The 57,671-nt window shown below is 50.4% G+C and carries 48 protein-coding genes and 1 pseudogene (2 of these 49 cut by a window edge); 41 read left to right on the top strand and 8 right to left on the bottom strand.

Translation table 11 applies throughout. From position 1 onward, the window contains the following. From E2980_RS07300 to E2980_RS07250, 11 genes are all read left to right on the top strand, one after another. Positions 1 to 288: the final stretch of a HEAT repeat domain-containing protein gene (locus E2980_RS07300; protein ID WP_135151490.1), read on the top strand. The gene continues 1,122 nt to the left of window position 1, outside the view; 288 of the gene's 1,410 nt are visible here — the last part of the coding sequence; the start codon falls outside the window, past its left edge; the stop codon is at positions 286 to 288. Positions 289 to 306: 18 nt separating this feature from the next. Next, positions 307 to 633, top strand: a complete 327-nt coding sequence (locus E2980_RS07295; RefSeq protein ID WP_135151489.1) for a UxaA family hydrolase — start codon at positions 307 to 309, stop codon at positions 631 to 633. Continuing rightward, entirely contained in the window at positions 630 to 1,790 is a 1,161-nt protein-coding gene (locus E2980_RS07290) for a UxaA family hydrolase (protein WP_135151487.1), read from the top strand. The genes E2980_RS07295 and E2980_RS07290 overlap by 4 nt, the downstream gene beginning before the upstream one ends. Before the next feature lie 644 nt (positions 1,791 to 2,434). Continuing rightward, positions 2,435 to 3,379: an aldose epimerase family protein gene (locus E2980_RS07285; RefSeq protein WP_135151485.1), complete on the top strand. Its 945-nt coding sequence runs from the start codon at positions 2,435 to 2,437 to the stop codon at positions 3,377 to 3,379. A 27-nt stretch (positions 3,380 to 3,406) separates the two neighbouring features. Beyond that, positions 3,407 to 5,194, top strand: coding sequence for a sensor histidine kinase (locus tag E2980_RS07280; protein ID WP_135151484.1), 1,788 nt, complete (start codon positions 3,407 to 3,409; stop codon positions 5,192 to 5,194). Further along, positions 5,187 to 6,776 carry a response regulator transcription factor gene (locus E2980_RS07275; RefSeq protein ID WP_135151482.1) on the top strand — a complete coding sequence of 530 codons (1,590 nt, stop codon included), beginning with the start codon at positions 5,187 to 5,189 and terminating at the stop codon, positions 6,774 to 6,776. Before E2980_RS07280 ends, E2980_RS07275 begins: the two co-directional genes overlap by 8 nt. 133 nt (positions 6,777 to 6,909) lie before the next feature. Further along, complete coding sequence (locus E2980_RS07270) at positions 6,910 to 8,256, top strand: ABC transporter substrate-binding protein (protein ID WP_135151481.1); 1,347 nt, start codon at positions 6,910 to 6,912, stop codon at positions 8,254 to 8,256. 70 nt (positions 8,257 to 8,326) lie between these two features. Next, entirely contained in the window at positions 8,327 to 9,205 is an 879-nt protein-coding gene (locus E2980_RS07265) for a carbohydrate ABC transporter permease (RefSeq protein ID WP_135151480.1), read from the top strand. Continuing rightward, a complete protein-coding gene (locus E2980_RS07260; protein ID WP_240702920.1) occupies positions 9,202 to 10,020 on the top strand; it encodes a carbohydrate ABC transporter permease in 819 nt (272 codons plus the stop codon). Before E2980_RS07265 ends, E2980_RS07260 begins: the two co-directional genes overlap by 4 nt. 22 nt (positions 10,021 to 10,042) lie before the next feature. Beyond that, positions 10,043 to 12,160: an alpha-galactosidase gene (locus E2980_RS07255; protein ID WP_135151478.1), complete on the top strand. Its 2,118-nt coding sequence runs from the start codon at positions 10,043 to 10,045 to the stop codon at positions 12,158 to 12,160. A gap of 110 nt (positions 12,161 to 12,270) precedes the next feature. Next, entirely contained in the window at positions 12,271 to 15,339 is a 3,069-nt protein-coding gene (locus E2980_RS07250; protein ID WP_135151477.1) for a discoidin domain-containing protein, read from the top strand. A gap of 18 nt (positions 15,340 to 15,357) precedes the next feature. Here E2980_RS07250 and E2980_RS07245 read toward each other — a convergent pair whose 3' ends face one another. Further along, on the bottom strand, positions 15,358 to 16,245 hold the full coding sequence (locus tag E2980_RS07245) for a helix-turn-helix domain-containing protein (RefSeq protein ID WP_135151476.1): 888 nt from the start codon (positions 16,243 to 16,245) through the stop codon (positions 15,358 to 15,360). A gap of 120 nt (positions 16,246 to 16,365) precedes the next feature. On the opposite strand from E2980_RS07245, the gene E2980_RS07240 reads away from it, so the two are divergent. Together E2980_RS07240 and E2980_RS07235 are read left to right on the top strand one after the other, a co-directional pair. Beyond that, the gene (locus tag E2980_RS07240) at positions 16,366 to 19,719 is read left to right on the top strand and encodes a DUF5107 domain-containing protein (RefSeq protein ID WP_420808624.1); all 3,354 of its coding nucleotides are present in this window, start codon (positions 16,366 to 16,368) and stop codon (positions 19,717 to 19,719) included. A gap of 211 nt (positions 19,720 to 19,930) precedes the next feature. Continuing rightward, entirely contained in the window at positions 19,931 to 20,650 is a 720-nt protein-coding gene (locus tag E2980_RS07235; protein WP_135151475.1) for a TerC family protein, read from the top strand. Between the two features lie 12 nt (positions 20,651 to 20,662). Here the strand turns inward: E2980_RS07235 and E2980_RS07230 are convergent, their stop codons facing one another. Continuing rightward, on the bottom strand, positions 20,663 to 21,382 hold the full coding sequence (locus E2980_RS07230; RefSeq protein ID WP_167747021.1) for a metallophosphoesterase: 720 nt from the start codon (positions 21,380 to 21,382) through the stop codon (positions 20,663 to 20,665). A 344-nt stretch (positions 21,383 to 21,726) separates the two neighbouring features. Here E2980_RS07230 and E2980_RS07225 point away from each other — a divergent pair, with 344 nt between their 5' ends. The 6 genes and pseudogenes from E2980_RS07225 (at position 21,727) to E2980_RS07205 (ending at position 28,547) form a co-directional block, all read left to right on the top strand. Further along, a complete protein-coding gene (locus E2980_RS07225; protein ID WP_135151473.1) occupies positions 21,727 to 22,569 on the top strand; it encodes a DegV family protein in 843 nt (280 codons plus the stop codon). A gap of 150 nt (positions 22,570 to 22,719) precedes the next feature. Beyond that, positions 22,720 to 23,403: a response regulator transcription factor gene (locus E2980_RS07220; RefSeq protein WP_135151472.1), complete on the top strand. Its 684-nt coding sequence runs from the start codon at positions 22,720 to 22,722 to the stop codon at positions 23,401 to 23,403. Beyond that, positions 23,396 to 24,751 (top strand): sensor histidine kinase, encoded by a 1,356-nt coding sequence (locus E2980_RS07215; protein WP_240702919.1) that lies wholly within the window; start codon positions 23,396 to 23,398, stop codon positions 24,749 to 24,751. The genes E2980_RS07220 and E2980_RS07215 overlap by 8 nt, the downstream gene beginning before the upstream one ends. A gap of 90 nt (positions 24,752 to 24,841) precedes the next feature. After that, positions 24,842 to 27,910, top strand: coding sequence for an efflux RND transporter permease subunit (locus E2980_RS07210; protein WP_167747020.1), 3,069 nt, complete (start codon positions 24,842 to 24,844; stop codon positions 27,908 to 27,910). Between the two features lie 223 nt (positions 27,911 to 28,133). After that, positions 28,134 to 28,298: pseudogene (locus tag E2980_RS24580) on the top strand (YiaA/YiaB family inner membrane protein); the annotation flags it as partial. Beyond that, entirely contained in the window at positions 28,275 to 28,547 is a 273-nt protein-coding gene (locus E2980_RS07205) for a YiaA/YiaB family inner membrane protein (RefSeq protein ID WP_240702923.1), read from the top strand. The pseudogene E2980_RS24580 and the gene E2980_RS07205, both read left to right, overlap by 24 nt. A gap of 62 nt (positions 28,548 to 28,609) precedes the next feature. Here E2980_RS07205 and E2980_RS07200 read toward each other — a convergent pair whose 3' ends face one another. Next, on the bottom strand, positions 28,610 to 29,632 hold the full coding sequence (locus tag E2980_RS07200) for a LacI family DNA-binding transcriptional regulator (protein ID WP_135151470.1): 1,023 nt from the start codon (positions 29,630 to 29,632) through the stop codon (positions 28,610 to 28,612). A 250-nt stretch (positions 29,633 to 29,882) separates the two neighbouring features. On the opposite strand from E2980_RS07200, the gene E2980_RS07195 reads away from it, so the two are divergent. The 7 genes from E2980_RS07195 (at position 29,883) to E2980_RS07165 (ending at position 38,222) form a co-directional block, all read left to right on the top strand. After that, positions 29,883 to 30,797, top strand: a complete 915-nt coding sequence (locus tag E2980_RS07195; RefSeq protein ID WP_135151469.1) for an ABC transporter permease — start codon at positions 29,883 to 29,885, stop codon at positions 30,795 to 30,797. Positions 30,798 to 30,809: 12 nt separating this feature from the next. After that, positions 30,810 to 31,697, top strand: coding sequence for a carbohydrate ABC transporter permease (locus tag E2980_RS07190; RefSeq protein ID WP_135151468.1), 888 nt, complete (start codon positions 30,810 to 30,812; stop codon positions 31,695 to 31,697). A 54-nt stretch (positions 31,698 to 31,751) separates the two neighbouring features. Next, complete coding sequence (locus E2980_RS07185) at positions 31,752 to 33,359, top strand: extracellular solute-binding protein (RefSeq protein WP_135151467.1); 1,608 nt, start codon at positions 31,752 to 31,754, stop codon at positions 33,357 to 33,359. 100 nt (positions 33,360 to 33,459) lie between these two features. Further along, on the top strand, positions 33,460 to 35,634 hold the full coding sequence (locus tag E2980_RS07180; RefSeq protein WP_135151466.1) for a beta-galactosidase: 2,175 nt from the start codon (positions 33,460 to 33,462) through the stop codon (positions 35,632 to 35,634). Between the two features lie 77 nt (positions 35,635 to 35,711). Then, positions 35,712 to 36,377, top strand: coding sequence for an SOS response-associated peptidase (locus E2980_RS07175; protein ID WP_135151465.1), 666 nt, complete (start codon positions 35,712 to 35,714; stop codon positions 36,375 to 36,377). A 128-nt stretch (positions 36,378 to 36,505) separates the two neighbouring features. Beyond that, on the top strand, positions 36,506 to 37,543 hold the full coding sequence (locus E2980_RS07170) for a Gfo/Idh/MocA family protein (protein ID WP_135151464.1): 1,038 nt from the start codon (positions 36,506 to 36,508) through the stop codon (positions 37,541 to 37,543). A 94-nt stretch (positions 37,544 to 37,637) separates the two neighbouring features. Next, on the top strand, positions 37,638 to 38,222 hold the full coding sequence (locus E2980_RS07165; RefSeq protein ID WP_135151463.1) for a thymidine kinase: 585 nt from the start codon (positions 37,638 to 37,640) through the stop codon (positions 38,220 to 38,222). Positions 38,223 to 38,246: 24 nt separating this feature from the next. Here E2980_RS07165 and E2980_RS07160 read toward each other — a convergent pair whose 3' ends face one another. From E2980_RS07160 to E2980_RS07145, 4 genes are read right to left on the bottom strand one after another with little or no spacing between them, the layout of a single operon-like run. Continuing rightward, on the bottom strand, positions 38,247 to 39,365 hold the full coding sequence (locus tag E2980_RS07160) for a GerAB/ArcD/ProY family transporter (protein ID WP_135151462.1): 1,119 nt from the start codon (positions 39,363 to 39,365) through the stop codon (positions 38,247 to 38,249). Then, on the bottom strand, positions 39,362 to 39,613 hold the full coding sequence (locus E2980_RS07155; protein ID WP_135151461.1) for a hypothetical protein: 252 nt from the start codon (positions 39,611 to 39,613) through the stop codon (positions 39,362 to 39,364). The genes E2980_RS07160 and E2980_RS07155 overlap by 4 nt, the downstream gene beginning before the upstream one ends. 3 nt (positions 39,614 to 39,616) lie before the next feature. After that, positions 39,617 to 40,774: a Ger(x)C family spore germination protein gene (locus E2980_RS07150; RefSeq protein ID WP_135151460.1), complete on the bottom strand. Its 1,158-nt coding sequence runs from the start codon at positions 40,772 to 40,774 to the stop codon at positions 39,617 to 39,619. Next, positions 40,767 to 42,215, bottom strand: coding sequence for a spore germination protein (locus E2980_RS07145; RefSeq protein ID WP_135151459.1), 1,449 nt, complete (start codon positions 42,213 to 42,215; stop codon positions 40,767 to 40,769). The genes E2980_RS07150 and E2980_RS07145 overlap by 8 nt, the downstream gene beginning before the upstream one ends. 173 nt (positions 42,216 to 42,388) lie before the next feature. On the opposite strand from E2980_RS07145, the gene E2980_RS07140 reads away from it, so the two are divergent. From E2980_RS07140 to E2980_RS07115, 6 genes are all read left to right on the top strand, one after another. Next, complete coding sequence (locus tag E2980_RS07140) at positions 42,389 to 43,195, top strand: alpha/beta hydrolase (protein WP_240702918.1); 807 nt, start codon at positions 42,389 to 42,391, stop codon at positions 43,193 to 43,195. Between the two features lie 15 nt (positions 43,196 to 43,210). After that, positions 43,211 to 44,620, top strand: a complete 1,410-nt coding sequence (locus E2980_RS07135; RefSeq protein ID WP_135151457.1) for a sensor histidine kinase — start codon at positions 43,211 to 43,213, stop codon at positions 44,618 to 44,620. Continuing rightward, complete coding sequence (locus tag E2980_RS07130; RefSeq protein WP_135151456.1) at positions 44,613 to 45,275, top strand: response regulator transcription factor; 663 nt, start codon at positions 44,613 to 44,615, stop codon at positions 45,273 to 45,275. Before E2980_RS07135 ends, E2980_RS07130 begins: the two co-directional genes overlap by 8 nt. 659 nt (positions 45,276 to 45,934) lie before the next feature. Further along, positions 45,935 to 46,654: a YwaF family protein gene (locus tag E2980_RS07125; RefSeq protein WP_135151455.1), complete on the top strand. Its 720-nt coding sequence runs from the start codon at positions 45,935 to 45,937 to the stop codon at positions 46,652 to 46,654. 6 nt (positions 46,655 to 46,660) lie between these two features. Further along, positions 46,661 to 48,256 carry a DUF2339 domain-containing protein gene (locus E2980_RS07120; protein ID WP_135151454.1) on the top strand — a complete coding sequence of 532 codons (1,596 nt, stop codon included), beginning with the start codon at positions 46,661 to 46,663 and terminating at the stop codon, positions 48,254 to 48,256. Between the two features lie 31 nt (positions 48,257 to 48,287). Then, positions 48,288 to 48,944: an SGNH/GDSL hydrolase family protein gene (locus E2980_RS07115; protein ID WP_135151453.1), complete on the top strand. Its 657-nt coding sequence runs from the start codon at positions 48,288 to 48,290 to the stop codon at positions 48,942 to 48,944. Positions 48,945 to 49,002: 58 nt separating this feature from the next. On the opposite strand, the gene E2980_RS07110 is transcribed toward E2980_RS07115, so the two are convergent. Further along, positions 49,003 to 49,308 carry a hypothetical protein gene (locus E2980_RS07110; protein WP_135151452.1) on the bottom strand — a complete coding sequence of 102 codons (306 nt, stop codon included), beginning with the start codon at positions 49,306 to 49,308 and terminating at the stop codon, positions 49,003 to 49,005. Between the two features lie 96 nt (positions 49,309 to 49,404). On the opposite strand from E2980_RS07110, the gene E2980_RS07105 reads away from it, so the two are divergent. From E2980_RS07105 to E2980_RS07065, 9 genes are all read left to right on the top strand, one after another. Then, a complete protein-coding gene (locus E2980_RS07105) occupies positions 49,405 to 50,334 on the top strand; it encodes an AEC family transporter (protein WP_135151451.1) in 930 nt (309 codons plus the stop codon). A 177-nt stretch (positions 50,335 to 50,511) separates the two neighbouring features. Further along, the gene (locus E2980_RS07100; RefSeq protein ID WP_135151450.1) at positions 50,512 to 51,636 is read left to right on the top strand and encodes a Gfo/Idh/MocA family protein; all 1,125 of its coding nucleotides are present in this window, start codon (positions 50,512 to 50,514) and stop codon (positions 51,634 to 51,636) included. Positions 51,637 to 51,648: 12 nt separating this feature from the next. After that, a complete protein-coding gene (locus tag E2980_RS07095; protein WP_135151449.1) occupies positions 51,649 to 52,722 on the top strand; it encodes a Gfo/Idh/MocA family protein in 1,074 nt (357 codons plus the stop codon). A gap of 30 nt (positions 52,723 to 52,752) precedes the next feature. Next, entirely contained in the window at positions 52,753 to 53,625 is an 873-nt protein-coding gene (locus tag E2980_RS07090; RefSeq protein WP_135151568.1) for a sugar phosphate isomerase/epimerase family protein, read from the top strand. After that, complete coding sequence (locus tag E2980_RS07085; protein WP_135151448.1) at positions 53,618 to 54,487, top strand: AraC family transcriptional regulator; 870 nt, start codon at positions 53,618 to 53,620, stop codon at positions 54,485 to 54,487. The genes E2980_RS07090 and E2980_RS07085 overlap by 8 nt, the downstream gene beginning before the upstream one ends. After that, complete coding sequence (locus tag E2980_RS07080; RefSeq protein WP_135151447.1) at positions 54,469 to 55,236, top strand: SDR family oxidoreductase; 768 nt, start codon at positions 54,469 to 54,471, stop codon at positions 55,234 to 55,236. The genes E2980_RS07085 and E2980_RS07080 overlap by 19 nt, the downstream gene beginning before the upstream one ends. Before the next feature lie 43 nt (positions 55,237 to 55,279). Continuing rightward, positions 55,280 to 56,341 (top strand): mannonate dehydratase, encoded by a 1,062-nt coding sequence (gene uxuA, locus E2980_RS07075; protein WP_135151446.1) that lies wholly within the window; start codon positions 55,280 to 55,282, stop codon positions 56,339 to 56,341. A gap of 134 nt (positions 56,342 to 56,475) precedes the next feature. After that, positions 56,476 to 57,120: a bifunctional 4-hydroxy-2-oxoglutarate aldolase/2-dehydro-3-deoxy-phosphogluconate aldolase gene (locus E2980_RS07070; protein WP_135151567.1), complete on the top strand. Its 645-nt coding sequence runs from the start codon at positions 56,476 to 56,478 to the stop codon at positions 57,118 to 57,120. Next, a protein-coding gene (locus E2980_RS07065; RefSeq protein WP_135151445.1) for a sugar kinase crosses the window boundary here: on the top strand, positions 57,117 to 57,671 show its 5' portion. 432 nt of this gene lie beyond the right edge of the window; 555 of the gene's 987 nt are visible here — the first part of the coding sequence; it begins with the start codon at positions 57,117 to 57,119; its stop codon lies beyond the right edge, outside the window. The genes E2980_RS07070 and E2980_RS07065 overlap by 4 nt, the downstream gene beginning before the upstream one ends.

The raw sequence follows: 57,671 nt of genomic DNA, 5'->3' as shown, positions 1-57,671 counted from the left end.
GGTAAAGCAGCGAAGGAAGCAACGGTGGAGGGGCTTATCGCATGTCTGAAGGACGCGGATGCCCAGGTTCGGTTTACCGCTGGACTTTCCTTGATCAAGCTCGGGCCTGCCGCAGAGGCTGCGGTTCCGCATTTGGCCGAAGCGCTCGAAGACGACAACCGCTACGTACAAGGCCACGCGATCGAAGCTTTGCGATATATCAATACGGAGCAGGCTAGAGAAGTATTGCTGCACGAGCTGATCCAATCTAGGTGGTGCCCTTCGACCACGAAAGCAAGCACTTTCTAAGGAAGCGGTGAAACGGGGATGTCGCATGAAATCACGGCGAAGTCGGATGCGATCGTAATGAACGAACAAGATCATGTTGCCACCGCGCTTAGGGATATGACCGCCGGGGAATTAGTTCGGTTCAACGTCGGCGCGGAAAGCCGAACGTTGCTGCTTCTTGAACCCGTGGCGTTCGGACATAAGTTCGCCGTCGTTCGGATCGGGGAAGGCGAAGAAATCCGCAAATACGCGGAAGTCATCGGCAGATCGACTAGGGTTATCGATGCGGGCAGCCATGTTCACGTTCATAATATCGAAGGCATTCGCGGGCGCGGAGACCAAGCGCGGAAGGAGATGACGAGTTGAGAACTATCGAGGCATACGCGAGAGAAAATGGCGACATCGGCATCCGCAATCATTTATTGATTATTCCGACCGTCATTTGCGCGAACCAAGTGTGCAACCGGATCATGCAGATGGTTCCGGATACGATTTCGATCCCGCATCAGCACGGCTGCAGCCAGATCGGCGCCGACAAGAACCGCACGTTCGACGTGCTCGCCGGAACCGGGAGGAATCCGAACGTGGGCGCCGTAATCATCATTAGCTTAGGCTGCGAGGTTGTAGATCCGGTTGCGCTGGCGGATGCGATCCGGGAGACGGGCAAACCGGTGGAAATGTTCGATATACAATCGATCGGAGGCTCGGTGAAAGCAATCGGGCACGGAGTCGAATTGGCAAAGCGGATGAAGGCGGAATTGGACCGGCAGAGGAAGACTGCCGTTCTGTTGAGCAAGCTGAAGGTGGCGGTCAAGTGCGGCGGTTCGGACGCGACGTCAGGACTTTCGTCTAATCCTGCGTTGGGATACGCGGCGGATAACGTAATCGGATCGGGCGGCGCGATCGTTATCGGCGAGACGACGGAGATCATCGGAGCCGAGCATCTGCTCGCCAAGCGTTGCGCGGACGAGCAGACTTCGGATAAGCTCATCTCCATCGTGGACCGATTCGAGAAGGAAATCGAGCGGATGGGCGAAGATATGCGGGGAGGAAACCCGAGTCCCGGCAATATCGCCGGCGGGCTGACGACGATCGAGGAGAAGTCGCTCGGTTGCATCAGCAAATGCGGTGTCGCGCCGATTCAAGGCGTCATCGAATACGCCGAATCCATTCCCGAGGGCGGACTGTACTTCATGGACTCTCCAGGCAACGACATTGAATGCGTATCGGGTATGGCCGCTGGAGGCGCGCATATCGTCTGTTTCACGACGGGAAGAGGAACGCCGACGGGAGCGGCCGTCGTGCCGGTCATCAAGATTACCGGCAATCCGCGCACGTTTAAGTTGATGGAAGACAACATGGACGTCGACGTCAGCGGTATGCTGTCGGGCGAGTTGGGGCTGGAGCAAGCCGGCAACCGAATCTGGGACGAAATCGTCGAGGTTGCCGAAGGCAAGTGGACGAAGGCGGAGGTGCTGGGCCATCAGGAATTCAGCATCAACCGGATCGGGCCTAGCTTGTAAAGGACTAACTCCGCCCGCCTGAGCCCGGAAGAGCCGAGATAGTAACGAAATCGTACTAACTCCGCCCGCCGGAGCCCGGAAGAGCCGAGATAGTAACGAAATCGTACTAACTCCGCCCGCCGGAGCCCGGAAGAGCCGAGATAGTAACCAAATCGTACTAACTCCGCCCGCCGGAGCCCGGAAGAGCCGAGATAGTAACCAAATCGTACTAACTCCGTCCTCCGAAGCTTGGAAGAGCCGAGATAGTAACCAAATCGTACTAACTCCGCCCGCCGGAGCCCGGAAGAGCCGAGATAGTAACCAAATCGTACTAACTTCGCCGCCACCATCGAATCGGGCCGAATTAACGAATGAACTTAGCTAACTCTGCCATCCGGTGCAAAATTCGAGCCGAATTATGCGTACGAACCCATTTTTCATCCGTGGCGGTGATGGTGACATCATCCTAGGTTAGTAACAGAATCAAACTAACGCGACAAACAGGTTACCCTTAGCATTATTTGGGGTAACCTGTTTGTCATTTCACACGGTTCCGCCAATAATTTACACAATGAATACACAAAAAATTAGACTGTTCAACGTAGGCCGGATGATAGAATCAATTATGTGTATTCGGCGGAACGTGATGAAAGCGAGGAATAACAATGGGACAAGGACAATGGACCAAGTCGAATAGGGAAGGTTACCCCGTATGGATCGGCGAGACGGAGAAGATCTCCCTCTGCATCGTTCCCGGGTTAGGAAGCAAGGTCGTCTCCCTCGTTAACCGGTCCACGAACCGGGAATGGTTATGGAGCAGCGGGAAAGCTCTAGGCAATGAGGGCTATGCGTCCGCGTTCTCTGCTGGAGACGAGAGCGGATGGGACGAAATGTTCCCCGGAATCATTGAAAGCACATACCCCGATGAGCCTTGGAAGGGGCGGCGAATACCCGACCACGGCGAGGTTTGGTCCATGAGTTGGGTAGATAGCTGTACGGAGACGGAGTTGCGTTGTAAAGTGGAGGGAGTAGCGTTCCCTTATCGTTTGGAGAAAGTCTATTCCTTCGCGAGCGAAAATACGGTGCGAATCGATTATAGCCTGACCAATTTATCGGATTCCCCTTTCTCCTTCTTATGGGCAGCGCACCCTCTCCTCCAAGTGCGCGAGGGTATGAAGCTGAATGTGCCCGAAGGATTAGAGGAAATCGAGGTATCTTATTCTGAGGGCCAACGCTTGGGAGAATTCCAGGACAAGCGTTCTTGGCCGAACGCTACGAGCTGCGGAGGAACCGTTGATCTTAGCGTCATTGGCGCAACGGATCGAAGCGTCGCGGAGAAATATTATTTTACCAACAAGTTAACCGTCGGCATGGCGGCGTTAAGCGATCCCGACACGGGAGAATCTATCACTTTGCGGTTTCCCGAGGACAAAGTTCCTTATTTGGCCATATGGGCCAATTCCGGCGGCTATGGAGGCTATTACCACTTCGCTATCGAGCCCGCGACGGGAAGAATGGACGACCTGAATCACGCTATGAATACTAATGAAGCGGCAACCGTCGAAGGCCGCGGAACCTACCGTTGGCATCTCGAGGTAACGTTGACCTAAATCGGCCGCGGCTGGAGGACTCACAGGATGAGATGGCTATTCATGAATCGGAGCATCAGCACGAAGATCGTATGGAGCAGCGTTCTGATTTCCTTGATTCCGCTGCTGGTTCTCTCCTATTTGTTCTACCGGTCGAGCACGAGTTCCTTGGAGAAAACGATGTTCCGAAGCTCCGACCAGAACGCGGCCTACTTATCGAAGGATTTGGATGAATATTTTCGCAATATCTCTACGTCGGCTTTACAAGTCTATGCTTATGATCGAATCACTAACCTGATGGCGCATGGCGCGAACTATAACGACGCGGAAATCATCTACGTCAAGCAGTCGTTGGAAAACTATTACCGGTTAGTGCTGAACAAGAACAAGGATATCATTAAAATGATGATATACGGCAAAGACGATACGTTAAGAGATTCTTGGTCGAGGGCCGGCAGCTACGATGCGATCAAATTCGAACGGAGCATCCCGAACTACAAGGAGATGCTCAATTTGCCGTTTCAGGAAAATAGGATGTTTACTTACTCCGACAAAACATTGGGACAGGATTTCTTCGTGTATGCCCTTACCATCTACGATCCGTTCTACAAAAAGAAATACGGGTCGCTGGTCTTCTACATTCAAATGAAAGACTTTCTCAAGACAATGGAAGCGAATAACCGCTCTCCTAACGTGATCACGCTGCAGAACGGAAACGGAGATACGTTCTACCAGACGAACGATAAATACGAGAGCGCGGTGGAGCCGTTCCGGCACCCGGGGGCATGGGCCAACAATAATCCGCGCGACGTGGCGTTTACCCGCAACCAGGATCTGTTCATGGGCACCTCCTATCTGGACAATTCGAATATCGGGCTTACGATTATTTATCCGAACCCTGAATTGGCGCAGAACCGCAAGAATACGTTACTCCTATCCGTCTGCGTTCTAGCGGTCGTCATGCTCATTATCTTCCTGTTTTCCCTTCTTGCTCAGCGGTTTATCACGAAGCCGATTCAACTGCTCGGAAAGGCGATGAAAGCCGTTCGGAAAGGTAATTTTCACGTTACGCTGAAGCCTTATCGCTATCGGGACGATCTTTCCGAGTTGGCGAGAAACTTTAATTTCATGACGGATAAAATTCGCGAATTAATCGAGCTCGATTACCAGATGCAGCTGAGAAACAAGGAGGCGCAAATCCTTGCCCTTCAAATGCAGATCAATCCTCATTTTCTATACAACACCCTGCAGACGATCGGAGGGAAAGCGGTTCTGATCGGGGATTACGAGATTCATGAGATGTGCCGGGCGCTCGGGGATATGTTCCGGTATAGCTTCTACGAGGGCAATATGGAATCGACGATCGGGCAGGAGCTCGCCCATGTGAACAATTACCTGTACATTCAACAGTTCCGCTTCGAGGAATCCCTGCAAACGGAGTTCGACGTTCAGAACGATCTCATGGATCATTCCATCGTACGATTCGTCTTGCAGCCGATCATAGAGAACGTAATCGTGCATGCCATGGATAAGCAAGATAACCGGCAGCTTCTCATCAGCATAAGCGCCGTAAGGCATGGCGAATATGTCTTCATAGAAATTCGGGATAACGGAATGGGGATGGAGACGGACAAGCTGGCTTCTCTGCGGTCGAATCTGGAGCACAAATCATTGGAAGTATTCTCGGGCGTATCCATCGGGCTTAAGAACGTCCACGAGAGAATCAGGCTCGTATACGGGGCGCCGCACGGTCTTGCCGTAGAGAGCGCACCAGGCAAAGGAACGACGATCAAGCTCAAGATTCCATACCGAAACGGAGGGGCGAGACATGTATAAAGTCATGGTAGTGGACGATGAAACATGGGGAAGGAAATCGATCAGCAAGATGATCAACGAGCTCGCCCTGGACGTCGAGATCATCGCGGAAGCAAAGCACGGACAAGAGGCATTGGAACTAATCCGCATGAACAAGCCCCATATCGTAGTAACCGATATGAACATGCCCGTCATGAACGGGGAAAAGTTTCTCGAAAATCTATACAAGCTGCATGGGGATATCCGGGTCATCGTGATCAGCGGATACTCGCAGTTCGAATATCTGAAGGCCGCGTTGACCTACCAGGCTTGCGAATACGTGCTAAAGCCGATTTCCATACCGGAGCTCAGGAGCGCGATGACGAAGGCGATAGATGCCTGCCGCGATTATATGAGCCTGCAACAACAGAAAAAAATTGCCAAGGATATCTTAAAGTTGAAGAGGGAAGAGTTCCTACAGAATCTCGCCGGCAAACGGATCACGAACCTATCGGATATCCACAATCAAGCCGAGGAGCTCCAGCTCGAACATGCGGAGAAACCCTTTAGGCTAGCCGTATGCATGTTCCGTCAATTTAACGAAGTATCAAAGACGAAGTTCCATGGTAACGCGGATCTGTTTATGTTCAGCGCCGAGAATATTCTTAACGAAGTGATGATGGACGAAAGCCCTTTCGTGTATAAATCCGACGATAGAATGAGCATCGGCATCATTCTTCCGGCGTCCTCCTATAGTCTTGACCGTATCGAGCGATTAGCTACCGACTTTCAAGATGCCGTGAAGCGGACGCTAAGCACGGATGTCGTCTTCGGCATAAGCCCGGTGATCGCCCGGCTCGACGGGCTTCCGGAAGTTTACGCCGCGGCAAACGACGAACTGCACAGGAATAAGCTGGACGATTCGGGCTTATCCTTCTCGTCGGCGGAGTATCCCGTTCCGGGTTCGTCGGCAGGTATTCTGACTTCTTTTGATTTGAAGGCTCTTAGCCATGCGATAGGATCGGGTAACGAGAAGGATAGCCGCAAGCTATTGACCGATTTCGTTAATCGGATAAGCAAACGCCCGGCCACTACGATTCGCGACGTTCACCGGGAGCTAGCCAAAGTTACGGAGACTGCCAGCACGGAAGCCAGAGGGTTGGCTTCGGCTTTTCCAGCTTTATTCGATGGAGGACAAATCGCGGGAATATTGGATTTCCATCAGCTTCGGGAATTCGTGGACCAGCTGGCAATCGCGATATCGACCCACGGTCTGAATAGCGAAATATCGGACTCCGCTCATTCGGTTTTGCAGATCGTCTCTTTCTTGGATGCGCATTACTTCGAGGACATTAGCTTGATCGACATAGCGACGCGGTTTCATATGGATCCCAGCTATCTGAGCAAGCAATTCAAGTCGGTTACCGACGAGAACTTCATCGAATACGTCACGCGCAAGCGGATGGAAAAGGCATGCGAGCTTCTCCGTTCCTCCGATCGGAAGATTAACGAAATCTCGGAGCTCGTGGGGTACGAGAACCAACGTTATTTTAGTCAGGTATTCAAGAAATTCACCGGGCAAACTCCTTCCGAGTATAGGGAATGTCCGAAGGAATCGCGTTAGCCGCAAAAAATTGAACATCGGCTGAACAATTTATTTTATTACGAATCCTCTCGCCGGAAAGTAAGCTAGGTACAGGACAAAGGTTTCTGTCACCGTCCTCCATCAAACACATGAAGAGGGGAAATACAAACAAATGAAAAAGAGCATGGTTCTAAGCTTATGCGTGTTACTGCTGGCTTTGCTGCTGGCAGCTTGCGGCAGCAAAAACAACGACTCCCAATCCTCCGCGGGATCATCCGATCCGGCGGCTAGCAGCCCGGCGGAGAGTTCCGCGGCGCCTGCCGAATCGGCATCGGAAGAAAAGCCGATCACGATTTCGTTCATGCATTTCAAGAGCGACGTGACGGACGGAGTACAGAAAATCGTGGATCAGTTCGAGGCTGCGAACCCGAATATCTCGGTAGACGTTCAGCCCGTTAAATACGACGATTACTATACGCTTCTCAAAACGAAAATGGCCGGCGGAGACGTCGTGGACGTATTCACGCTGAACGCCGGAGCCCAGACGAAATTATTCGTGGACGGCGGATACGTTGAGGATTTGACCGGCATGCCTTTCTTGGAAAATTTCGATCCGAGTGTTGTTGCGGCACAAGCGACGGACGGGAAAAATTACGTCTCGCCAGTGAACGCGACGCCGATCGCGATGTTCTACAACAAGAAAATCTTCGCCGATTTGGGCATCGAAATTCCGAGAACGTTCGACGCCATGATCGCGGCGGGCAAGAAAATCAAAGACGCGGGCAAAACGCCTTTCGCGTTGGGCTGGAAAGACGGATGGACGCTGGGAATGTGGATCGGACGCGATTTGCCGAGCAACACCGCGTTAGTCGAGAATCAGCCGGACTTCTTCACGAAGCTGGAGACGGGCGCCGTGAAATTCGCGGATAACCCCGCGGCAAGAACGATGATTCAACATGCGAAGCAGATCTTCGATCTAGGCAACAAAGATCAGCTGGGCGTGGACTATAACGGAATCGTCGACCTTTTCGCTAAAGGCGACGTAGGTATGATGTACATGGGCACATGGCCGCTTGCGGACATTCAGAAGAAAAACCCCGAGCTCTACGAAACGGGAATCGGATACTTCCCATACCCGTTCAGCAACGACGAGAGCTTGAACAAACTGGAGTTCAACCCGGACGCATCCCTAGCCGTAGGCAGCAATTCCAAGAACAAGGAAGCGGCACTGAAATTCGTGGCGTTCATGGCTAGCAAAGAGGGCGGAGATTCATGGGTTAAGAACATTAACTCCCTTAGTTACGTGAAAGGCGCATCCGCCGATATCGCTCCCGCGGTTAACGAGCTGCAGCCGTATTTCGACAGCGGCGAGGTTTACGACTCCCAAGTGTATATCAAAACAACGATCGATTGGACGAATCAATTCGTTCAGAACCTGCAAAAACTGTTCTTCGACAAAGCAACCGAAGACGAAGTCATCGCTACGATGGACGATTGGGTAAGCAAAAACCACAAATAAACCAAATGCATAAATGAACGTAACGGCATAGGCCCAGCCTATGCCGTTATGAACAGGAAGGGAAACAACGATGGGAAATATAAAGCGGTTAATCCGCGCCGAGATGTGGTATCTTCTCTTTCTCTTGCCGGGCCTTTGTTTATTTATTTTCGCGGTTTTCGTTCCGTTAGTCATGGGGGCCAGGTATTCCTTCACGAGCTGGGACGGACTATCCAGAACGGTTCATTATACAGGTTGGGACAATTACGTGAGGGCGTTCTCCGACAGCGATCTGTGGATCGTCTTAGTCAACACGTTCAAATATGCGATCATCGTTACCGTCTTAGTTAATGCGATTTCGTTGTTGCTCGCGCTGCTGCTAGATACGTATCTGAAGTTCCGGAACGCTTTCCGGACGATCTTCTTTCTTCCGGGAGTCATCTCTATCGTCCTCTCGGGTTTTATATGGAAATATAATTACGCGATCGGGTTTCCTAGTTTATTCGGCATGTTCGGCCTCGATATATCCAGCCCTCTCGGCGATCCGAATTACGCCTTATTCGGACTTATATTGATCGCCGTCTGGCAGGGGATCGGAGCTCCGATGATCATCTACATCGCAGGGCTGCAAGGAGTCTCAAGCGAGCTTGTCGAGAGTGCCAAGATAGACGGCGCGAACGCAAGGCAATCGTTCTTCCGCATCATACTACCGTTGATCGCGCCATCCATCACGATCAATATGCTGTTGGTGCTGACGGGTTCCTTAAAGGTGTTCGATCTGGTATACGTGACGACGCAAGGAGGACCCGCCTTTTCAACGGAAGTCATCTCGACATTTATTTATAAAAGCTCCTTTGCCAACTTCCAAGCCGGATACGGGACGGCGCTTTCCATGATCTTCTTCCTGATCCTCGTTCTCGTGACCATCGTGCAAATCTCCATCTTTAGAAGACGGGAAGTGGAAATGTGAACAAAACCCATATAGCGACGTTTTCAATCGTATCGGTCATCGCACTCGTCTTTCTGTTTCCCTTCTACGTAGCTGCGCTCATGGCGTTCAAGACGCCCAAGCAAACGTTCGATTCCTTCTACGCCTTGCCGTCCAGCCTGAGCTTCGAAAATTTCTCTTTAGCCTGGAAAGCATCGAAATACTTGTCGGCCATTACGAACAGTCTCGTCATAACCGTCATTTCCGTTCTATTAATCGTACTTGTATCCGCATTGGCGGGGTATTCGATCGCCCGAAGGAACAAGCCCTTCTATAACTTCGTATTTATCGTATTTCTGGCCGGCCTTGTCGTGCCCTTCCAAATTACGATGCTGCCCTTGTATAAAATGGGAAAGGAGCTTAGCATGCTCAACTCTCATTGGGGCATCGCTTTAATATACGGCGGCTTCGGCGTTCAAATGGGCGTTCTGTTCTATGCCGGATTTATTCGCGCCATCTCCAGGGAAATCGAAGAAGCGGCCAGAATCGACGGCTGCTCGACCCCGGGTATTTTTATCCGGATCATCCTTCCCTTGTTAAAGCCGGTAACGGCAACCGTGCTGGTGCTTAACGCTCTTTACATTTGGAACGATTTCTTGTTGCCCTTGCTTTATCTTCAGGACAAGTTTTACCGGACCATTCCTCTGCAGCAGTATTTCTTCTTCGGACAATACAGCAGCGACCTGAACCTGGCATTTGCTTATGCGGTTATGGGAATCATTCCTATCGTAGGATTCTTCCTGCTCATGCAGAAATATATCATCAAAGGGATTGCTGCCGGCGCAATAAAAGGGTAGCGGTTGAAAAGGAGATGCACTCATGCCTATTTCTTACTCGGAAAGAACGAATTTATTCGAAATCCGCACAGACAATTCCTCTTATTTATTCGGCATCAATAGCAAGGGTACGGTTCAGCATGTCTATTGGGGAAATCCGGTGGCCGCCGAAGATTGCGGCGATCTGCTGAAAGGCAAACACCACAGCTCGTTCGATGCGGACGTGGACCGGGAGACGGAGGAATACGGGGGCTGGGGCGGCTGCAATTATGCGGAGCCTGCGCTCAAAGCGACATTCGCGGATGGCGTCCGCGATCTGAAATTAAAGTACGAGGGATACGAAATCTTCGACGCTAACGAATTGATCGTTCATCTCGCGGATGAGCATTATTCGTTGCGGGTGGAGATGCATTATAAGGCGATCCCCGAATTCGATCTGATCGAACGGCATGTCAAAGTGGTGAACGAGGAAGTGGAGCCGATTCGGATCGAGCAAGTAATGGCCGCGGTATGGACCGTTCAGCGCTTGCCGGACTACCGGTTAACGCATGTGACCGGCAGATGGGCGGGAGAGTATCAGCTTAGGACGAACGTCTTGTCCGAAGGCAAGAAGGTACTCGAATCCAGAAGAGGGTTTACCGGCCCTCATTCCAATCCTTGGTTTGCCATGGACGACGGAAAGGCGGACGAGACCTCCGGAAAGGTATGGTTCGGAGCGCTCGGCTGGAGCGGCAACTGGAAGATCGTCTTGGAGAAAACGACCTTCGGACACGTTCGCGTCGTTGGAGGCGTAAACGACTTCGACGGTTCATTCCTCATAGCTCCCGGTCAAGCTTATGAATCGCCCGTTTTTGTCGGAGGCTTCTCGTCCGCCGGATTCGGGGAAATGAGCAGGAACCTTCACGGGTATCAACGGAAATACGTGCTTCCTTCGGGCAAGGACAGGAAAGTACTCTATAATTCCTGGGAAGCGACCGAATTCGCGGTTACCGTTCAAGGGCAGAAGGAGCTGGCCAAGCAAGCGGCCAAGCTCGGAGTGGAACGGTTCGTCGTAGACGACGGCTGGTTCGGCCAGCGAAACAGCGACCGCGCGGGATTAGGAGACTGGCAGGTAAATCCGGAGAAATTCCCCGGAGGCTTGCAAGAGCTGATCGACGAGGTCAAATGTCTTGGAATGGAATTCGGCTTATGGGTGGAGCCTGAATCGGTCAATCCGGACAGCGAGCTTTACCGTAACCATCCTGATTGGGTCTATCAATTTCCTACACGCGTAGGCACTCAGCTTCGCAATCAATTGTTGTTGAATTTGGGTTTGCCCGAAGTAAAGAAGTTCGTTCTCGACTTTATGACGAAGCTGCTCTCCTCATACGAAATCTCCTTCATTAAATGGGACATGAACCGTACGGTGACGGAACCCGGAATTTCCCCCCGGCAAGAGAATGCGGGAGAGGGCATATGGCTGAAGCACGTAGAACATCTGTACGAGATTTGGGCGGAGTTGAGGGCGCGATTCCCTCGCGTTGAATTCGAGACCTGCGCCGGCGGAGGAGCGAGAATCGATCTAGGGATCTTGCGATACGCGGACCAGGCGTGGATTAGCGACAATACGGACGCGCGCGACCGACTGACGATCCAGGAGGGCTTCTCTTACGCCTACAGTCCCGCGGTCATGATGTGCTGGGTCACGGAGTCGCCGCACGGATTCAATGGAAGAAGCCTGCCGCTGTCCTACCGCTTCCATAGCTCCATGATGGGAGGCTTGGGTATCGGGGCGAATATCAGCCACTGGCCGGACGACGAGATGGAGGAAGCCAAGCGTTTCGTGGAATTGTACAAGGAAATCCGGCCAACGATTCTTAGAGGCGACTTATTCAGGCTGGAATCGTTCCGAAACTCGAATGTCGCAGCCTATCAATATGTAAGCGAGGATCGGCAAGAGGCGGTCGTCTTCTCTTTCCTGCAATCGCAGCATTTCGGATCCGAAGAGAGAAGGTTGGTGCTGCAGGGTCTTGATCAGGAAGCCGTATACGAAGTTCATAGGGATGGGCGGGAGTCGACTGTTCTACGCGGCTCTACGCTTATGAACGTAGGGCTTCCGCTCGTGCTGAGGGGCGATTACGGCAGCGAGCTGATTCGCTTGAAGCTTTTGTCAAAAATCTAAACAATAGTTACACAATTTATTAGATTACGGACCATTTCTCTCTGGTATATATTGGGTGTGGAAGAGCATGCTGGACATGCTCTTACTCATTCCTATCGGAGGGATTATTAGTGAGAAAGAAAGGCGTCAAAGTATACTTGCTTTTGTCGTTATTGCTGTCCGTGTTGCTCCCGTTCGGAGCGGGAAGGTCATTCGCCGCCGCGGTGACCATCTCGCAAACGGGAAATGTTGTAACCGCTTCCAACGGCGTGATTAAGGTGAATTACGATTTGTCGACGGGAACAGGGAATTTCAAGGAAGGCAGCACGACGCTCATTGCGAACTTTAATTCCGATTATGCCTTGAATGGCACCTCAACCCGCTACAGGTCCTCGGATCCGGCCACGCGCTCGGCGAGCTGGACGACGATCGGCACCGATGGATACGGAACAAACGGCAAGATGCTCACCATCACCAATTCGCTCGCATCCGGTTCCACCATCGTATTGCGAATTGCGATGTACGAGAATCAGTCTTATATTATTGCCGATATGACGGTATCGAATGGAACCTCTCAGACGATCAATTTCCTGGAGCCTATAGCGGCTAATAATTTGGATATCGGCAGCGGGTCCGACAAGCGCATCTATACTTCGCCGTATACGAACAATTATGACTTTGGCGTCGCGCCCGTCAACGACTTCGGCAATAGCCAGAACGGCTACGACAAACCATTTGGAGTCTCGGATACTTGGAGTGCATTCAACGGTACCAGTTACTGGGTCGCATCCGTATTCGATAACGCGAACAAGCACGGCATCGTAGCCGGTGCGGCGACGACGCAAACGTGGAAGAGCATGCAGTATCTTCAGCAGGCGAGTTCGGCGAATGGTCCGCTGACCGGATTTTCCGTCTATAACGCCGGAGGGAAGAAGAGCGGCACTTCCGTCTCCTCCGACAAGTTTTTCCTGGGCTACTTCACCGACTACCGCATAGGTCTAGAAACCTTCGGTAACGCCTATACCGTTGGCGAGCCTAAATTAGCCTGGAACGGCGAAGTTCCGATCGGATACAATACCTATTATTCCTTTTATGCCAAACCGACTGCGGATGCGATGTATCCGATGACGGATTATTTCGAGGACAACTTGAAATCGCTGGGCTACAACTACATGAATCTGGATTGCTGCTATCAAGGCGTGGCGGGGCAAACTCCGGTTCAAAATCTGAATGACTACGTCGATTATGTGCATAGCAAGGGAATGAAGGCGGGGGCGTACTCCGCTCCGTTCGCCATCTGGGATCCTCTGACGGATACGGTACCGGGAACCGCCTATACGTTCGGGGACATCGCGCTCAAGGACGCGGGCGGAAACCGCATCAAGTCGTATCTCGACACCTACATCGTCGATGCTACCCATCCTGGCGGACAGGCGTATCTGGAATGGGTCATGCAGACTTATCATGTAAATCCCGGATTCGACTACGTCAAGCTGGATTTTATCGACTTCGGAATGTTTGAAGGAAGCTTCTACGATTCAACCAAAAACGGCATGCAAGCTTACCGTATCGGAATGCAGGTCATGAGAGATACGCTGCTTGCCGCGCCGCAAGATATTTATATCAATGAGTCGATCGCTCCGCTTCTGCCGTCCGGTTATGCTCACGGACGAAGATCGGGCGTTGATACGACGATCGGACTGGAATCCTACCCCGGCATTGAACGCCAGTCGCTTAATGCGGCTGCTTCCTGGTGGACGAACGGGACGTTGTACGAATACAACGACGTGGACATGGCGCTTCCGGAAAACATGATCGCAGGATTCAACAAGATGACCTTGAACGAACACACGCTTCTTTCGACGGCCATAATTCTCGGAGGAGGTCACTGGCTTGTCGGAGATAACGTACCCTTCATATCCGAGGATCGGATGAGTATTTTGTTCAATGAAGATTTAATGGATTTAGTCAAATCCGGGCAAGCCGCCAAACCGGTCTCGATGACGAATTTCTATCACAAGCTGGAGCATTCTCCGACAGCCGTCTACTTGACGGATACGAACGGGGACAAGGTAGTCGGGCTGTCCAACTGGGATATGAACAACTCTTCGTCCGCAACCGTTTCTTTCGCGGATTTGGGCTTGAGTCCGAGCACGTCTTATACGTTGACCGAGCTGTACAGCCAGACGAAGCTGGGCGCGTATACGGGCAGTTATTCGAGGACGTTAAAGCCAGGCGAATCGATTATCGTTCGCGTATCGACGAACTCTTCGTCCTTGCCGAACCCGCCAACGAATTTAGCCGCAGGCAAAACGGCAATCGCCTCCTCTACTTGGTCTGGCTGGGCGGGACACGAGGCTTCCAAGGTTACGGACGGCAGCCAGTCCACGAGATGGAGCGCAGAAAACGGCACGTCCAACAACCAATGGATAGAAGTCGACTTCGGGTCTGCCGCTAATGTGAACCAGGTCGTCGTGTATGAATATAATTACGGCAACCAGAATTTCCAGGTCGAGACGTATGCGCTTCAATATTGGAACGGGTCAAGTTATGTGAACTTGACTAAGGGCTATACGCTAGGCGATCGTAGAGTATTTAATTTCCCTACGGTAAGCACGTCCAAGATTCGGTTGAATATTCCCAAAGCCAGGTTCATCCCTTCGATTAACGAAATCGAAGCCTATCACATTACCGGCATCACGGGTTACATCGTCGATCAGGACGATAGCGAATCGGCGTACTCCGTATACTCGGATATTCGCGCCCAAGTGCAGCGCATGCAGACGTTTACTTTAACGCAGCCCAGCTTGCCTAAGATGGATGTTTATCTGTACGAGAGTTACGTCAATAAAGAGCCTGAAGATAATCTCTATCTCGATATCGTACTGCTGGATGCGAGCAACTTTCCGACCCAGAAGCTATTCAGCGCCGCGCTTCATCCGAGCAATGTCCCGGGCTCGGCTACGCCTTATTCCATCTATCCGCGACTGACGGGGCTGGATACGACGAAAAAATACGGTCTGATCTTCCGATCGCCGTTAACGGTCGACGATAGCTCGACCAACAATAAATATGGCTTCGGCTACAGCGACAGCAATCCGTATGCCGGAGGATTCGAGCGGCTGTCGACGAATGGCGGAACCTCTTGGTCAACAGAAAGCAGTGGAAATCGGGATTTGATCTTTACGATCTATAAGTAAACGATATTCGCGGTTTGGCTATCCTTTGGGAACATTACGGTATTCCGTAGGCGACATGCCCATGATTTTCTTGAACAGGCGAGAGAAGTAATAGGGATCGGGATTGCCGACGTAAGCGGCGATTTCCTTCACCGTCATGCCGGTCAGGCTAAGCAGCTGGCCGGCTTTTTGCATTTTCAACCTTAGAAAATATTCAATAGGCGGCATTCCCGTCTCCTGGTTAAATAAATAGATCAGATGCTGCTTGGATAAGCCGGCGTACGTCGCGACATCGGAGAGCTTAATGGCGCTCGTTAACCGCTCGTTCATATACCGAATGGCGCGCTCGAGATCTTGCTCTCTCTTGCGGTCGATGGCCGATCCTCCCGCCCTCAGCCCGATGGTTCCGAGCATCTGTCCGATCGTTCTCGAGACGAGCACTTGCACGGGCAGGGAGTAGGGCTTGTCGGATAGGAGCCCGTAACATTTGTCGAATCCTTCAACCATCTCCCCATAAGCTCCGGCGGGAAGGGAAAGAGGACCGGAATCCAAATTGTATAACCGAATATAATCCAACACCTGTTCTCCTTGCAGATGAAACCAATAGATGCTCCATGGTGCAGCCGTCGAAGCGCCATATCGGTGCGGAACGCCTGCGGGAATGACGGCTAGCTGTCGTTCGCGCAAGATCGAAAGAGTACCTTCCGATTCGACCCAACCTTCTCCGTCGCTGCAATAGATGAAGATATGAGATTCACAGCCTTCCTTCCTCTCGCGGTAGTGATGTCGCGCGCGGGGGAAGAACCCGATGTCGCTTACGTATAAGTCTCGGGTTAGCGGAAATCGGGATAGTTCGGCCGCCATGTGCGGGGGGAGCACGAACAGCTTTTCCTCCTCGAATCCTTCCGGTTTAAGGATGTTATCCATCTCATGACCTCCACTAATCCGAATATAGTCCATCATAAACCGAATTCCGTTAATTGGCGATACCCTGAGCAAGAAGTAAAGTTAAGTTAAGCAGTTGATTAAGCCGAGGGGGGAATTACGTTGACATTGGCACAACCGCAAGAAGGCACGAACGCAGCCGTCCGCTTATGGGAAGAGGACGTATCGATCCCGACTTACGCGGTCGGGGAAGCAGATCGAAATCCGATGTTCTTGGAGAAACGCGTGTACCAAGGAAGCTCGGGAAGCGTGTATCCGCATCCAGTCATCGACAAGATCGAGAACGAGAAGAAGCCGCAAACTTACCGGATGGCCATTCTTGAGAATGAGTACGTACGAATCGAGATTATGCCAGAACTTGGCGGTAGAATTTACCGCGCGCTCGACAAGACGAACGATTACGATTTCGTCTATTATAATCGCGTCATCAAGCCGGCTCTCGTCGGGCTCGCGGGACCTTGGATATCCGGGGGTATCGAGTTCAACTGGCCCCAGCATCATCGGCCGAACACTTATGGTCCGGTCGAATATCGGTTGTCGGACAACGAAGACGGCAGCGCGACCGTGTGGGTGAGCGAGATCGACCGGATGTACGGTACGAAGGTCACCGCAGGCTTCACGCTCCATCCGGGCAAAGCGTACTTGGAAATCTCGGCGCAGCTCTATAACCGTACAGCCGAGCCGCAGACGTTCCTCTGGTGGGCGAATCCGGCCGTAGCCGTTAACGACCACACGCAATCGGTGTTCCCGCCGGACGTCAACGCCGTGTTCGACCACGGCAAACGAGACGTCTCGAGGTTCCCGATCGCGACGGGCACTTATTATAAGATGGATTACTCTGCCGGAGTAGATATTTCGCGTTACCGGAACATTCCGGTACCGACCTCGTACATGGCCTACAAATCGGATTACAATTTCGTCGGAGGTTACGATCATGGCGTTCAAGCGGGCCTGCTTCACGTGGCGAATCATCACGTATCGCCCGGCAAGAAGCAATGGACTTGGGGGAACGGGGAATTCGGCCAAGCATGGGATCGCAATCTAACGGATGAAGACGGTCCATATATCGAGCTGATGACCGGCGTGTACACCGACAACCAACCGGATTTCGCATGGCTGCAGCCGTACGAAGAGAAGTCGTTCAAACAATATTTCATGCCTTACAAAGAAATCGGCATCGTCAAGAACGCCACGATCGATGCGGCGATTAACCTCGAGATCGACGAGAAGAACCGCCAAGCGTCTGTGCTTGCCTATACGACATCGTTGTTCCCCAGTGCGATCGTCGAGTTGAAAGGGCGCAGTCGCTCTTACTTGAAAGAAGCGGCCGATTTATCTCCCGAAACGACCTTTAAATCCGTCGTTACGTTGGATGAAGGCGATCTGGCCCATGACCTTGTATTAAGCGTTAGGGACGCTGGCGGACGGTTGCTGGTTTCTTATAGGCCGGCGAAACCTTCTCTCGAAGAGGTGCCAGATGCTGCAAAGCCGCTTCCCGAGCCGCAGGAGCTTCGCACCAACGAGCAATTATATTTGGCTGGCTTGCACCTTGAGCAATACCGTCACGCTACGTTCGAACCGGAGACTTATTATTTGGAAGGCCTGAAGCGGGATTCCGGAGATATCCGCATCAATGTCGCTTACGGGACGTTGCTGCTTCGCCGTGGCTTGTTCGCCGAATCGGGGGCTCATTTCCGGACGGCCCTGAAGTCGCTCACTTGGCGCAATCCGAATCCTTATGACAGCGAGGCGCTCTACCAACTCGGCCTCGCGCTTAAACTTCAAGGCCGCGCCGAGGAAGCTTTCGACGTTTTGTACAAATCGACCTGGTCGGCGGCTTGGCAGGATGCGGGTTTCTTCTCGCTTGCCCAGATAGCTTGCGAGAAAGGCTCTTTCGCGGAAGCGCTGGATTTGGTCGAACGGTCTCTCGTGCGGAACTCGCGCAATTACAAGGCGCGTCACCTTAAGGCGGCCTTGCTGCGCAAGCTGGGTAATTCCGCGGACGCAAAGGCATTCGCCGAGGAAACGCTCGCGCTCGATATCGCCGATTTCGGATCGGCCAACGAACGCGGCTTGGGGTTGCAGGCGCTAGGAGACCAAGCCGGAGCGGACGATGCTCTTAAGGAGCTGGCTCGTCTCATGCGCGGGGATCCCCACAATTACTTGAATCTGGCTTCGGACTATGCGGGAAGCGGATTGTACGAGGAAGCGATATCCGTACTCGGAATCGTTCCCGATGCGAGCGCGGATGCCTATCCGATGCTCCACTATACGCTCGGCTATCTTTACGAGCTGGCAGGGAATTCCGAGTCGGCCGCCGCATACCGTCGCGCTGGCAACGCCGCCTCGCCGGATTATTGTTTTCCGAACAGCCTGTTCGAGCTAGTCGTGCTGCAAAGCGCAATCAAAGCCGACGATCACGACGACAAAGCCCATTATTACTTGGGCAACCTCCTATATGATAAGAAGAGACACCGGGATGCGATCGCCCACTGGGAGAAATCCGCGTCTATCAACGTCGATTTTGCGACCGTCCATCGGAACCTCGCGCTCGCGTATTTCAATAAACTCGGCGATTCGGCGAAGGCGCTCGTATCGTTAGAGAAAGCGTACGCCCTTCGGACGGAAGACGCCCGCGTGTTCTACGAGCTTGATCAGCTTTACAAGAAGCTCGGATACGACGCCGGCAAACGCTTCGGCCACTTGGAAAAGCGCAAAGCGCTCGTCGAGAAGCGGGACGATCTGTACCTCGAATACGTTACTCTGATTAATGCTCTGGGACGTCATGAGGAGGCCATGCTTGCGCTGTCCGCAAGAAGGTTCCATCCATGGGAGGGCGGAGAAGGCAAAGTGACGGGGCAGCACGTGTTATCCCGAGTCGAGCAAGCGAAGCTGGAGCTGGATGCCGGACGTTTCGAGCAAGCGATTGAACATCTGCAGGAGGCGCTTGTCTATCCGGAAAACTTGGGAGAGGGTAAGCTGGCGGGAGCGCAAGAGAATCACGTTTATTATTACCTTGGCTGCGCTTTCGAAGGGCTTAACGATCAAGAACAGGCTAGGGAGAATTTCCTGGTTGCCTCGAAAGGCCTTGAGGAACCGGCTAGCGCGATGTATTACAACGACCAGCCGCCGGATATGATTTTCTACCAAGGGCTGGCCTGGCACAAGCTCGGCAATGAAAAGGAAGCAAGCCGTCGCTTCAACAAGCTGATCGATTATGCGGAGAAGCATTTGCGGGACGAGATCAAATTCGATTACTTCGCCGTTTCGCTGCCGGATTTTCTCGTATTCGAAGACGATCTGAACAGACGCAACGAGATTCACTGTCGGTACATGATGGGACTCGGGCTCATCGGAAAACGGTGCTTCGAGGAAGCAAAAGCGCAATTCGATTCGGTGATCACCATGGATCCTAACCATCAAGGGGCGGGCATTCACCGGAGATTGTGCGAATAGAACGGAACGGAATGCCCGCCTCGGCAATTCCGTTAACGTGAGACTGAAACCAAGCTAATCGTTGTTGGATGGAGTTGAAAATACGCAAATTTGGGTTCTCGTGAACCGATAGAGCCGGGGTTTCCACGCGAACGATATGGTTATACTACATACGTTCAGGATTATGAAGCTTCATATAATCCAAATCCCCAGAGATAAAGAGGCGAATCGGATGACGGTTGATAGTTTGTTTTTGTTATTGGAAATCTTGTTGATCAATATCGTGCTAAGCGGCGACAATGCGGTCGTTATCGCCATGGCAAGCCGGAACCTGCCGGAGCACCTTAGAAGCCGGGCAATCTGGATGGGAGCCATCGGAGCGGTCGGGCTTAGGATCATCCTTTCCGTAGCCGCGATTGCCTTGCTGGATATCCCGGCCGTTCAAATCATCGGGGCACTGCTGCTTCTATATATCGCGATCCAGCTAGTTATGGAAGATGGGGGTTCCAAAGAGGTGCAAAGCGTCTCTTCTCTCGGTAAGGCGATAGGGATCATTCTCGTGTCGGACTTAGTCATGAGCTTGGACAACGTTCTCGCGATCGCTTCCATAGCGAAGAATAATATTTGGCTTATGACGACGGGGATCGCGCTCAGCATACCTTTGATTATCTGGGGCAGCCAGCTCATTCTGAAGGTGTTGAACCGTTTTCCGGCGGTGGTGTGGATCGGCTCGGCCATTCTGGGATATACGGCGGGCGAGATGTTGGCCGGCGTTCAAGTCGTGAAGGCGCGCCTGCCTAGTTTAGGGGCTTGGGAATATGGCTGGCTCCCGGTTGCGACGGCGATTCTCGTGTTGTTCAGTGCTTTTGCGTGGCGTAAAATAGGGGCGGACTATCACGAGAAGGTTGCAATTAGCGAAGAAGTATCGCTTACGCGTAGAACTAAGGGATAGCGGCGGTGGCTGCTATCCCTTTTTCGTTAGCAAAGTGAACACGGATACTTCGGGTTTGCTGCCGAAGCGTACCTTGATCCGGGTCGTGCCGATACCGCGATTGGTGTAAAGCAGATAAGGCCGCTCGGCGCGCAGCTTTTTATGAACCCGATACAGCCCTCCGATATATTTACGGCCCAGGGAGGATTTGATAAGCGCCCCTACAATAGGCAAAGAAACCTGACCGCCATGGCTGTGCCCGGATAGCTGTAGATCGATTGGATAGCGCGGTAGTCTATCCGCGATATCCGGTTCATGCGCGAGGAGCAGATTAAACCCATCATCGCTCAGTTTGGCGAAGGCGGATGCCATGTCCGGGCTGCCGCAATTGAAATCGTCGAGTCCCGCAACGGTGATATACTCGCCGCTGGGAAGCATAATTCTCTTGCTCTCGTTGAGGAGCACTGCAAAGCCAGCTTTCTGAAGAAAAGTCCCCGTGCACCGATTCATCCGAGTGTGACCGAAGTCGTGATTGCCGTATATGGCGTATTTGCCGAGCGGGGCTTGGATACGCGACAGCGCGGGTGTCGGATCGTAATTCGTGAAGTTACTCTTGCGCCGCGCATCGAACAAGTCTCCGGTAAATACGACGATGTCCGGATTCAGCGAGTTAAGGGTGGAAGCGAGTTGATCAAGCTGCGAAAGGGAAAAATGGGGTCCGAGATGTATGTCGCTGAACTGAACAATGGTCATTCCATCAAAGCCTTCGGGAAGATGTCCCGAATAAATCCTGTGCCGAGTAATGGTTAATCTTCTGGGCTCTATGATTGTCGCATAAATGGATATGGATATAATTATCAAAGCGATACTTATACAAAAGTACATAAACATACGGATCCCCCTTTTCCTCCCATTACCTTACCACGGCGACGCGGGGAAAGAAAAGCGAGGTGCGCTGAGCGATGGATTACGATAACTTAACGCTGCATACGGATAAATACGCACAGAGTTGAAAAGGATTAGTGCAGAATGATAGACTACAGGGATAGTCCTTGGGCATAACGTCTCCATTACATCAGGCGAAAGCAGGATAACCCGTGAATAAAATCAAAATCGTGACGGATTCTACCATCGACCTGTCGGATGAAATCATCCGACAATACGGCATAGAGGTCGTCCCATTATCTATAAGCATAGACAATAAGTCATACTTGGATCGCGTTGACATTTCGCCTGCCGAATTCATCAGCAAGATGCAACAGTCCAAGGAGCTTCCGAAGAGTTCTCAACCCCCGGCGGGAGCTTTCCTTGAAGTATACGATCGGCTCGGCAACGATGGCAGCGAAGTGCTTTCCATTCACATGACCGGCGAGATGAGCGGTACGGTCCGTTCTGCCCAGATGGCCGCGGAGATGACCGATACCAGAGTAACAGTGGTGGATTCCCGCTATATTACGAAGGCGCTTGGTTTTCAAGTGTTAGAAGCGGCATCCATGGCGGAGCAAGGCAAGAGCATTGCGGAAATCCTCGTCAGGCTGGACGAGATCCGTCTGCAAACCCGGTTATTCGTGGTCGTCGACACGCTGGATAACCTAGTTAAAGGCGGTAGAATCGGCAAAGGGAAAGCGTGGATAGGCTCGCTCTTGAAGATTAAGATTATCGCTTCACTCGAAGGCGGGGAGTATACGCCGATCGCGAAGGTCCGAAGCCGGGCGCATGTCGTAGAGTTTCTGGCGAAGCAATTCGCCGAAGACGTGAAGGGGAAAGCGATCAAAGGCGTTGGCCTTATCCATGCCGCCGGGTACGAACTTGCTTCCAAGCTGAAGGAGGCCATTATCGACATCACAGGTTACGATAAGATTAGCATTGAAGACACGACGCCTGTCATCAGCACACATACGGGCGTTGGCGCAATCGGGTTAACCTATTATTTCGAATAACAAAGGGATCTGTTACTTATTATGGAGTTTGCAATCTAATTGCAGGCTCTTTTTTTTTCGAATTTAAGATCAATTGTTCACAATGGGTTCAAATAGGCATGATAAAGTTATATTACAATGATACAAGTGTCGATTGAGGAGGGAGCCCTAATGACAACAGTTTTAGTCGTAGATGACGACGAGCATATTCGCGAGTTGGTCCGGTTATATTTGGAGGACGAAGGCATGGCCATTATAGACAAATCGACCGGTCGGGAAGCTTGGGATTATATGAACCAACACCAGGTGGATCTAGTCGTCCTGGATGTCATGATGCCCCAAATGGACGGATGGGAGCTCTGCCGCAAGATCAGGAACTCAGGCGATTTACCCATCCTTATGATTACGGCAAAGAGCGAGTCCATTGATCGTATTAAAGGCTTCCAGCTCGGCACGGACGATTATCTGGTTAAGCCGTTCGACCCTATGGAGATGGTCATGAGAATCAAGGCATTGCTTAAGCGATACCGGATATCCACGTCTCAGACTATTAAGCTAGGGAATGTCGTATTGGATAAAAAAAGCTACCAGATCAGTTTCGAGGATAGCGGCCAAACGACAACGATTCCGTTAAAAGAATTCGAGCTGCTCTACAAGCTGGCCAGCTACCCCGGAAAGCTCTTCACTCGGGATATGCTAATCGATCAGATTTGGGGTTATGAATACGAAGGCGATATGCGTACGATCGATACCCATATCAAGAGGTTAAGGGAACGGTTTGCGTGTTACGGCGACGAATTCAGAATCGTGACGTTAAGAGGACTTGGCTATCGATTAGAGGTGCGCCATGATTAAATCACTGTACGTACGCGTCATCCTTACTTTCTTGGGAACCATTATGATCAGCCTGTTCCTTTCTTTTTTCGTTATGAACTGGCTTTACATAAAGGAGCTTAAGACACTGATTCAGAATGATTTGATATCCGGCGGCAAAACCATCATTCAGTCCTATCGGGAATCGTACCCGAACAATCAAGAATCGCTGATGAAAGGGATTAAAGCACTTCCTATCTATTCCATTAATATTTATAACGCGGAAGGGAAGCTGCTTCACGAGAACCTGATCACTAACAATAAGCGGATTACGATAAACGAACAATCCCTTCATTACGTTCTAAACGGGGGAGTGTACCGAGCTAATACTGAAAAAGGGCCAGAGCAAATGGTTGTCGGGCTGCCCTTTACTATTAACGGGGAGTCTTACGCATTATTCATTACTCCGCAGTTCCACGTATTCTTTTCAAAGATCGCCGAATTATACCGTACGCAGCTGCTTATTATTATGATTGCCGGCAGTATCCTCATTGTTATAGCTGCGAGATTTATCGTGAGACCCCTCCAACTGCTGACGAGAGCGGCTAGGAAAATGGCCAAAGGCGATTTCCGAATTACGTTAAGAACGGGACGTAAAGACGAGATCGGGCAGTTGACCTCCAGCTTTAACGAAATGGCGAAAGAGCTTGGCATGCTCGAGAAGACGAGGCAGCAATTCGTGTCCAATGTTTCCCATGAGATCCAGTCTCCGCTCACCTCCATCAAAGGATTCACGCAAGCGCTCATCCATAAGAAAATGGACGAGGAAAGCCGGAATCGCTTGCTAACGATTATCGCGGAAGAAAGCGATCGCCTGTCGCGATTATCCACAGACTTGCTTCAACTATCTTCCCTTGAATATGAGCATCTTACCCTTCAGAAGCGGGAATATCGATTGGATGAGCAGCTTCGTAAAGTCGTAATCGCCTATGAACCCCAATGGATGTCCAAAGATCTCCGAATTGATCTTGAACTAGAGGAGCTTCGCATCATGGGGGACGAGGATAAGCTTGTTCAATTATGGAACAATTTGCTAAGCAACAGTATTAAATTTACTGATCCGGGTGGTTCCATACGCATGGAGGCGAAGGAGAACGGGGATCGGATTACGGTTTCAATCGCGGACAGCGGGCAGGGGATACCCGAAGAGGAATGGGCGTCTATTTTCAAACCTTTCTATAAAGTAGACAAGTCCAGAACCCGAAAAATAGCCGGCAGCGGTATTGGACTTTCAATCGTAAGAAGAGTCATTGATCTTCACTATGGCGATATTCAGGTGTCGAGCCAGCCAGGGCAAGGGACAACGTTCACGATCTCGTTCCCTCGTTAACATCTCTCCGATCCGAATTTGTAATCTCCAGTTCACAGAGAGGACAAACAAGGATTATATACTTCTCTCATAAAGAGAGGAGAGATTCATGTGAACGCGTTAAGTAAATTTAGTCTGAAGAATGGGGTAGCCGTCGTTATTCTCAGTATTCTGGTACTGGGGTACGGATTCTATTCCGCTACCCAGATCAAGCAGCAAACGTTTCCCGACATTGAATTCCCGGCCGTATTCGTCCAAGCTGTTAATCCGGGGGCTTCCACGGAGGAAGTCGAGACAGAGATTACGAAGCCGATCGAAGACAGCCTTAAAATGATGAAGGGGTACGATTCGTTAACGAGTACTTCGTCGGAAAATGCAGCAAGCATTTTCATGCAATTTCCGTTCGGCTCGGATATGGATAAGCTGACCGGCGAAGTGCAAAGCGCTGTAGATGCTCTTGAGCTGCCGGACAAAGCGAACATAACCATACAACGGTTATCCGTCGGAACCAGACCAATCTACCAAGCTGCTATGTTTCCTATGGATGATAATACGCAAGCTTTGGCTGATAGACTAGAGAATGAAATCGTTCCGAAGATGCAGAAGCTGGAAGGCGTCGGCTCCGTTACCCTTAAAGGGATTAAAACCGAAGAGCTTAAAATCGTCGTGGACAAAGCTAAGGCAAATGAAATGGGCATTTCGTTAAGCTCCATTCAAAGCGCGATACAAGCGTTGGATTATGCTCTTCCGTTAGGCTCTATTAAGCAAGAAGAAACGACGATTCCGATTCGGCTGGTAGGCAGCGTTAACTCCTTGGAGCAAATCGAGAATTTACAGCTTAGCCCGGGGCAGCCTCAAGGACCAAATGCTCAAGCTGTGTCCGGATCGGGTAAAATCAAGCTTTCGGACATCGCTGCCGTTACGACAGTCTCTTCGCAGAATGAGATTACGCGTTATAACGGCAAACAAAGCTTTATTCTTGAAGTCATCAAAAATCAGGACGCAAACACGGCTGATGTTGCCAATGAAGTAAAGGACCTGCTCGCGACTTATCAGGATAAAGCCGAGCTGGACGTCCATGTTATCTTGGATCAGGGCAAAGAAATCGAGAAGTCCGTATCTTCTTTAATTGAAGAAGGATTGTACGGCGCATTATTCTGCGTCATCATCATTTTCTTGTTCCTCCGGAACGTGCGGGCGACGTTGATCTCCATCATATCGTTGCCTATCTCCATTTTCGCGACGATCGCGCTCATGGATCAGATGGGTTATACGCTCAATATTATGACTCTCGGCGGTATCGCGGTGTCGATCGGCCGAATCGTCGACGACAGCATAGTCGTCATAGAAAATATATTCAGGTGGCGGCAGGAGAAAGGCAATGAGCTTAAAGGGAAGGAGCTAGCCTACAAGGCGACCAAGGAAGTCATTAGCGCCGTAGGCTCCTCAACCTTAGCGACGGTAGTCGTATTTGCTCCTCTAGCGTTCGTTAGCGGAATCATCGGGGAGTTTTTCCGCCCTTTCTCGCTGGCCGTCGTTATCTCCATCGTCACCTCGCTTCTGGTCGCAATCATGCTTATTCCTGTGCTTGGTGCGAAATTTTTCAAGAACGTTAAGCCGCATAAAGAAGGAAGCAAGCTTTCGAACGGATTCGAGAAGATCATACGCGGGGCACTGAAACGTAAAGGCATTGTGCTTGGCTTATCGATTCTATTGCTTATCGGCTCTCTGAGTACGATTCCGCTTCTTGGAGTCGCGTTCCTGCCCGCCGATTCCGTTCCTACTGCATCGATACAGGTATCGCTCCCGGCTAAAAGCGGATTGGAACAGACGGATGCGGTGAGCCAGAAGGTGGAAAGCTACGTGAAGGGTTTAGATGGCGTGGAGAACTACCAGGTGTCCATCGACGGTTCCTCTACGGGCAATCCGTTCGAGGATTCCGGCGGGAAGAACAAAGCAACGGTAGCCGTACAGTTCGTTGACGGCACGGACATGGTTCAAGCGATCGACCGGATAAATGCCGAGCTGCCTGTGATAGTAACGACGGAAGTGCCGGATACGACGGTAAGCGTTAAAGAAGGAGCGCAAGAGGGATTGCCGACCGGCGACAATGTAGATGTTAGCTTGTACGCAAGCAACGTAGACGATTTGTTGAAGGCGGCGAAGCAGGTCGAGGACTTGATGCTTCAGAACTCCGACTTGAAGGATATATCCAATAACATGAACGATGTATCGCCGAAATGGGTGCTTTCGCTAAACCAAGCTGGCATCGATGCGAACGTGAACGCCTTTGCGGTTATGCAAGCCGTTAACGAGCAGTTGAAGCCTGTTGATGCGGGCACCTATCATTTAGATAATGAATTCAGGGATCTTACCTTGTCTTATGAGGAACAGATTAAGTCCAAAGATCAGCTAGAGAATATTGGCATAACGATTCCGGGTGGTGTTGTTAAGCTGAAGGAAATTGCCACGATTACGGAACAGAACGCGCTCATTACGGTTAACCATGAGGATGGGAAAACGTACGCGAAGATTAGCGGTACCATCAAAGGTACGGATACTGCGGCTATTACGAACAAAGTACAGCAGGATATCGAAAGCTTAGCGTTGCCAAGCGGCGTCGAAGTAAGCTTCGGCGGCGGGTTGGAAATGATTAACGAAGGCTTCGCGAGCATCGGGATTGCCATGGCTGTAGCGGTAGGTCTAGTATTCCTTGTTATGAGCATGACGTTTGGCGGCTTACTCACGCCGTTCATCATCTTATCTTCCCTGCTGTTTATTCCTGTGGGATCGCTCGGAGCGTTGTTGATATCTGGACAATCGCTATCGATGAGCGCTATGATCGGCATGCTCATGCTCGTCGGAATTGTCGTTACTAACGCGGTCGTATTGCTCGATCGTGTCGAGAAAAACCGTAAATCCGGCATTTCGATTACGGAAGCGATCGTGGAAGCATCAAAAACCCGTCTTCGTCCGATTCTGATGACGGCATGTGCCACCATGCTGGCGCTTCTCCCGTTAGCGCTATCCGGTTCATCCACTAGCCTGATTTCTGGAGGATTGGCCATTACGGTTATCGGCGGGCTCTTTACTTCGACTTTGCTGACGCTGGTAGTCGTTCCGGTCATCTATGAGATGGCTTGGAAAAAAAGAAAAGCGAAGGAAGCCGAAAATTTCTGATGTCCCCGCTGGTACCATAAGAAGTTAGTACTATACGCTTCGCGGTGTTCCCCTTATAATTGCCTTAATAACAGAAACTGTTAAACGCAATTATTCATAGGAGGAAATCACAATGGAAGATGGCCACTCAAGCACGAACCTGAATTCGAACCCGCAAGCAAGTCCCGCCCAGAAGCGCGCGAACAATTTCTACCGCCGCAGGAACACGCCGACTTACACCTTCATGGCCTGGGGTGCTTTCGTTCTCGCCTTCGGCTTCGAGTTTGGAGGGATCTACACCTTGGAGCAGCCGCTTTCCGTAAGAGGCTATTACGCCGCGGTTGCGATACTTCTGATTATTACTTCATTCGTACTTCAGAAGGTTATCCGCGATAACGACGAGGATGATTATCTCCGCGAGCAGAATGTTCACCACCGCAAGCGCAATACGTCGGCGTTCACGTTCCTGTCATGGGTCGGTTTCATTCTGGCCGTTGCCTTCGAATTCATAGGTTTAACGACGCTTGAAGAGCCATTCTACGTAGTCGGATATTATGCAATCGCAGCCGCGTTCCTAATCGTCACCAGCCTCGTGCTGCAGAAGACGATTCGCGACAACGAGGAAGATAAAATGAGCAACGGACCGTTCGAGGCATAATCCATATCCATTCCCTATGATTTACGGTGATGAATTCGTTACTGTAGATCATAGGGAATTTTTTAAGTTGTAGTGGTCGGAGTAAGGGAAGAGGAAGATTGTCTGATTATCAATTCGGAATCGACCTTGAATACTCGCTTCTCCGAAAAAACGTTGCCATTCATCTGATCGAGCAATTTCTCGGCGAGAATGGCGCCCATTGCGTATTTAGGCTGGTTTACCGTGGTTAAGGAAGGCGTAACGTATTTGCTTATCCGGTTGTTGTCTACGCCGACGACCGCCAGCTGCTCGGGAATTCGGATGTTATATTCCGCGCACGCTTTATAGACGCCGAGCGCCATTTCATCGTTTGCTGCGTAGACGGCGGTAAACTCTATTTTCTTATCGAACAATCTCTTCATGGCCTCGTATCCGCCGGGTTCGTCAAAGTTGCCGTTATCTATCCATTCGGGACGGAAGGGGATCTGATGCTCGCTAAGCGCCTTCAAGTAGCCCTCCAACCGTTCGTAGCTGTCTATCGCTTCGGCGTATCCGCTTAGAAACACGATTCGACGATGGCCTTGCTCCACTAAGTGGTGAATGACCTCTCTGGAAAACTTCACGTTGTCGGTATAGATACAAGGAATTCTCTCGTGCTCGATATATCGGCCGACGAGACCGATGTGATAACCCTTGTCGGAGATTTGGCGAATCTGTTCGTCGTTAAGCTGGGTAGCGATGAGAATTGCGCCGTCGATCGTCCTATCCATCAACAGATTGAGATATTCGAGCTCTCTTTCCTTTTGATTCTGCGCATCGCAAATAATGACTTTATATTTGTTGGCGTAGGCCATGTTCTCGATCCCTTTGATGATTTCCGAGAAATAGGCATTATTGATGTCCGGGACGATAACGCAGATCGTCATCGAACGTTGGGAGCGCAAATTTTTCGCCGCGGCGTTTGGATGATAGCCGAGTTGCTCGATAGCGCGCATTACTTTATCTTTGGTCTTGGGCGTTACGGCTGCATTTTGAGTCAATACCCTGGATACGGTAGCCGGAGAAACGCCCGCCTTCGCCGCAACGTCAATAATTTTAATGTCCATTTCATCAACCCAACTTTACCGAAAATGTATTTGACAATTGTGAATATGCTTTATTATAATACATGATGAAATCGATTTCAAACAATTCGGTGTAAAATGGTACATAAACAGGCGATATCATACGTAAATCAACATTTTTTAAAGAAATCGATTTCATCATCCGCTAAGAACTGATGCTGTTGAAGAAAAGAAGTCCATAAATATAGGACGAAATGAAAACGATTTCTTTTTGGTGGAAAGGAAGTTGCCCATGTCAAGACTATTAGTTGATTTACGTACAAACAAGGTATTGTGGCTGATGATCGTCCCCTCTTTGGTGTTTTTCGTAATCTTCAGTTATTTACCGATGATCGGCGTGTATTATGCGTTCACGAACTACAGCTTTGAAGGCGGTTTGTTCAAGAGCCCTTATGTCGGCTTTCAGAACTTTCAATTCCTGATTCAATCCGGACAGCTGTACGCATTGACCAAAAACACGATTTTGTACAATCTAGCTTTCATTTTCCTAGGAAATGCGCTACAGGTTACTTGCGCTATTTTCTTGAGCGAATTGCCGGGCAAGCTGTTTCGCAAGTTTACACAATCGTTTATGTTCTTGCCTTTCTTCCTATCCTTCGTCTTGATTGGAGCTTTCGTATTCAATCTATTCAACTTCGAGAACGGCGCGGTGAATACGTTCTTAAAGGGCATCGGCCTGCAACCTTACGACTTTTACTTACATACCGCGCCTTGGAAATACATCATCGTTTTTTTCAGCGTTTGGAAAGGTTTAGGTTACGGCATGATTATTTATTTGGCCGCCATCATGAGCATCAGCGACGAATATCACGAAGCTGCGAAAATTGACGGTGCCAACATTTTTCAAAGAACGAGGCACATTATTCTTCCTCTTCTAGTTCCGACGTTCGTGTTGCTCATTCTGCTTAGCCTGGGCGGCATCTTGAAGGGGCAGTTCGACCTGTTTTACCAGATCATCGGAAACAACGGAATGTTATTCGAAACGACGGACATTATCGATACATACGTTTACCGGTCCTTAACGGTTAACTTCGATATCGGGATGGGTACCGCAGCGGGATTGTACCAATCGGCATTCGGTTTAGTGCTTGTGTGCGCCGTCAATTACATCATCAAGAAAACCCGTGAAGATTATGCTTTGTTCTAGGAGGAGATACAAATGAAAATCCGTATGGAGAAGGCGACGATCTTATTTAATGTTATCGGATATTTGGTCATCTCCTTGCTAGCCGTTCTTTGCCTGCTTCCGTTTCTATTGATCATAACCGGCTCCGTTTCTTCGGAGATGGAGATCATCAGGGACGGCTTCAAGCTCATTCCGGATCAATTCTCGATAGATGCCTATAGGGCCATATTCAGTGATCCGAAGCAGATCTTCCAAGCCTATCAGGTAACGATCTTATTAACGATAGCCGGGAGCTTGCTTGGCCTGTTCTTCACTTCGATGGCAGGTTACGTCTTGTCCCGCAAGGAATTCCATTTCCGGAATCCCGTCGCCTTTATCATTTATTTCACGACGTTATTCAGCGGGGGTTTGATTCCATGGTACATCACGATCGTTAAATACTTGGGTTGGAAAGACAGCTACTTAGCTCTTTTAGTGCCTCCCATGCTAAGCGCATGGAATATCATCCTCATGAAAAACTTCATGAAGTCGATTCCCGATTCCATCTCGGAATCCGCGAAAATCGACGGAGCTGGCGAATTTACGATCTACCGGCGACTAATCTTGCCCCTATCGATACCCGGTCTTGCGACCATAGGTCTCTTCCTGGCCCTAGCCTATTGGAATGAATGGTTCTTGCCCAATATCTTTATTACGACGGAATCGAAATATCCGCTGCAATTCCTGCTTTACCGAATACTAGCCAGCGCCGCCGTCTTGAATACGAACATCGCCGGGAATTTATCGCCGGATTTCAAGCCTCCGACGGAGACGCTAAAAATGGCAGTGGCTATTGTCGTTACGGGTCCAATCGTCTTCTTATATCCTTTTGTTCAACGCTTCTTTATTAAAGGACTGACGATCGGTGCGGTGAAAGGTTAGAACCGGACAACCGGCTAACATATATCCATTAAATTCAATCGAGGGGGAAAGTGTATGAACAGAAAGTATGCCCGATTTTTTGCCATCGTTCTTGCTCTAACTTTGTTTACCGCACTCATTAGCGCTTGCAGTAAAGAAAACAAGCCTGCCGCAGAATCGAAAGCAGCGGAATCGTCCGGATCCGAAACAACTCCTGCGGAATCCTCGTCCGCATCTGATCCTGCGAAACCGGATATTTCCAAGAAAGTCGAGCTTGTCTGGTATTTACTCGGCGATTCGCACGCTGACTCTCCTAAAGTCGTCGAAGAGTGGAACAAAATGCTCGAAAAGGACTTAAATACAACAGTTAAATTGAATTTCACGACATGGACGGAGTGGGCTACAAAGTACAACCTGCTGCTCACAACTGGAGAGAAAGTAGATATGATCTTCGCTTCCAGTTGGGCTGATTACTTTAAGTATGCTAAACAAGGCGCATTCCTGGACCTCACCGACCTGTTGCCAACCTATGCTCCTCAGACCTGGAGCACCGTTCCGGAGCAGGATTGGAGCGAGGCTAAGGTAGATGGCAAAATCTTCGCAGTCCCTGCGACATACCCGGAATTCACGCCAAACGGTATCGTCTATCGGGAGGACTGGCGCAAAGAATTAAACCTGCCCGAGGTCAAAGATTTGGATTCCATTGAAGCTTATATGGACGGCGTTAAAAAATCGAAATCAGGCGTAACGCCGATCGGTGGATCCGCTTGGAATGAAGTCAGCACGTTGTTTAAGGCCATAACCGGATTCGAAGCGATCGGCGGAGACGGAAATAGCGTCGTGGTGGCTAAATCCTATGACAATCCACGGGACATCGTTGCTTATCCGTTTACGACGGAATTCGCGGATTACGCGAAAAGAATGAAGACTTGGGCGAGCAAAGGCTTCTGGTCTTCCAGTACTCTGTCCGTTGAAACGGCGGCAGGAGATCTGATCAAAGCGGGTACGGGAGCAGTTTACTGGCGTAACCCTGCTGGAGCCGGCGGTTTCATCACGGATCTGAAGAAGACGAACCCGGAAATCGAAGTGGCTTACTTCCCATTTACACGAATCCAAAATTATGCGGTTCCTAACCTGTCCATTAACAATGGTATGGCTATTCCTAAGAGCTCGACAAATCCAGAGCGTTCGTTGATGGTGTTGGATAAGCTTCGTAACGATCCTAAATATTTCAATTTAATGACTTACGGATTCGAAGGTACTCACTATTCCCTTAATGCCGACGGCAAAACATACGTGGCTCCTCCCAAGGGCGTGGAGGTCGCGCAGGATTGGAAGAAATACGACATCGCGGGCTGGGGTTGGAGGTATGAACCGAATATGTTGAAGGAAGAAGGCAGTTGGGATGGATTCGATAAATTAACCGAAGAATTCAAAGCGATAAGCAGACCAAGTATCTTCCAGCCGGTCGTTCTTGATTACGAACCGGTTAAAGCCGAGCAGGCAGCTGTCAACCAAGTCTTCAAGCAATACGGGCAACCGCTGATGATGGGATTGGTCCCGGACGTGGACAAAGCTCTGGAAACCTACCGGAAGAAGCTTGAAGGAGCGGGCATCGATAAAGTGGTAGCTTATGTCAAGGAACAAGCGGAAGCTTATTATACGGAAAGAAATATCCAATAGTTTGTATACGGGGAGTGATGTCTCATCATCACTCCCCGTATATTATGGGTACAAGCAGAACTATAGCATGAGCGAACTAGATGTACGGGAGGAAGATTAGATGAGCCATACTGCAATCAAAGACGGCGTGTTTCATCTGGACGGGAAGAAAACCTTTTTCCTATCCGCGGATTATCCTTATTATCGCGACTCGGTCGATAACTGGGCAGATCGAATCGAGCAACTGAAGAGCGCTCACATCCGCGTCGTCAGCTTCTATGTTCCTTGGCGGCATCATGCGGTGAACGGCGGAATAGATTTTGAGGGAGCTACGCTTCCGAACCGTAATGTAAAGAGATTCATAGAAATATGCGCCGAGAAGGAAATGTACGTGTTGCTCAAGCCAGGCCCGTTCATCCATGCGGAAACCGATTATGGCGGACTTCCCGATTTCGTAAATCCCGACAACGATTCCGGAATCGATCCGATGCTTAATGGGGAAGGCGCGAAGCGGACGTGGCACCATACGCTCCCTGCTCCGACCGATCCTAAGTTCAGCAGCCTCGTTAAGATCTGGTTCGAGCAAGTAAACGAGCAATTAATCAGACCGAATACCTATCCGCGAGGTCCTATCGTTTCTCTGCAAATCTTAAACGAAGGCGTCTACTCGGATGCCCAGCATCCGGTCACGGAGTATGATTATTCGGTAACCTCGATCGACGCGTTCAGAAATTTCCTTGTGGAAAAGTATAAAACCATCGATAACTACAATGAATTGCACCGGACCACCGCTCGGAGCTTTGCCGAGATCAATCCTCCTTCTGAATTAAAGGAGATACAACATGAAGCAGGAGTTCTGATTTACTTGGATTGGGCTGAATATCAGTCCTATTATATGGAGAAGCTCTACTCGGGCTGGGGGGAGTATATCGATTCCGATTTGCCCTATATCTTAAACCTGAATCCGCCGCATGACCGCGCGCAAGGTTATGATGATTGGTTTAATCGCTTGGAGATCGAGAAGTTCACGAATCAGTACTACGGGTATACGAATTGGATCGGCGTAGTCTCGCATGACGAGTCCGCGTTCAACCGTTATCTGCTCCTGACCAAGCGGGGGCGAGGACCTAACCTAGAGGAAAATTGGGGCTTTTCCAAGTTATACGATTATCGCTATAAGTACACGGCTATTCCGTTCTTCCAGACTATCATGGCCGTAGCGGGCGGGGCTTCGGGCTACAACGTTTATACCGGAGTCAGCACCGACCAGTGGGATGACGGCATTGACTCCATGCAAGAAAAGCCTTATCCCGATTGTTCTCCGATCACGGAGAAGGGCGAGCTTACGCCCAAATATTATGCTATGAAACTGTTGAATAGGTTCTTTGAAGAATTCGGCAGCGATTTAATGGAGAGCCGGGCTTATTCTCCTTTGACATGGGGGATTTATAACCGTTACGCTCAAGTCGGATGCTGGGGAATGGAAGATGATCTTACGAAAATGGGTAGAAAACCGATTCACTTGGGTCGGAATGGCTTTGATCGTTTCCAAACGGTGTCCCGCAAATCGAATATCGATTACAAGCTGTTGAATCTCGCTTCGGGCGTGCCTTCAATCGATGAGCATCCTCTTATCGTCTTGACGGGCGGATTCTTCATGGAAGCCGCGGTTCAACAATATCTTGCGGAATACGTACGAATGGGCGGCAAGCTGTTGCTTACCCATGATGTGCCTGTACTCGATGAGAATATGCTTCCGTGTACGCTATTAATAGATCGACTATTTGCAGGGGCGCATCCAAAAGACGACACCTACAAAGTAGAAAAAGGAATCGTTGTTTATCGGGATCATAACTTGTTCGGCGAAGAGTCTGACCCGACTTCCGTTCTCGAGTTGCTTCTAGGAATGGATAAAGATTTATCTAGCCTTAAGTCAGATGCGCAAGTTTGGGTACACAGGCATCCTTGGAAAAATGCCGCTTATTATTTTATTCTTGGACTCGATGAGCAGGAGAAAACCTATCGGGTTAGCGACGGCAAATACGAGATTCTAATCGATCTGCCGAAGAAGTCCAGCGCAATCGTCCGTGTTGAGGATGGCAAGCTATCCGCGGGCGTCGTCAAGGGAATCCACGAGTTCGAGGAATCATATGTCGCACCCGCCATTCGGATGGGACATGAAACGCTGGAGGCCAGCAGTCCGTGCGATTTATTTTTTGCGATTCATGGGAATACGACGGCTTACGAGACCGCTTCGGATCGTGAGGGCGAGGTACAAGTCATCTACGAAGCTTAGACTAATTTCGGATACATAAATTACCTTGAATCAGCCCACACTGAGAACTAGTAAATTCTTGGAAATGGGCTGATGCTATGTGTAATCGTTTTTCGCTAACCGCGGAATTGTCGGACTTAACGGAGGATTTCCGCATCGACCGGGTACATGTTCCTTACACGAGACGGTACAACATCTCGCCGACTCAACAAATTCCCATCATTCAACAGATGGGGGAAGAACGTTGCCTGAACCAGCATAGGTGGGGCTTAATGCCCTACTGGGGTAAAAATTCGATCAATGCCAGCGTCGATACGTTAGGCGACCGCAACTATCTGCGAAACATGCTCACGAAGAAGAGATGCGTTATCCCTTGCAGCGGCTTCTATATTTGGAAGCAGGAAGGAAAGAGCAAGAGCGCCTGGCGCGTCGTGCACCGGAGTAAGACGACCTTCGCGATGCCGGGGATTTACGACGTGTGGTTGGATTCGGAAAGAAACGAATTTCCCATGTGCACCGTAATCACGAGAGGCTCGGCATTCGATACCGATCATGCCTTGCCGTTGATCTTAGAAGAGGAGTCCATGGAAGCATGGCTTAATCAGAAAGAAACGCGTTCGGAGGCGCTTCAGTCGTTGTTGCAATCGCTGCCCGAGGCAGACTTCCGAACCTACTCGGTCAACCCTTTCGTAGAGGATAGGGGGCTGGAAACTCCGGATTGCATCGCGGAGATTCATCCTTCGCTCTCGTTGGTCAAGATTTAGCGCTAATGTGTTCTGTACACCGCGGCAACAATAATGCAGCTATCAAGCTGCATTATTTGATTTTTCCTAGAGAAATCTTCCTTTTTATTAACTATAATAGAGAAAAGACAATAGGAGATGAGCTCTCGATGTTAACAACTTATAAAATCGCGGTGGCAGGCTGCGGAGGCATGGCCAATACTTGGGTTAAATATGCCTTAGGCCGTTCGGATGCGGAAATTGTCGCGTTGGTCGATATCAAGCAAGAATACGCCCAAGCTATGGCGGAGCGACATGGACTCTCCTGCGGCACGTATACGGATATTAAGGAAGCAATCGAAGAGACCGGAGCTAACTTGGTGTTCGATATCACTATTCCGGCTAGCCATTTCACCATCAGCACGACGGCGATGAATCTGGGATGCGACGTCTTCGCCGAGAAACCGTTAGCCGAGAAGCTCTCCGAATGCCAAGAGATCATTAGGGTGTCGGATCGGACGGGACGCACGCATACCGTCATGCAGAATCGCCGCTTCGACAATCGGATTCGCGCTCTCCGGGAATTGATCACGGAAGGATTTATCGGCAAACCGGGTTACGCGGGCGCAGACTTCTTCCTCGGTCCGCATTTCGGAGGATTCCGCGATACGATGGATAGCCCTCTCCTGCTGGATATGGCCATTCATACGTTCGACCAGGCCCGCTTAATCCTTGGCGCTGACCCGGTATCCGTGTATTGTCAGGAATTTAACCCTGCGGGGTCTTGGTATGAGGGACAAGCCGCCGCCGTTTGCATATTCGAAATGTCGGACGGGTCCGTGTTCTGTTACCGCGGCTCTTGGTGCGCGGAAGGCGCGCCTACCTCTTGGGAAGCATCGTGGCGGGTGACGGGGGAGAAGGGGACGGCCATCTGGGATGGCACGGGCAATCCCTATGCCGAAGCGGTCGCACCGGGTAATCAGGAAGGCGGATTCACTCGTGAATATATCCGGAAGGTTGCGGAAGTGCCGGAGCAACCGAAATCGTTCCATGAAGGCTGCCTGGACGAGATGTTCGCCGCGCTTGAGGAAGGCAGAAGGGCAGAAACGGATTGCCGTGACAATATTTATAGCATGGCGATGGTTCTCGGCGCGATCGAAAGCTCCAAGACAGGGCGGAAAGTCATGATTTCCGAGCTTATGGGCTAATTGTTTCGCCATATCCCGACACGATTCTCTTTGGAAACAACCTGAGTTGTTGTATAATGTTGCTATCCATCATCATCGTTGCGGAGGTAGCACATTGGCTCAGTTGTATTTCAAATACGGAACTATGAATAGCGGTAAATCGTTCGAAATCATTAAAGTCGCTCACAATTACGAAGAGCAAGGAAAACCGGTATTGATTTTCACGCCCTCGATCGATACGAGGAACGGTTCGGATAAGGTCGGATCCAGGGTAGGGTTTACGCGTCCCGCCATTACGGTCGACGAAAATACGAATTTGTACGATTCGGTCGTCACGCAGCTTTCGGGGTCTGGCCGATTTTTCTGCGTGCTCGTGGATGAAGCACAATGGTTGAAAAAACATCATATCGTGGAATTAACCCGCGTGGTCGATGAATTAAACGTGCCCGTCATGGCGTTCGGGCTTAAAAACGATTTCCAGAACGAGCTGTTCGAGGGCAGTTATAATTTACTGGTGTACGCGGATAAAATCGAGGAAATCAAAACGATTTGTTGGTATTGCGACCGAAAAGCCACGATGGTCATTCGGTTCAAAGACGGCATTCCGGTTAACGAAGGCGATCAAATTCAGGTCGGCGGCAGCGAAGACTACAAGCCGGTGTGCCGACGCTGTTATAACGAAGCGTTCAAGAAAAAATAATAGGGGCGAGCATGAGCGTCAAGATCATCCGACAGGGTTGATTTTGACGCTTTTTTTGGCACCGCGCGGCTTCTTGACCAGAGTCAGAAATGCGATCAGGACAGGAATGATAACGATTGGAAGCAGGGAGGAGATAGGATAAATTCCAAGGATATATAGGGATAGATCCATCATTCGAATAAAGCTTTTATGGGCAATGGCAAAAAATAACAAGCATATGGGAAAAACAAAAAATCTCGTCTCTTTGATCCGAAATACATGTCCCGCCACAAGCATGAAAATATATTGAATCACAATGATTTCGAACAATGTGAATACGGTCCAAATACTAATGACGAAAATTTCGATTCTTTCCATATATTCCCCGAATCTAACCAATTGAGCGGCCGAGAAATAGGGAAACGTAGCCGCATGACTCAAGTTGAAGCCTAGCGATCCGAACACCATATAGGTCACGGCTAACAAATATAAACCCGATAAAGCCATTGGGATGGCTGTGCTCGAGAAGATTTTTTTTACATTTTTTACCCGCGACAGAATAAATCCGAATATTATCGCCTTACCGAAAGGAAAGGCCAAAGTAACCATTCCTCCGAAAACGATTTCCGATGCTCTGCTTTGGAATTGCGGTAGGAAAGGGTTGGTATCGATCTCCCGTACTATAAAAAAACTAACGATGACAATCGCGACAATAAAAAACGGAAGGATCACTTGAATGGATCGCGCCAACGTGCCGAGGCCAAGATAAACGGCATATGCAGTACAAAGAAAAATAAGGAACATTAATACGATATTAGGCGTATTCGGGAGTATGGCTGTCGTATAGAAGAACGATAATGCCCGATACGCGGCTCCCCCCGTTTCGAGCATATAGACAAGATAAAGGCAAAGCGCGAGCTTCGCAAACCATTTTCCCAGCAATTCGTCGAAGATTTCAGCCATGCTTAAATGAGGGTATTGCTTTTGCGCGTATACGAATAGCCACAACATCCCGATCGAAACGGTAATGCCCAAGAGGTAGGACATCCATACATCCTGCTTGATCAATTTCGCTTCGATTAAGAATAACGTCGAGAATCCCGACAAAAAACTGAAAACGAGACTTCCAAACTGCTTGTTCGATATTTTTTCCTGCGATGTCATCTGAAAGCCTCCAGCTTTATATTCAATACGTTTTCGAACATATATTTAGCTACCCGTTCGTATAAGAAGCTGTATATATTTTCAACGGTAGGCCATGCATTGCCGATACCGGGAATAAAATAACCAGCAATAAACCCGCAGAATAGAAACAACAGGAAGGCATCGTATTTAGATTGCCGTTTCCATAAGCGAACCCCTCCCGCAATCCCATAACAGATGGTAAGGATACAAATAGATCCAACTATCATTTTTTATTCGACTCCCATCGATTGGATCATTCCCAACTGTTCGATTTTTACGGAAACATGGACTTGAACCGGAATCGTCGGATATACGGCATCCCAATCCTTTTTCAACATTGTCCAACCTTTAGGATGATACTGAATAAAGCGATCGGAGAACCCGAGAACGTCTACTTTTAATCCCTTTTGAAAATGATCTATGCTTTTCTGAATCTTTGCCGCCATTTGCCGGGCCGCCGCTTGCTCCAACTGTAGGATGACTTCCCGGCGGTTAAGATTCAGATTATGGTCCATATTCCCCATAGTCGCATTTAATTGGATATCGATGTTCATTTTCGGGGTTCCTTGGACAAAGCTGCTATGGATGACGGAGTTAGAAACATGATAGAAAACCGATAATTTCAAGGACTGGAAATGGATAACCTCCGCAATTTCAAGTTCTTTCCATCGGCTTTTTTTCGATAATAGATGAACAGTTATCGTATCGTTTCCGTCCAGCCAGTCGATGAATTTTCCTTTATAGAACACGGCTCCCCCCTTTAAGATAAGGATTTCATGAGGTTTGGACTTTGATTGGGCCGTACTCAACCTGCTCGTTACATAACCCCGGTATTGGCTAGGGAAAAGGTTCACGATGTCTCTAATTATCATTGTGATGCTTTTGCCCCATTCCTTTTCATTTCGGACTTTTCCAAGCAACTCGTTCGAGATAAGATCTCCGGAATCGGATTTCACTTGTAATTTATCTGCCGCTTTTCCCTCGCTGACAATCAGATAGCTGGTAATGCGAATTTGACGATTCCTCGATAGGAAATCGACGATTTCATAAAAGGAATACCGTGCCGCCTCCTCTCCTACGATAAAAAATTTAGCGTGCTGGAAGATCAAGGATTTACCCGCTCGGCTCCGCAAGTTTTTGGCTGCATCCAAGAATGATTCGCCCGATCCGCTTGCCACCCACTCCGAAAGTTTTCCTGTTTTATCGCCTCCCGGCATAGCGGGTAATATGCAATAAGTCGTAAAGGTATATTTTTTATTTTCCTTGTCGTAATCTACGCCAATGGACATAACCAATGCGGTGTCGCTGATTTCGCGAACATCCGGAGAGCATCCTGCTAATAGGCTAAGAAGCGAAAATGCAATTAGAAGCTTTTTAATGCTATTCATGCTTTTTCACCCTTGAAATTCTTCTATATCGGACGGGCAGGAGGAAATATTTTTTCAACGAATTTCGCCAGCTTGCGGATTCGACCGGATCCAGGAAAAGAACGCCGCAGGACCGTAAGGAGCATAAATGCAAAATAATGGCGAACATGCCCATAGAGAGGCCGAAAACGCCTGAAGTAGCAGCAAGAAGCATCAGAGGAAATCGAAGCATGCGCAATGCGATAGCCGTATTAAATGATGGAATGGTAAAGGAGGCAATCCCGGTCATGGCGACGACGATAACCATCGGACGGGATACGATCCCGGATTGTACGGCGGCTTCTCCGATGATGAGCGCACCCACGATGCTGACGGATTGGCCCGCGATGCGCGGCAACCGCAGGCTGGCATCCCGCAGCACTTCGAAAGCGATCTCCATAAGGAACGCTTCGACATAACTCGGAAAGGGAATCCCCGCTTTCGTGGAAAGGAAGGTCATCATCAACGGAGTAGGGATCATTTCCAGATGAAAAGTCGTCAAGGCGATATATAAAGAAGGCCCGAATAAGGATATAAACAGGGTGATCATGCGAATTGCGCGCATGAAATTCGCAAAATAAAACCTTTCGAATTGGTCTTCGCTCGGGTGCAGCAATTCAAAAAACGTGGTGGGAGTAATTAGCGCAATCGGCGTCCCATCCATCATGATCGCGATCTTTCCTCTGTTAAGCGCCGATACGACCCGGTCGGGTCTTTCCGTATTAAGGATCTGAGGAAACGGCGAAAACGTGCTATCCTGTATCCATTCCTCGATTTCGGCGCTATCCGACACAACGTCCATATTTATGGATTCGATCCTGCTCTTGAGCTCCTTCAATACCGCGCCGTCAACTTTGTTCTCAAGATATAAGAGGATTAAGCTCGTTTGACTTTGCTTGCCAATCAGGTACGCTTTCGATTTCAGCTCCGAAGTCTTTAATCTCCGATATACGAGACCCAAGTTTTTCTGCAAGTCTTCGGTGAATCCTTCGCGCGGTCCCCGAACGTTAAGCTCAAGCTTCGGTTCTTCTATCGAGCGCGTCTCATATCCGGGCAAATTAATGCCGTATGCCTTGGAGTGGCCTTCAACGAAGATAAGGATACCCGCATCGGAAATCATGCTCACGGCCGCATCGATTTGCGGCAGTACCTTTATTTCTCCAAGAGAGTGGATCGATTCCATTATCGTATCTTCCGCAGATCCGTTCTGCAGCCGAAGATCTTCGCTTATTTTTCGGATGATTTGTTGGTTTAATCTTTTTTCATCAATCAAGACGCTTAAATACACAATGGAAGCAAGAGGACTTCCTTCCTCTTTATGGATATTTCTTACAACTAAATGCTCATTGTCCGCGAACCGTTGCAGCAGCTTTTCTACGTTCAAGTCAACGGAAGTACGGATTGGCTCCGGACGTTGTTCCATTCTTCTGCCCCCAATACGCACATGATAGTCGGTCGAATTCCAAATTTTTCATCAAAAGTTATTATTGGATATTGCGCTTAGAAGTATTCATAAAGCATTGTCGATTCCAATGTATGCTATTACAATGGAAAGATAGAGTTCGGTTGGAGACAACTAGATTGCGAGGGATAGCTTTGTCTGATAACAATAGAGAGTGGATCGAGTTATGGCCGGATGGTGCTCCGTGGGCGCAAGGAAATAAAGACGAGGATATCCCTGCGATTAGGTCTTATCTCGTACAAGGAGAAGGAAGAGGTGCCGTCATCGTATGTCCCGGAGGCGGATATGGAATGCGCGCCGACCACGAAGGAGAACCGATCGCGAAGTGGCTTAACGGCATCGGTATCCATGCTTTCGTACTGCGTTACAGGGTCGCGCCATACCGTTATCCCTGCGCGTTGACCGATGCTCAGAGAGCGGTACGCTATGTGAGGCACCATGCGAGCGAGTGGGGAATCAATGCCGGCAAGATCGGCGTACTCGGTTTCTCGGCCGGAGGGCATCTAACCGCATCGGTCGGTACCCATTACGATTCCGGGAAACCGGAAGCCGTTGATCCTATCGATAGGCAGTCATGCCGACCGGACGCCATTCTTCCGTGTTATCCGGTTATCACCTTGAAACCGCCATTTTTCCATCAAGGCTCGGCGTTGAATCTTCTCGGTGACAATCCTGATCCGGAGCTAATCGAACTCTTGAGCTGCGAGGGTCAAGTCACGCCAGACACTCCGCCGACTTTCTTATGGCACACATCGGATGACGGTGCCGTACCCGTGGAGAACTCGTTGCTCTTCGCGGCCGCGCTGAGCAAGAACAAAGTTCCGTTCGATTTGCACGTATACGAGCATGGCCGGCACGGTCTAGGACTGGCAGAGGATGAACCGCATGTCGCCTCTTGGACTTCCATATGCGGATCTTGGCTCAAAAGCCAGCAATTCTAAGTTAGGAGCTTTCCCATGCTTTTCGTTTGGATTGCCCTATGGGCTATTGCGCTTATTCTGTTGCTTGCCGACCCTCGTTCTCCCGTAAACCGCAGGCTCGGCGCGGTTGCCTTAAGCGGGGGAGCGGGAGCTATGGCTGCTACGCTTGCCGATGTATTTATCCCTTATATTCATTCCGAACATCCTAATGCCGGCTTGGAGGACGCGTTATATACCGTCCAAGCCGGCGCTTCATTGACGTCTTATTACGGACTTCCGTATGGTTATCTTCTTTTTGCGATGGCTTACCATCCCATTAACTTATCGCGGAAAGTATTAAGAATAGCTTCGCTTGTTTTGACGACCCCTATTATCCTTTGCGTTATTTTTACCCCTCCATATAATGAATACGAGCCGATTTCCCATTCGATCGTCGTTTGGTGGGCGGTTCCTTATTTCTTGCTGGCGACGGCTTTGGTCTTGTCCAAGAGATCGAGCCATCATTCGCTCCCCCACACCCATTGGTTGATCTGCCTAGCGGTGTTGCCGCCCGTTCTTTTTACCATGATGATGAGTTATATACTTCCAAGCTTCGGGATATTGAGAATGTGGAAATATAACGTATGGTTCGTCGCGCTCGGGGTTGCGGTGTTCCTTATCGGGCTTTTCACTTATGGATTCCTAGGGGTTCGGGTGTTGATCGATAGACGCAGGCTCGACTCGACGCTGCGGGCGGTCACTTCAGGAACGGCGATTCTTCACCATGCGATCAAGAACGACGTAGGGAAAATGCGGCTTTTCACCGAGAAAATGAAGGTTTACGCCGAGAGGACGGACCAACGGGAGTTGTTGGAGGATATTCGCGTACTCCAAGATGCATCCCGTCATATCCAGGATATGATCTCCCGGGTTCATCGCCGCACGGAGGATCTAGTCGTTCAGCCTAGAGAGGTCGATGTGAAGACGCTTGTTAGAAGTACGCTGAAGCCATATGAGCCATTGCTTGGCAAGATTAAACTGCACGTCACGATTCCTGAAGGCTGGCAGTGCTTCCTTGATCCCGCGCAAGTAGGAGAGGCGCTCAATAACCTTATTTCAAATGCGGTCGACGCGATGAATGGGGAAGGCCATCTCTTCATTACCCTTCGCGAAGGGAAAAGGGAGCTGACATTGGAGGTACGCGATACCGGACCCGGGATGGACAAAGCACAGGCGGCTAAAGCTCTTGAACCGTTCTATACGACGAAAAGCGGCAAGGAAGCCAACTTCGGGCTCGGTTTGCCTTATGCCTATTACGTCATGCGCAAACACGGAGGTTCGCTCCATATTCGCAGCAAGAAGGGGATCGGTACGCGCGTGTATTTGATTTTCCCGAAGCGGAGCGTTAAGGCAGTTAAGATGCAACAGGATGTTTCGGTCGCGGAGGGGAAAGAAGCCCATGGATAAGATCAAAGTATGGATCGTCGAGGATGACAAAGATTGGCTTCGCGGGCTGCATGCGTTTTTGGGCTCTCAGACGGGGATAGAGGTTACAAATACGTCGGACAATCCGGATGCGGTTAGGTTGGCGCTTGCGGATGGCGGAACAGGTTTAGCGGATGTCGTGCTCATGGATATTATGCTTGACGGAGTTCCGGCTGGTATCGCACTCGCCGAAGAGGTGACGGTCTCAACCGGAGCGCGGGTTATTATGTTGACCTCTATGGAAGAGAAGGAGTTTATCTTTCGTTCATTTCAAGCGGGAGCTATCGACTATCAGATTAAATCGGATTTCGAAGCTTTGCCGGACGCGATCAGAGCGGCGGCGCGCAGGGAATCGCCGATTAGCCCCGCAGCAGCCGAAAGGATGCGCGAGGAATTCCGCAGGCTGAAGCAATTGGAACGGGATTTCGAGACGAAGAAAATGCAGGATCTGATTACTCCATCGGAGTTGGAACTGCTTAAGCTAATCGACAAAGGTTACTCCCAGTCCGAAATCGCGAGTCGCCTCGTCGTCTCGATCCGCACGGTCAAGAACCACATCAACCACATCCTCAAGAAGCTGGGCTCCAAAGGCTCCAAGGAAGCGGCAAAGGAAGCCAAAGAGAAAGGTTTGTTTTAAACGTTGCTCATACCGCTCCGGGTGCCTCGCTCTGACAACTCAAAGTACCTCATCCGTCGATTTAAAGCGGCAGCGCCGCTTTATTTCCACTTAAAGTATCTCATCCGTCGATTTAAAGCGGCAGAGCTGCTCTATTTCCACTCAAAGTACCTCATCCGTCGATTTAAAGCGGCAGAGCTGCTCTATTTCCACTCAAAGTACCTCATCCGTCGATTTAAAGCGGCGAAGCCGCTCTAATCCTACTAAAAGTCCAATTAGACCGCTCACAGCGGTTTAGAGAAGCCAAAGCCCCCACTTTTACTCAATTAGACCGCTCCCAGCGGCTTAGAGAAGCCAAAGCTCCCGATTTTACTCAATTAGACCGCTCCCAGCGGCTTAGAGAAGCCAAAGCTCCCGATTTTACTCAATTAGACCGCTCGCAGCGGCTTGGAGCAGTTGGAACTCCCGATTTTACTCAATTAGACCGCTCACAGCGGCTTAGAGAAGCCAAAGCTCCCGCTTTACTCAATTAGACCGCTCGCAGCGGCTTGGAGCAGTTGACACGGATACATAAGTCTCAACAAGGGTACCATGTAAAGTTGGTACTATTTTTTTTGCGCGAATTTTCTAGAATGAAGTTGTAAACAAGCAAATCACACTCGCTGAAAAGAGGGAAGACAATGGCATTCGAACCGTTCTCGTTAGCGCATGGATTAGGGATCGCGATGGCCGCGATTTTCGTGCTCGCTATTGTCGTCTTCCGTAAGCGATTAACCGGGAAGACGGCGAACCGCAACGCCAGATACGCGCTAGTCGCAACGCTCGTCAGCTGTGAGCTTTCGCTTCAAGCATGGTATGGCTTGACGGATAATTGGGGCCTTCATTCCCTTCCGTTCCAGCTCTGCAGCATCATGATGTGGTTGTCCGCTATGCTGCTGCTTACTCGAAACCGCAAGCTCTATGAGATCGCCTTTTTCCTCGGCATTATGGGCGCGATGCAGGCAATCCTAACTCCGAATCTGGATGTGACTTACCCGCAATTCCGCTTTTTTCATTTCTTCATCGCACATGGCGCCATCATCGGAGCGAGCGTTTTTCTCACGGTCATAGAGGGCTACCGTCCGACAGCGGCCTCGGTATTTCGGGCAATCGGGTGGCTCCATGTATTGGCCATACCCGCCGCGATCGCCAACATCCTAACCGGCAGCAACTTCATGTTCCTGGCCCGCAAGCCGAATACGGCCTCGGTGCTGGATTTGTTAGCCCCGTGGCCATGGTACCTTCTCCAACTGGAGCTGGTAGCGTTAATCCTTTGCTTCACCTTGCTCGGCATCGTAAAGATTCTAGATCGGCTGATACTAGGATCTCGTAATCCAACTTCTAAACCTGTGGGAGAGTGATCGGAAATGGAGCATATTCTTCGTAAGCATTGGACATCGCTTTTAGGCGTCCTGTTCATCTTGGCGGCATTCATCACGTTGTTCAAATATTCCATGGAACAAGGCTGGATAACCGACAGCATGAAGATCGGTTTTGGGTTGCTTAGCGGTACGGGTCTTGGCATCGCAGGACTGGCATTGGCGAATAGAAACATCAAGTGGCAGTCTAGCGTGCAGATCATGATCGGTTTAGGAGCATGTATTTTATATTCTACTTTTTCTTTCGCGGGAATCTATTATGGTTTGTGGAGTCCAATGATCGTACTGATCGGAATGACGGCTGTGACCGCAGGAGTTTCTGCTTATGCTTACCGATTCGATTCCAGGATGCTGATGAGCATCGCGCTTGCCGGGGGATTACTGTCTCCGTTGCTCATGCAACCGGTGACGGATCAGGTGTTCACCTTGTTTCTCTATCTGTTCGTCCTGAACTCGGCGTTCTTCTTTCTCAGCATCGCCAAAAGGTGGAGCGAGCTTAGAATCATCGCCTTCCTCGGAACCTGGCTAGTCTATGCGGTTTATTTCGTGCACTTCGATCCGCCTATTGATGGGCTATGGAGCATGCCGATCCGTTATGCGCTGGCCGCGTTTGTTTTTTACCTCGTTGGCTTCCTGTTGTCCTCTTGGAAAAATAACCGGTGCTTCGACGGTTGGAACCTCTATCTAAGCTTGGCTAACGGAGTATTGTTCGGATGCTGGGCGATTTATATCTTGCAAGGAGATTTGCACTATGCCTATATTTTAACGCTGATCGGTCTCGTCTATATGCTCTCGGGTGCAATTATCTTCCGGCTTACGAAGGAATTTCAGATGGCTTCCGCAAGCCAACTTCTTGGGGGGCTGCTCATGCTGCTTCTCGCTGCTTCGCAACTGGGCGGCGGCATGGAATCCAAACCGTTAATCAACGTGTTCGTATGGGGAGGGATAGCCGGAATTCTAGCCGTCATCGGACAAATCAAGCATAGGACGATCCTAAGTTTATCTTCGCTCGTCATCTGGTTATCCATAGGAATCTATTGGTTCGCGGTCACTTGGAGTTCGCCTCGCGGCGAATGGTTCGGCACGTATATTCCTTTCCTGAATTGGGGAGCCATGTCTTGGATTCTGCTCGCTGCTATCGGGTTCTATTATTCTGCCAACGGTATCGTCTCGGAGATGACCAAGGGCTTCGAGAAGTTATTATCCAATATATTCGCGCTCTTATCGCATCTAATCGTCGGTGGTTTGCTCACTGTCCAAATCCAGAACGTTTACCTCGTCTATTATGAAAAAGCAGCGGCAGATCAGTTGTTGCAGCTCAGCTTAAGCGTATCCTGGGGCATATACGCGTTGCTATTGTTTCTATGGGGAGCGTACCGACGCCAGGCGTTGTTCCGTTTCTTCGGCGCCGCGGTTCTGTTAATCGTCGCGATCAAGGCGATGTTCTTGGATCTGGAAGGCGAAGAAATGTTATACAAAGTCGCTGTGCTGCTTATTCTTGGTGGCATTTCATTCCTCATCTCTTGGATTAATGGAAAGTGGAAAGAGGAACAAAACGATAGTCTCGTCAAAACCGATTTGTGATACAATGTATCCCAATAAAGGAGTGACGACAATGCTGCTGCAAAAAGGTCAAAAGCTATTATTCATTGGAGATTCGATTACGGATTGCGATCGGGCGAAGCCCGCAGGGGAAGGGTTGTTCGGAGCGCTTGGGAAAGGGTACGTCTCGTTGGTCGATGCATTCCTGCAAGCCGTATATCCAGAGCTTGGCATTCGGGTCGTGAATACGGGGATGAGCGGAAATACCGTAGTCGATCTGAAAGACAGATGGGAGGAAGACGTGCTTGATCGTAAGCCGGACTGGTTGTCCATCATGATCGGAACGAACGACGTTTGGCGGCAATACGATACTCCGTTCATTAAGGAATGGCATGTTTACGCGGATAAGTATGAGGCGACCCTGCGCCAATTGGTTGAGAAAACGAAGCCGCACGTAAACAAAATCGTATTGATGACGCCGTTCTATTTGGAGAGTAACGCGCAAGATGCCATGCGCCGGACGATGGATGAATACGGGGCGATCGTGAAGAAAATCGCCGAGGAATCAGGCGCTTTATTCGTGGATACGCAGGCCGCGTTTAACGTCGTGCTTAAGGATCTATACGCCGCGACGTTAGCGTGGGATCGCGTTCATCCGACTCAAGCGGGACATGTCGTTCTGGCGAGGGCTTTCCTGAACAAGATCGGCTTCGATTGGAACCGAGGATGATAATGAGGATGTAGTGGAAACCGCCAATGCTCGCGCGATTGCGAGAGGTTGGCGGTTTCTATTCGTTGATTCGGAATCGTTCTAGATGCTGGGTAAGATTTTCTTCCAGTAGGACTTCCCGTTGCTTTCTCCCCATCAAGTCGAAGTGGGGAAAAGGGGGGCGATTATGGATATACCTAGGATTAAGTCCGCGCGAGATGCACCATTGAGTCAAGCGCTCCAGATCCGCATTGCCTACTTTCGTCACCGTGCGGATATCCGGAAACCGGGGATCGAACCAATAATGGGTCAAGAAGGCCGTTTCCCCGCGGGAAACGGCTATTTTCCACTCGTTTAATTCCGCTCTCTTGATACCGAATGCCACTTCTTTTCATCCTTTTCTCCATAAGATATGCTCTCTATAGTATAACACGTAGATTAAGGTTTGACGGTTCGCGGGATGGGGTGGATAATAGACGGCATGGACATTTTTCTGCATATTCTATGGAACAACGTACTTCCATTGTCGGTCATCATTAGCCTGGGTATCATTCTACACCGAATATTCAATCTGGACATCAAGACGCTCTCTAAGCTGAATTTTTATTTGTTTTCACCCGCGATTATTTTCGAGTTGCTGTACGGGACGGCCATTTCCCTGCAATTATTCGGTCAGGTCATGCTCTTCTTCGTCCTATTCATGCTCGCCCAATATGCGTTGCTGGAAGCGGTCATCCGGCTGCGTAAATACGACGGCGGCAAGAAAGCGGCGATGAGGAATAGCGTTCTGTTCTATAATAGCGCGAATTACGGTATCCCCATCAATCAGCTTGCATTCTCGGCTAACGCTTATACGTTGTCCGTACAGATCCTAATCATGATGATGCAATCGCTCGTTCCGAATACGTACGGAATCTATAATGTCAACGCACATAAAGCCGATTGGCGCGAGATTCGCAAAGTGATTCTGTCGATGCCGGTCATCTATGTCATTCCGCTCGCCTTCTTAATGCGTTGGTTGCATGTGCCTTTACCGGAATTCCTCAGCATTTCCGTTGGATACTTATCGAATGCCTTCATCGGAACAGCTCTATTCACTCTCGGAGTCCAGCTGGGAAGCATGAATGGAATGTTGACCAGGAAACTAGCGCTGGACGTCGGGATCGCATCGGCTCTTCGGTTGCTAGCGGGTCCCTTGCTCGCCTGGGGCGTAGTTCTATTGCTTCATCTGGATGGAATGATGTCTGCGGCACTCATCGTTTCATCTGCCGTGCCTACGTCACTATCTAGCGTGCTGCTCGCCGTTGAATTCGATAACGAGAAGGATTTCGCCTCGCAAACCGTGCTTATATCCACTGCGTTAAGCATCGTTACGGTGACGATGGTCATTTATTTGTTGCGCGTCTCCTAAGCAGTTAAGAATGCAGTTCGAATCCGAAAGGAAGAGGGCTGTTTTTTTCTGCTTCTTAGTGGACTCACAGTTAAATTTATATGTATATTCAAGCCTAAGAGTGAAGTTCATTCACAGTCAACAATGTTACAATAACGATAGAAGCCCAATCATGTAGAGGAAGAAGGCGAATCCCAGTTGAATAAGGTGAGAATCGGTATTGTCGGATTAGGGAACATGGGAACCGGACATGCGAATTATTTGATTGAAGGTCAAGTAAAAGGAGCGGAATTGGCAGCCGTAAGCGATATTAGGCCGGAGAGATTAAAGCTGGCGCAGGAACAATGGGGAGACAACGTTCGGACTTTCGAAAGCCCGGAAGCGATGTTTCGTTCCGGCGCGATCGACGGAGTGCTGCTCTGTACCCCTCATTACGAGCATCCGCTTCAAGCAATCGATGCTTTCTCATGCGGCCTTCACGTGCTGGTGGAGAAACCGGCCGGCGTCTACACGCGACAAGTGCGGGAAATGAACGAAGCCGCGGCGGGCAGCGGAAAGGTATACGGGATCATGTACAACCAACGCACGAATCCTCTTTATATGAAGCTTAGGGGATTGATTTCTTCGGGAGAGCTTGGAGAAATCCGGCGAATGAATTGGATTATCACGAATTGGTACCGCTCTCAAAGCTATTATAACTCGGGCGGATGGAGAGCGACTTGGGCGGGAGAAGGCGGCGGAGTTCTTATTAACCAGGATCCGCACCAGTTGGATCTGTGGCAATGGGCGACCGGACTTATGCCTACTCGTATCCGCGCATTCTGCTCCTTCGGCAAACATCGGGATATCGAGGTAGAGAACGATGTAACGGCGTATGCGGAATACGAAAATGGCGCAACCGGGGTATTCGTTACTTCGACCCACGAAAGTCCAGGCACGAACCGTTTTGAAATTTCGGGAAACCGGGGCAAGATCGTCATCGAAGACGATAAAATGACCTTCTGGCGGTTGCGTCAGCCGGAATCGGAATTTAACCGAACGAATACGAACGCCTTCGCGCAGCCGGAATGTTGGAAGTTCGAGATCCCGGTTTCCGGGGGAGGAGCCCAACACATGGAGATCACGCAAAATTGGACGAACGCGATCCTTCACGGAACGCCTTTGATAGCGCCGGGCGAAGAAGGTATTAAAGGTCTAACGTTATCCAATGCCATGCTCCTGTCCACTTGGACGGATGGCTGGGTTGATCTTCCGATTGACGAGAATCTATTCTATGACAAGCTGCAGGAACAAATCGAACGATCGGCAAACTCGAAAAGGTAAAGGAGGTTCGACATGTCCCAAGCGAATGGCATGAATTACGCGCCTCAAGGCAAGCCGAAATCGGTAGTCGCGCACGATGAGTTTACTTTTGCGGCAATGTCGCTTGACCACGGACACATCTACGGCATGTGCAACGGACTTCAGGAAGCGGGCGCAACGTTAAAATGGGTATACGATCCCGATCCGGACAAGGTTCGCCGATTCATCGAAACCTACCCCCATGTTCGCGCAGCCGCGTCGGAGCAGCAGATTCTGCAAGATCCGACGGTTACGCTGGTCGCGGCCGCGGGTATCCCGTGCGATCGCGGTCCTCTGGGCGTCAAAGTCATGGAGCACGGCAAAGATTATTTCGTCGACAAAACTCCGTTTACTTCGTTGGCGCAATTGGAGCAGGCAAAGCATACGGTTGGCAGAACAGGGCGCAAATACTCCGTCTATTACAGCGAACGGCTTCATGTGGAGAGCGCGGTATACGCCGGCCAATTGGTTAAGGACGGTGCCATCGGCCGAGTCGTTCAGGTTCTTGGGTTAGGACCTCACAGGCTGAACGCCGCCCAAAGACCGGATTGGTTTTTCCGGAAAGAGCAATACGGAGGCATACTGTGCGATATCGGGAGCCACCAAATCGAGCAATTTCTGTACTTTGCAGGCTGCGACGATGCCGAAGTCCTCCATAGCAAAGTTGCCAATTACGCAAACAAGCAATTTTCGGAGTTGGAAGACTATGGCGACGCCACCCTTGTCGGAAATAACGGCGCGACGAATTATTTTCGCGTGGACTGGTTGACGCCCGACGGACTCTCGACTTGGGGAGACGGACGTACGGTCATTATGGGGACGAACGGTTACATCGAATTGCGCAAGTACGTCGACGTCGCTCGGGAAGCCAAGGGAGACCAACTTTACTTGGTGAACGGCGAGGGAGAATATCATATGGATTTAAGCGGCAAGGTAGGCTTTCCGTATTTCGGCGAGTTGATCTTGGACGGATTGAACCGAACGGAAAACGCCATGTCTCAGGCGCACGCTTTCAAGGCGGCGGAGCTTTGCCTGAAGGCGCAAGCCAAAGCCATCCGCGTCGAATAATCAAATCTTATAGAGGAGGACTACAGCATGATCAAGTTGTCGGTTTTTACGGTTTCAACGCCGGAGCTGGACCCGGGCGAACTTACGGCCGCAGCCAAGCAAGCGGGCATAAAAGGCATCGAATGGCGTTATAAGGAAACGCCTCAAGGTTTGTCGGCCGAGGCGCCTTCATTCTGGGGCAACAATCGTTGCACGATCTCTCCGGCGGGAGGAGAAGAGGAGCTCGACCGTTTCAAGCGGGCGGCAGAAAGGAATGGAATGAAGACGATCAGCGTTACCCCCTATTTGCAGGCGGGCGATCTCGCGGCGACCGAACAGGTGCTGCGTGCCGCTCGATACCTGGGAGCATCTTTCATACGAGTCGGCGTTCCCGGATATGACCGAAGCAAGCCGTTCAATGAATTATTCGAGCATGCCAGGACTTATCTAAAGAATGCCGAAGCGCTTTGCAAGCAGTACGGAATAAAGGGATTAGTCGAGATTCACCATGGTACTCTCGCGGCTTCGGCGTCCGGCGCGCGGAGATTGGTAGAGGACTTGGATCCGAGTTTCATAGGCGTTCTCTTCGACCCCGGCAATTCCGTTCATGAAGGCTTCGAGAACTATAGAATGTCTCTCGAGATCCTGGGCCCTTATTTGGCGCACGTACACGTGAAGAACGCAGGGTGGAAAGTAAAAGGAACGTCCGAGGATGGCAACGCGATCTGGCAATGCGAATGGGCAGGGCTTAAGGAAGGAATGGTCCCTTGGAAGCAAGTGATCGCCGATTTGGTTGCGGTGGGTTACGACGGGTATTTGGGAGTGGAGGATTTCAGCAAGCAATTCCCGGATTCCGCGGACATGATGACCCATTTTGCGGAATATATGAGAGGCATTCTGGCGGAGCATCAAACCCATGTTTGAATATAGCTATCGTTCTACAGGACCTTTCGAACCGGTATTTCATTCCCATACCTTCTACGAGGTTTACTATTTTCACGAGGGCAAATGCAATTATTTGATCGGAGATCAGATCTATAATCTTTCTCCCGGCGATCTGATCTTGATGTACGGAATGACGCTGCATTGCCCGAAGATCGACCCGTCGGTCCCTTACATCCGGTCGATCATCCATTTCGATCCGGCAATATTAAGGCCTTACTTGGAGCTTCCGCAAGCGGTACCTATCATGCAGCCCTTCGAGAAATTCAAGAACTACCGGCTTTGTCTGCGCGGAGCGAATAAAGAAGAGGCGGAGCGGATACTCGTTACTATGCACGGATATCAGCAGCGGGGAGACCAAGTTGGGGCGGGGCGGCTATTGCTCGCTTTCGTCGATTTGCTTCATTTCGTCTATGACCAGTGCCTGCAGCCTCTTAGCGAGCAACGGGAATTTCCGTCCGACAAGGAAAAGACCGTGCAGAATGTCGTCGCGTTGTTGGAAGACCGTTATGCGGACGACGAGCTTAATATGGAGCGGCTGCAAAAGGAGCTTCATCTCAGCAAGTCGTACTTGGCCAAAATTTTCAAAGAAGTGACGGGAGTTACGATATTCGAGTATGTGTACCGCAAGCGCGTGAACGAAGCGAAGATTCTGTTCCTTCTGCATCCCGGCATGGCCGTGACGGAGGTGTCGTTCCGGCTGGGATTCAAACATCTTGCGCACTTCAGCAGGCTTTTCAAGCGGCATGTCGGGTCTACGCCCGAACGCTACAAGAGAGAATTAAAGGATAAGCGCGTAACCATGCAGAAGGTAGGAGACGGAGAATGGATTTATTCGACTTAAAAGGGAAGACTGCGGTCGTGATCGGAGGCTCTTCGACGCTTGGCGGAGCAATGGCCGAAGCGTTAGCCGCATATGGAGCCAAGGTGGCGTTGACGGGACGCAAGGTCGAGAATGCTGACCCAATCCGGAAACGAATCGAGTCGGCGGGCGGGGAAGCGCGTTGCTACGCGGTCGAAGCGACGTCCAAAGCGGATTTGGAGAAACTGCTGCGGGAGGTGGCGGCTTGGACGGGCGGCGTCGATATTCTGCTTAATTGTCCGGGCGTGAATAGCGCTAAACCTTTCTTCGATATCGAGGAAGAGGAATGGGATCGGATCATGGACGTGAACGCCAAAAGCGTCATGCTTGCTTGTCAGGTGTTCGGCAAGCATATGGTCGAGCGAGGGCTAGGAGGAAGCATCATTAATCTGTCCTCCGTGTCTTCGGCTCCTCCATTGTCGCGGGTATTCGCTTATTCCGCTTCCAAAGCGGCGGTGAACAACATGACGCAATTTCTCGCCCGCGAGTTCGCGCCCGCCCGCGTTAGAGTGAACGCGATCTTACCGGGATTTTTCCCGGCGGAGCAAAACCGGGCGATATTGTCCGAGGAGAGGGTTGCGTCCATCATGGGACACACTCCGATGAAACGCTTCGGAGATCCGGCCGAGCTGCAAGGGGCGGTCGTCTATTTGGCTTCCGAACGGGCGTCGGGTTACGTGACGGGATCGATGCTTAGAGTGGACGGCGGCTTTGGCGCCATGACGATCTGATCTGATTGAAGTTGTTAGAGTGATGGAAGGGGGAATGGTTGAGGTGCAAATGACTTTTCGTTGGTTTGGGGACAGCGACCCGGTGAAGCTATGGCAAATTCGCCAAATTCCCGGAGTGACCGGAATCGTAAGCGCGATCTATGACGTGCCGGTGGGTGAAGAATGGCCGCTCGAGAAAATCGTTCAGCTTAAAGAAGAGGTTGAATCCGCTGGTCTTTCTCTCAGCGTTATCGAAAGCGTGCCCGTCCATGAGCATATTAAGCTGGGACTGCCTGGACGCGATCGTTACATTGAAAATTATGGACGAACGTTGCGTAACCTCGCCCAAGCGGGAGTCGGAATCGTCTGCTATAACTTCATGCCTGTATTCGATTGGACGCGATCGCAGCTGGACTATGTGCTGGAGGATGGCTCGAACGCGCTCATTTACGAGGAAGAGGTCGTTCAACGGATGAATCCTCTGAGCGGCGAGTTGCAATTGCCCGGCTGGGATAGCAGTTACAGGAAAGAGGAGCTGCGGTTGTTGTTCGACCAATACGCTTTGGTGGATGAGGAGAAGCTGTGGGACAACTTGGCTTATTTCGTAAAGGCGATCATGCCCATAGCGGAGAAAGTCGGAGTTAGGATGGCTATTCACCCGGATGATCCGCCATGGCCTATCTTCGGGCTTCCGCGTATTATTACCGACGGGGATGCTTTGAATAAATTCCTTCGACTCTACGATCATCCGGTGAACGGGTTATGCTTGTGCAGCGGATCGCTGGGAGCGAATCCGAACAACGACATGCCGGCGCTCATCCGCCGATTCGGCGCGGAAGGAAGAATCAACTTCATGCACGCGCGCAATATCAAGCATACGGGCGAGCGTTCTTTTCAAGAATCGGCGCACTTGTCCTCGGCGGGTTCATTGGATATGGGAGAGATCATGCGGGCATTGCGCGACGTGAATTATGCCGGCCCCGTTCGTCCCGATCACGGGCGAATGATCTGGGGCGAGACCGGTAAGCCGGGTTACGGTCTATATGACCGCGCTCTGGGGGCTGTCTATCTGAATGGAATGTGGGAAGCTCTGACCAAAGAGCGGGCCGCGTCGGACAAAAATTAACCAATTAGCCGTCATACCGTATATTCGTACAGGAATTCCAAGCTTTCATGGATTGGACAGCGGTGGTAAAATGGGATACGTTGGTTAATAACGATTATCGTATCCACTACACCCATCAAAAGGAGCTTATCCCTATGCCCTCAGAAATCATGCAAGCCTTGTCACGCGAGAAAATCGTAGCCATTATACGCGGAATTTCCGCAGAGTCCGGGGACGCGACGGCCAAAGCGTTGGCAGACGGCGGAATCGTATTCCTGGAAGTGACCTTGAATACGGATGGCGCATTGAACATGATCTCGCGGTTTCGCGATAAGTATGAAGGCCGTCTGAGAATCGGAGCGGGTACCGTGCTGGATTTGGGACAAGCCAAAGAAGCGGCAGCGGCCGGAGCCGAATATATTATATCTCCCAATCTGGACGAAGAAGTCATTTACTTCGGCGTTGAGAACGGCGTAGAGGTGTGGCCGGGAACGATGACGCCGACGGAAATCGTCCGTGCGTATAAGGCGGGCGCGTCCGCGGTGAAAGTGTTCCCGATGGGCTCGCTTGGAATCAATTATTTGAAGGAAATCCGCGCGCCTTTGAACCATATCCCGATGGTGGCCACCGGGGGAGTAAATCTGCAGAATATCAATGATGTCTTAGGTGCCGGAGCGATTGCGGTCGGTTTGGGCGGAAACCTTGTCGATAAGCAACTCGTGAAAGACGGTAAATTCGAAGAACTGACCAAGCTAGCCCGAGATTTCGTGAACAAGGTTCAAGGGGCTAAGACGGTATGAGTTCTTCCAGGGGGACCGACGTCGTCACGATTGGGGAAAGCATGGTGCTGATGCAGCCGATGAGCGAAGGCTCGCTGGCGTACGCCCCTTTATTTACTCGCTCAATCGCTGGCGCCGAATCGAACGTGTCGATCGGATTGTCACGATTAGGGTTTAAGGTTCGTTGGATTAGCCGCTTAGGTGCCGACCCGTTCGGTGACGTCATCCTGTCTACTTTAGCTGGCGAAGGGATTGACGTTTCCCGAGTGGTAAGAGATTCCTCGTACCCAACGGCAATTTATTTCAAAGAATTCAAGGGGTATGGAGATCCGAACGTCTATTATTACCGCAAAGGGTCGGCCGTCAGCAGGTTATCCCCGCGCGATGTGGAAGACTCCTGGCTGCAAGGTGCCAAGCACTTGCACGTAACGGGCATTACTCCAGCTCTCGGACCCGAGACGGGAGACGCGGTGAAATTGTTAATGAAGCAAGCCCGCGAGCTCGGGATGACGATTTCTTTCGATCCGAATCTTCGTCGCAAGCTATGGGGTGAAGAAGAAGCGCGCGCGATG

This window comes from Cohnella luojiensis, assembly GCF_004564235.1.
GTDB classification, from domain to species: domain Bacteria; phylum Bacillota; class Bacilli; order Paenibacillales; family Paenibacillaceae; genus Cohnella; species Cohnella luojiensis.
The sequence above is the reverse complement of the archived record's forward strand: the minus strand, read 5'-3'. Positions and strand labels throughout refer to the sequence as shown.

Coding starts and splice junctions, on each gene's coding strand:
- E2980_RS07115 (WP_135151453.1), top strand. CDS start 48,288: ATGCTGCTGCAAAAAGGTCAAAAGCTATTATTCATTGGAGATTCGATT.
- E2980_RS07235 (WP_135151475.1), top strand. CDS start 19,931: ATGACGGTTGATAGTTTGTTTTTGTTATTGGAAATCTTGTTGATCAAT.
- E2980_RS07105 (WP_135151451.1), top strand. CDS start 49,405: ATGGACATTTTTCTGCATATTCTATGGAACAACGTACTTCCATTGTCG.
- E2980_RS07275 (WP_135151482.1), top strand. CDS start 5,187: ATGTATAAAGTCATGGTAGTGGACGATGAAACATGGGGAAGGAAATCG.
- E2980_RS07160 (WP_135151462.1), bottom strand. CDS start 39,365: ATGACATCGCAGGAAAAAATATCGAACAAGCAGTTTGGAAGTCTCGTT.
- E2980_RS07070 (WP_135151567.1), top strand. CDS start 56,476: ATGCCCTCAGAAATCATGCAAGCCTTGTCACGCGAGAAAATCGTAGCC.
- E2980_RS07135 (WP_135151457.1), top strand. CDS start 43,211: ATGCTTTTCGTTTGGATTGCCCTATGGGCTATTGCGCTTATTCTGTTG.
- E2980_RS07185 (WP_135151467.1), top strand. CDS start 31,752: ATGAACAGAAAGTATGCCCGATTTTTTGCCATCGTTCTTGCTCTAACT.
- E2980_RS07280 (WP_135151484.1), top strand. CDS start 3,407: ATGAGATGGCTATTCATGAATCGGAGCATCAGCACGAAGATCGTATGG.
- E2980_RS07125 (WP_135151455.1), top strand. CDS start 45,935: ATGGCATTCGAACCGTTCTCGTTAGCGCATGGATTAGGGATCGCGATG.
- E2980_RS07150 (WP_135151460.1), bottom strand. CDS start 40,774: ATGAATAGCATTAAAAAGCTTCTAATTGCATTTTCGCTTCTTAGCCTA.
- E2980_RS07215 (WP_240702919.1), top strand. CDS start 23,396: ATGATTAAATCACTGTACGTACGCGTCATCCTTACTTTCTTGGGAACC.
- E2980_RS07245 (WP_135151476.1), bottom strand. CDS start 16,245: ATGGATAACATCCTTAAACCGGAAGGATTCGAGGAGGAAAAGCTGTTC.
- E2980_RS07270 (WP_135151481.1), top strand. CDS start 6,910: ATGAAAAAGAGCATGGTTCTAAGCTTATGCGTGTTACTGCTGGCTTTG.
- E2980_RS07195 (WP_135151469.1), top strand. CDS start 29,883: ATGTCAAGACTATTAGTTGATTTACGTACAAACAAGGTATTGTGGCTG.
- E2980_RS07170 (WP_135151464.1), top strand. CDS start 36,506: ATGTTAACAACTTATAAAATCGCGGTGGCAGGCTGCGGAGGCATGGCC.
- E2980_RS07175 (WP_135151465.1), top strand. CDS start 35,712: ATGTGTAATCGTTTTTCGCTAACCGCGGAATTGTCGGACTTAACGGAG.
- E2980_RS07085 (WP_135151448.1), top strand. CDS start 53,618: ATGTTTGAATATAGCTATCGTTCTACAGGACCTTTCGAACCGGTATTT.
- E2980_RS07145 (WP_135151459.1), bottom strand. CDS start 42,215: ATGGAACAACGTCCGGAGCCAATCCGTACTTCCGTTGACTTGAACGTA.
- E2980_RS07220 (WP_135151472.1), top strand. CDS start 22,720: ATGACAACAGTTTTAGTCGTAGATGACGACGAGCATATTCGCGAGTTG.
- E2980_RS07155 (WP_135151461.1), bottom strand. CDS start 39,613: ATGATAGTTGGATCTATTTGTATCCTTACCATCTGTTATGGGATTGCG.
- E2980_RS07255 (WP_135151478.1), top strand. CDS start 10,043: ATGCCTATTTCTTACTCGGAAAGAACGAATTTATTCGAAATCCGCACA.
- E2980_RS07120 (WP_135151454.1), top strand. CDS start 46,661: ATGGAGCATATTCTTCGTAAGCATTGGACATCGCTTTTAGGCGTCCTG.
- E2980_RS07095 (WP_135151449.1), top strand. CDS start 51,649: ATGTCCCAAGCGAATGGCATGAATTACGCGCCTCAAGGCAAGCCGAAA.
- E2980_RS07285 (WP_135151485.1), top strand. CDS start 2,435: ATGGGACAAGGACAATGGACCAAGTCGAATAGGGAAGGTTACCCCGTA.
- E2980_RS07230 (WP_167747021.1), bottom strand. CDS start 21,382: ATGACCATTGTTCAGTTCAGCGACATACATCTCGGACCCCATTTTTCC.
- E2980_RS07190 (WP_135151468.1), top strand. CDS start 30,810: ATGAAAATCCGTATGGAGAAGGCGACGATCTTATTTAATGTTATCGGA.
- E2980_RS07180 (WP_135151466.1), top strand. CDS start 33,460: ATGAGCCATACTGCAATCAAAGACGGCGTGTTTCATCTGGACGGGAAG.
- E2980_RS07200 (WP_135151470.1), bottom strand. CDS start 29,632: ATGGACATTAAAATTATTGACGTTGCGGCGAAGGCGGGCGTTTCTCCG.
- E2980_RS07080 (WP_135151447.1), top strand. CDS start 54,469: ATGGATTTATTCGACTTAAAAGGGAAGACTGCGGTCGTGATCGGAGGC.
- E2980_RS07130 (WP_135151456.1), top strand. CDS start 44,613: ATGGATAAGATCAAAGTATGGATCGTCGAGGATGACAAAGATTGGCTT.
- E2980_RS07265 (WP_135151480.1), top strand. CDS start 8,327: ATGGGAAATATAAAGCGGTTAATCCGCGCCGAGATGTGGTATCTTCTC.
- E2980_RS07295 (WP_135151489.1), top strand. CDS start 307: ATGTCGCATGAAATCACGGCGAAGTCGGATGCGATCGTAATGAACGAA.